This is a genomic window from Mesorhizobium sp. B2-8-3 (genome assembly GCF_006440815.1).
Classification (GTDB): Bacteria; Pseudomonadota; Alphaproteobacteria; order Rhizobiales; family Rhizobiaceae; genus Mesorhizobium.
Genome location: NZ_VFTW01000005.1, coordinates 1 through 56,510, shown reverse-complemented (window position 1 = coordinate 56,510; position 56,510 = coordinate 1). Strand labels below are relative to the sequence as shown.

The 56,510-nt window shown below is 64.2% G+C and carries 48 protein-coding genes, 1 tRNA gene, 1 pseudogene and 1 riboswitch; of the genes and pseudogenes, 27 read left to right on the top strand and 23 right to left on the bottom strand.

Translation table 11 applies throughout. The features are described from left to right. Positions 1-843: 843 nt before the first annotated feature. From FJ418_RS10150 to phaC, 3 genes are all read right to left on the bottom strand, one after another. Positions 844-918 (bottom strand) — tRNA-Glu (locus FJ418_RS10150). Positions 919-1,060: 142 nt separating this feature from the next. Further along, positions 1,061-2,218 carry a YcbK family protein gene (locus FJ418_RS10145; RefSeq protein WP_181166903.1) on the bottom strand — a complete coding sequence of 386 codons (1,158 nt, stop codon included), beginning with the start codon at positions 2,216-2,218 and terminating at the stop codon, positions 1,061-1,063. A gap of 325 nt (positions 2,219-2,543) precedes the next feature. Further along, on the bottom strand, positions 2,544-4,379 hold the full coding sequence (gene phaC / locus FJ418_RS10140) for a class I poly(R)-hydroxyalkanoic acid synthase (protein WP_140865219.1): 1,836 nt from the start codon (positions 4,377-4,379) through the stop codon (positions 2,544-2,546). A 97-nt stretch (positions 4,380-4,476) separates the two neighbouring features. Between phaC and FJ418_RS10135 the strand changes: the two genes are divergently transcribed. From FJ418_RS10135 to recJ, 5 genes are all read left to right on the top strand, one after another. Next, positions 4,477-4,881: a hypothetical protein gene (locus FJ418_RS10135; RefSeq protein ID WP_181166895.1), complete on the top strand. Its 405-nt coding sequence runs from the start codon at positions 4,477-4,479 to the stop codon at positions 4,879-4,881. A 48-nt stretch (positions 4,882-4,929) separates the two neighbouring features. Beyond that, positions 4,930-6,147: an LL-diaminopimelate aminotransferase gene (locus tag FJ418_RS10130; RefSeq protein ID WP_140865217.1), complete on the top strand. Its 1,218-nt coding sequence runs from the start codon at positions 4,930-4,932 to the stop codon at positions 6,145-6,147. 58 nt (positions 6,148-6,205) lie between these two features. Then, entirely contained in the window at positions 6,206-7,519 is a 1,314-nt protein-coding gene (locus FJ418_RS10125) for a homoserine dehydrogenase (protein ID WP_140648139.1), read from the top strand. Positions 7,520-7,660: 141 nt separating this feature from the next. Further along, on the top strand, positions 7,661-8,644 hold the full coding sequence (glpX, locus tag FJ418_RS10120) for a class II fructose-bisphosphatase (RefSeq protein ID WP_140648138.1): 984 nt from the start codon (positions 7,661-7,663) through the stop codon (positions 8,642-8,644). A gap of 139 nt (positions 8,645-8,783) precedes the next feature. After that, complete coding sequence (gene recJ, locus FJ418_RS10115) at positions 8,784-10,568, top strand: single-stranded-DNA-specific exonuclease RecJ (protein WP_140865216.1); 1,785 nt, start codon at positions 8,784-8,786, stop codon at positions 10,566-10,568. 118 nt (positions 10,569-10,686) lie between these two features. Here recJ and FJ418_RS10110 read toward each other — a convergent pair whose 3' ends face one another. The 3 genes from FJ418_RS10110 to folE all read right to left on the bottom strand — a co-directional run bounded on the left by FJ418_RS10110 (position 10,687) and on the right by folE (position 12,865). After that, complete coding sequence (locus FJ418_RS10110) at positions 10,687-11,652, bottom strand: patatin family protein (RefSeq protein ID WP_140652382.1); 966 nt, start codon at positions 11,650-11,652, stop codon at positions 10,687-10,689. An 84-nt stretch (positions 11,653-11,736) separates the two neighbouring features. Then, the gene (hisI, locus tag FJ418_RS10105; protein WP_140707981.1) at positions 11,737-12,195 is read right to left on the bottom strand and encodes a phosphoribosyl-AMP cyclohydrolase; all 459 of its coding nucleotides are present in this window, start codon (positions 12,193-12,195) and stop codon (positions 11,737-11,739) included. 40 nt (positions 12,196-12,235) lie between these two features. After that, positions 12,236-12,865, bottom strand: coding sequence for a GTP cyclohydrolase I FolE (gene folE / locus FJ418_RS10100; protein WP_140648134.1), 630 nt, complete (start codon positions 12,863-12,865; stop codon positions 12,236-12,238). A 236-nt stretch (positions 12,866-13,101) separates the two neighbouring features. On the opposite strand from folE, the gene FJ418_RS10095 reads away from it, so the two are divergent. Continuing rightward, complete coding sequence (locus FJ418_RS10095; protein WP_140707979.1) at positions 13,102-13,548, top strand: iron-sulfur cluster assembly scaffold protein; 447 nt, start codon at positions 13,102-13,104, stop codon at positions 13,546-13,548. A 9-nt stretch (positions 13,549-13,557) separates the two neighbouring features. Here FJ418_RS10095 and FJ418_RS10090 read toward each other — a convergent pair whose 3' ends face one another. After that, on the bottom strand, positions 13,558-14,463 hold the full coding sequence (locus FJ418_RS10090; RefSeq protein ID WP_140865214.1) for a LysR substrate-binding domain-containing protein: 906 nt from the start codon (positions 14,461-14,463) through the stop codon (positions 13,558-13,560). A 91-nt stretch (positions 14,464-14,554) separates the two neighbouring features. Between FJ418_RS10090 and FJ418_RS31870 the strand changes: the two genes are divergently transcribed. From FJ418_RS31870 to FJ418_RS10065, 6 genes and pseudogenes are all read left to right on the top strand, one after another. Continuing rightward, the gene (locus tag FJ418_RS31870) at positions 14,555-14,713 is read left to right on the top strand and encodes a hypothetical protein (RefSeq protein WP_181166894.1); all 159 of its coding nucleotides are present in this window, start codon (positions 14,555-14,557) and stop codon (positions 14,711-14,713) included. A gap of 61 nt (positions 14,714-14,774) precedes the next feature. Then, positions 14,775-15,149: a membrane protein insertion efficiency factor YidD gene (gene yidD / locus FJ418_RS10085; protein ID WP_140865213.1), complete on the top strand. Its 375-nt coding sequence runs from the start codon at positions 14,775-14,777 to the stop codon at positions 15,147-15,149. A gap of 404 nt (positions 15,150-15,553) precedes the next feature. Beyond that, positions 15,554-16,366, top strand: coding sequence for a class D beta-lactamase (blaOXA, locus tag FJ418_RS10080; protein WP_140865211.1), 813 nt, complete (start codon positions 15,554-15,556; stop codon positions 16,364-16,366). 150 nt (positions 16,367-16,516) lie between these two features. Next, complete coding sequence (gene thrS / locus FJ418_RS10075; protein ID WP_140865209.1) at positions 16,517-18,490, top strand: threonine--tRNA ligase; 1,974 nt, start codon at positions 16,517-16,519, stop codon at positions 18,488-18,490. Between the two features lie 83 nt (positions 18,491-18,573). After that, positions 18,574-19,515: a GNAT family N-acetyltransferase gene (locus tag FJ418_RS10070; protein WP_140858880.1), complete on the top strand. Its 942-nt coding sequence runs from the start codon at positions 18,574-18,576 to the stop codon at positions 19,513-19,515. A gap of 52 nt (positions 19,516-19,567) precedes the next feature. Beyond that, positions 19,568-19,753: pseudogene (locus FJ418_RS10065) on the top strand (outer membrane beta-barrel protein); the annotation flags it as partial. Positions 19,754-19,766: 13 nt separating this feature from the next. Here the strand turns inward: FJ418_RS10065 and FJ418_RS10060 are convergent. Further along, a complete protein-coding gene (locus FJ418_RS10060) occupies positions 19,767-20,732 on the bottom strand; it encodes a hypothetical protein (RefSeq protein ID WP_140865206.1) in 966 nt (321 codons plus the stop codon). 285 nt (positions 20,733-21,017) lie between these two features. On the opposite strand from FJ418_RS10060, the gene FJ418_RS10055 reads away from it, so the two are divergent. Together FJ418_RS10055 and FJ418_RS10050 are read left to right on the top strand one after the other, a co-directional pair. Continuing rightward, entirely contained in the window at positions 21,018-21,602 is a 585-nt protein-coding gene (locus tag FJ418_RS10055) for a nitroreductase (RefSeq protein ID WP_140865204.1), read from the top strand. Positions 21,603-21,676: 74 nt separating this feature from the next. After that, positions 21,677-22,351, top strand: a complete 675-nt coding sequence (locus FJ418_RS10050; protein ID WP_140865202.1) for an isoprenylcysteine carboxylmethyltransferase family protein — start codon at positions 21,677-21,679, stop codon at positions 22,349-22,351. 104 nt (positions 22,352-22,455) lie between these two features. Here the strand turns inward: FJ418_RS10050 and FJ418_RS10045 are convergent, their stop codons facing one another. Both FJ418_RS10045 and FJ418_RS10040 read right to left on the bottom strand, forming a co-directional pair. Next, positions 22,456-23,337, bottom strand: a complete 882-nt coding sequence (locus FJ418_RS10045) for a CoA ester lyase (RefSeq protein WP_140865200.1) — start codon at positions 23,335-23,337, stop codon at positions 22,456-22,458. Then, the gene (locus FJ418_RS10040) at positions 23,337-23,789 is read right to left on the bottom strand and encodes a MaoC family dehydratase (protein ID WP_140865184.1); all 453 of its coding nucleotides are present in this window, start codon (positions 23,787-23,789) and stop codon (positions 23,337-23,339) included. Before FJ418_RS10040 ends, FJ418_RS10045 begins: the two co-directional genes overlap by 1 nt. A gap of 152 nt (positions 23,790-23,941) precedes the next feature. Between FJ418_RS10040 and FJ418_RS10035 the strand changes: the two genes are divergently transcribed. Further along, positions 23,942-25,063, top strand: a complete 1,122-nt coding sequence (locus tag FJ418_RS10035; RefSeq protein ID WP_140865182.1) for a DUF2336 domain-containing protein — start codon at positions 23,942-23,944, stop codon at positions 25,061-25,063. Positions 25,064-25,077: 14 nt separating this feature from the next. Here the strand turns inward: FJ418_RS10035 and FJ418_RS10030 are convergent, their stop codons facing one another. The 3 genes from FJ418_RS10030 to parE all read right to left on the bottom strand — a co-directional run bounded on the left by FJ418_RS10030 (position 25,078) and on the right by parE (position 29,775). Next, entirely contained in the window at positions 25,078-25,515 is a 438-nt protein-coding gene (locus FJ418_RS10030; protein WP_140865180.1) for a VOC family protein, read from the bottom strand. 81 nt (positions 25,516-25,596) lie between these two features. After that, positions 25,597-27,678, bottom strand: a complete 2,082-nt coding sequence (locus FJ418_RS10025; RefSeq protein WP_140865178.1) for an FUSC family protein — start codon at positions 27,676-27,678, stop codon at positions 25,597-25,599. 42 nt (positions 27,679-27,720) lie between these two features. Next, positions 27,721-29,775, bottom strand: a complete 2,055-nt coding sequence (gene parE / locus FJ418_RS10020) for a DNA topoisomerase IV subunit B (protein WP_140865176.1) — start codon at positions 29,773-29,775, stop codon at positions 27,721-27,723. Positions 29,776-30,029: 254 nt separating this feature from the next. Between parE and cpaB the strand changes: the two genes are divergently transcribed. The 9 genes from cpaB to FJ418_RS09975 all read left to right on the top strand — a co-directional run bounded on the left by cpaB (position 30,030) and on the right by FJ418_RS09975 (position 39,388). Beyond that, positions 30,030-30,950: a Flp pilus assembly protein CpaB gene (cpaB, locus tag FJ418_RS10015; protein ID WP_140865174.1), complete on the top strand. Its 921-nt coding sequence runs from the start codon at positions 30,030-30,032 to the stop codon at positions 30,948-30,950. 101 nt (positions 30,951-31,051) lie between these two features. After that, positions 31,052-32,419, top strand: coding sequence for a type II and III secretion system protein family protein (locus FJ418_RS10010; RefSeq protein WP_246682997.1), 1,368 nt, complete (start codon positions 31,052-31,054; stop codon positions 32,417-32,419). Positions 32,420-32,423: 4 nt separating this feature from the next. Continuing rightward, the gene (locus FJ418_RS10005; protein ID WP_140652347.1) at positions 32,424-32,696 is read left to right on the top strand and encodes a hypothetical protein; all 273 of its coding nucleotides are present in this window, start codon (positions 32,424-32,426) and stop codon (positions 32,694-32,696) included. Between the two features lie 13 nt (positions 32,697-32,709). After that, positions 32,710-33,924, top strand: coding sequence for a response regulator (locus FJ418_RS10000; protein ID WP_140647827.1), 1,215 nt, complete (start codon positions 32,710-32,712; stop codon positions 33,922-33,924). After that, positions 33,921-35,342: a CpaF family protein gene (locus FJ418_RS09995; protein WP_140647826.1), complete on the top strand. Its 1,422-nt coding sequence runs from the start codon at positions 33,921-33,923 to the stop codon at positions 35,340-35,342. Before FJ418_RS10000 ends, FJ418_RS09995 begins: the two co-directional genes overlap by 4 nt. A 4-nt stretch (positions 35,343-35,346) precedes the next feature. Further along, a complete protein-coding gene (locus FJ418_RS09990) occupies positions 35,347-36,312 on the top strand; it encodes a type II secretion system F family protein (protein ID WP_140647825.1) in 966 nt (321 codons plus the stop codon). Between the two features lies 1 nt (position 36,313). Further along, positions 36,314-37,276 carry a type II secretion system F family protein gene (locus FJ418_RS09985; protein WP_140652345.1) on the top strand — a complete coding sequence of 321 codons (963 nt, stop codon included), beginning with the start codon at positions 36,314-36,316 and terminating at the stop codon, positions 37,274-37,276. A 285-nt stretch (positions 37,277-37,561) separates the two neighbouring features. Further along, a complete protein-coding gene (locus tag FJ418_RS09980) occupies positions 37,562-38,035 on the top strand; it encodes a hypothetical protein (RefSeq protein WP_140542191.1) in 474 nt (157 codons plus the stop codon). Between the two features lie 180 nt (positions 38,036-38,215). Continuing rightward, positions 38,216-39,388: a GGDEF domain-containing protein gene (locus FJ418_RS09975; protein WP_140865172.1), complete on the top strand. Its 1,173-nt coding sequence runs from the start codon at positions 38,216-38,218 to the stop codon at positions 39,386-39,388. Between the two features lie 15 nt (positions 39,389-39,403). On the opposite strand, the gene gcvP is transcribed toward FJ418_RS09975, so the two are convergent. Genes gcvP through gcvT form a run of 3 tightly spaced genes read right to left on the bottom strand, consistent with a single transcriptional unit; the run spans position 39,404 to position 43,707 of the window. After that, positions 39,404-42,214: an aminomethyl-transferring glycine dehydrogenase gene (gene gcvP, locus FJ418_RS09970; protein WP_140865170.1), complete on the bottom strand. Its 2,811-nt coding sequence runs from the start codon at positions 42,212-42,214 to the stop codon at positions 39,404-39,406. A 17-nt stretch (positions 42,215-42,231) separates the two neighbouring features. Beyond that, positions 42,232-42,600 (bottom strand): glycine cleavage system protein GcvH, encoded by a 369-nt coding sequence (gcvH, locus tag FJ418_RS09965; RefSeq protein ID WP_140647821.1) that lies wholly within the window; start codon positions 42,598-42,600, stop codon positions 42,232-42,234. Between the two features lie 6 nt (positions 42,601-42,606). Then, a complete protein-coding gene (gene gcvT / locus FJ418_RS09960; RefSeq protein ID WP_140865168.1) occupies positions 42,607-43,707 on the bottom strand; it encodes a glycine cleavage system aminomethyltransferase GcvT in 1,101 nt (366 codons plus the stop codon). A gap of 149 nt (positions 43,708-43,856) precedes the next feature. Next, positions 43,857-43,943, bottom strand: a riboswitch (glycine riboswitch). Between the two features lie 223 nt (positions 43,944-44,166). On the opposite strand from gcvT, the gene FJ418_RS09955 reads away from it, so the two are divergent. Next, the gene (locus FJ418_RS09955) at positions 44,167-45,171 is read left to right on the top strand and encodes a hypothetical protein (RefSeq protein ID WP_140865166.1); all 1,005 of its coding nucleotides are present in this window, start codon (positions 44,167-44,169) and stop codon (positions 45,169-45,171) included. Positions 45,172-45,173: 2 nt separating this feature from the next. Here the strand turns inward: FJ418_RS09955 and FJ418_RS09950 are convergent, their stop codons facing one another. The 7 genes from FJ418_RS09950 to FJ418_RS09920 all read right to left on the bottom strand — a co-directional run bounded on the left by FJ418_RS09950 (position 45,174) and on the right by FJ418_RS09920 (position 50,389). Further along, positions 45,174-45,575, bottom strand: coding sequence for a GNAT family N-acetyltransferase (locus FJ418_RS09950; protein ID WP_246682996.1), 402 nt, complete (start codon positions 45,573-45,575; stop codon positions 45,174-45,176). A gap of 44 nt (positions 45,576-45,619) precedes the next feature. Beyond that, the gene (locus FJ418_RS09945) at positions 45,620-46,411 is read right to left on the bottom strand and encodes a molybdopterin-binding protein (protein WP_140865162.1); all 792 of its coding nucleotides are present in this window, start codon (positions 46,409-46,411) and stop codon (positions 45,620-45,622) included. A 1-nt stretch (position 46,412) separates the two neighbouring features. Next, a complete protein-coding gene (locus FJ418_RS09940) occupies positions 46,413-47,294 on the bottom strand; it encodes a cytochrome b/b6 domain-containing protein (RefSeq protein WP_140865160.1) in 882 nt (293 codons plus the stop codon). Positions 47,295-47,393: 99 nt separating this feature from the next. After that, positions 47,394-48,065 (bottom strand): DUF1345 domain-containing protein, encoded by a 672-nt coding sequence (locus FJ418_RS09935; protein ID WP_140865158.1) that lies wholly within the window; start codon positions 48,063-48,065, stop codon positions 47,394-47,396. 26 nt (positions 48,066-48,091) lie between these two features. Beyond that, positions 48,092-48,559 (bottom strand): YaiI/YqxD family protein, encoded by a 468-nt coding sequence (locus FJ418_RS09930; protein WP_140647814.1) that lies wholly within the window; start codon positions 48,557-48,559, stop codon positions 48,092-48,094. Between the two features lie 66 nt (positions 48,560-48,625). Further along, a complete protein-coding gene (gfa, locus tag FJ418_RS09925) occupies positions 48,626-49,195 on the bottom strand; it encodes an S-(hydroxymethyl)glutathione synthase (RefSeq protein ID WP_140865156.1) in 570 nt (189 codons plus the stop codon). A gap of 66 nt (positions 49,196-49,261) precedes the next feature. Next, positions 49,262-50,389, bottom strand: coding sequence for an S-(hydroxymethyl)glutathione dehydrogenase/class III alcohol dehydrogenase (locus FJ418_RS09920; RefSeq protein ID WP_140865154.1), 1,128 nt, complete (start codon positions 50,387-50,389; stop codon positions 49,262-49,264). Positions 50,390-50,641: 252 nt separating this feature from the next. Between FJ418_RS09920 and FJ418_RS09915 the strand changes: the two genes are divergently transcribed. Both FJ418_RS09915 and dnaE read left to right on the top strand, forming a co-directional pair. Next, a complete protein-coding gene (locus FJ418_RS09915) occupies positions 50,642-52,654 on the top strand; it encodes an acetyl/propionyl/methylcrotonyl-CoA carboxylase subunit alpha (RefSeq protein WP_140865152.1) in 2,013 nt (670 codons plus the stop codon). A gap of 120 nt (positions 52,655-52,774) precedes the next feature. Then, positions 52,775-56,302, top strand: a complete 3,528-nt coding sequence (gene dnaE / locus FJ418_RS09910) for a DNA polymerase III subunit alpha (protein ID WP_140865150.1) — start codon at positions 52,775-52,777, stop codon at positions 56,300-56,302. Positions 56,303-56,510: the final 208 nt, after the last annotated feature.

Genomic DNA, 56,510 nt, shown 5'->3' with positions numbered 1-56,510 from the left:
CAGGTTGATCGTCGGCGCGAACAGGCGAAGCGCCTGCCAGGCCAATCATCGCCGCGCACGGCAGCGCTATCCGAAGCAAGTTCATTCTTGCCTCCACGGTTGGGAGCGAGGAGAAGCTACACCTTCGGTTGGGAGCCTACACCCCGTCAGCCGTGAATGGCGTTAACGGCGGGTTTCTGCCCCCGAGAGCCCACTGTCGCGCCGACCGCCGCAATGAACCAGACCTAGCCGCGCTCCGTGACGCCTCCTCTCGGTTGCCAATCCGAAGCGAACAAGACGTCCAAGGCCTGTTCCGTCGAGAGGGTGTACAATGGGCATCTCTCGGCCATCTGTACGTGCAATTTCACTCCGCAAGCGGAACGAGAGTGCGGGTTAACCAGTTACGTCGATATGCCTACCAAGGTCAAAGAACCGCAGCCGAAGTCCGACCAGAAAAAGGGCCCTGTTCCCGATCAGGAAGGATCGCCAGAGCCTGAACATGTCGACAAGCCACCGCGAGACATACGAGAGGCACCGGCACCAAATCCCGACGGCAACAAGAAGTCCTGATGAATTCCGCAAAGTGAAACGACGGCCCGGCTGCCATGTGGCTAGGCCCTTGCCAACCCAACCACGGATGTAACCCAGGAGGGTTTCTCGCTGCTTCATCAATTGGAATGGGGTGAAGTTCCAGCGCGCCGCCCCGGGGAGGCTATCCAAGGCTCATCGAAGCGATCGCACACAGGAAATGAGACTGCCGATTTGGCTGGTGAGCGGATCGGTCGGTAGCTTCTGCCTCAGATAATCCTCAAGCGTTAGGCCCCTGATCGCCGCTCGACGGTCCTCACATGTCTTTGAAAAGACTGGTACGCCCAAGGGGAATCGAACCCCTGTTACCGCCGTGAAAGGGCGGTGTCCTAACCGCTAGACGATGGGCGCGCTCAGACGAAGCGGCTTATAATTGCGTTGTTGCCAACCGGCAACCCATCCGCAGCCACATGCGACAACTTTTTTCACGGCGCCGTGAAACGCGTGGCTTTAGACGAAAAAAGCGCCGGACGTGCACGAACGGCGGGCAGGCTCAGCCGTCCTCGCCACCGCCGCTGCGGCGGCGGCAGCGCCAGTTCCAGTCGCGCTCGGGGCCGACGTCGACATGGACGGATTCGGTGTGGCAGTAGGTGCCGACGCCGCCGCGGCCCGGCATCGTGCGGACGTAGTTCGCCAACTCCCACTTCGAGACGCCCGGCACCTGGATGTCGGCGGCGGCGCAGTACATGTGCAGCGAGTTCTTGGCGCCGTTGGCGCGGCGGTTGCGCGAGGGATCGCGATAGCCGGAGGTGACGATCATCTTGCGGCCGAAATGGCCCTCGATCGTCTTCAGCACCCGCACCAGCGAAGGCTTGAGGCAGGCGACGTCGACGCTTTCATTCTGCTTCAAAAGACCATTTGGCGCGAGTCTCGCCATGCCGGCGGCCGACGCCACCTGGTAGGAACCGCCGCCCTCGTCCTCATTGAGGTCGACGTCGCTCTCGTCGTCGATGCCGGATTTGCGCTTGATCTCGAACAGCGCCGTCTGGCGCACGCCGGGGAGAGCGTCGGCGCCGGTGATGTGATTGGCCGGGTCGTCGAGCGAGGCCAGTTGCACCGGCTTCTCGGCCGGGGTCGCCGAGGCCAGCGTCACGATCGGCTTGGCCGGCGGCGGCGTGGTCTTGGCCTGCGCCGCCGGCTGGTCGCCGGAGCGCGCGTTGTTGATCAGGGGGGCGGGCGCGGCCGCAGCCGGCGTGGTGCTGAAAAGCGAGGCGAACAGGCTCTTCTTCGGCGCGGCGATCTGCGGCTGCGCAGGCTCGCCGGCGGTCACATAGACGCCGTTGCTCATGGCTTGCGTGGTCGCCTGCGCCTTCGACGCTACGGCGGCGGCATCGCCGGCGGCGACCTGCTGGGCGACGGCTTGCGTCTGGTCCGCCGTTTGCGCCTGCTGAACCAGCGGTTGCGGCGTGCTTCCGGCAATGGCCTGGGCGCCGGCAGGGATGGCGATGGGGAAGGTGCCGTCCGGCCGCGTCTCCGGCACATAGGCGACCTTCTCGGGCAGGGGCGTATCGCCCTCGCTCATCACGGTCGACGCCGCCTCGGCGGGCGCCGATGCCGGCAACGACGAATCGGCCGAAGCCGCGGTCTTGGCGCTGGATGACGCGCTCATTTCGGTCGCGGTCGAATTGTAGGCGGGCGAAACGACCGACATCGTCGGGTCGCCGGTCGATGTGCAGGAGGTCAGAAGCACGGAGAAAAGCGCCGCCGCAATGCTGCGGCTTTCCCCTCGTGCAAGACGCCAACCTGCTGATTTCAAAATAAATTCCCCCTCGGTATCCGGTCGGTTCGTTATCGCCGCGCCACTCCAGAACGGCGCCGCGATAACCCTCCTGTTCCCAACCGGAACGGGACGTGTGTCGAATCTGCAAGCCTCGGAATTATTCTGCGTCGAACGCCGATTTGAGGCCGCCGAACGATTGACGCCACCATTTCGCCCTGTTTGGGCGGGGCGTCAACTCACCAGACATTACAGTCTGTTACACGCGCACCTTGACATAGGTGCCCGGCGCATCCCCCAAGGTTTTCATACGCTTGCCTGGTTTTCGGGCGGGTACGCGGATGTCGTCCTGGTTCTCGATCCAGTGTTGCCAGTGCGTCCACCAGGACCCGGGATGCTCATGCGCCGCGGCGAGCCACGCGTTGAAGTCACCCACCGGCTTGCCGCCGGTCCAGTACTGATATTTCCTGGCGGCGGGCGGGTTGACGACGCCGGCGATGTGGCCGGAACCCGCCATCACATACTCGACGTCGCCGCCGAAAAACTGCGATCCCAGAAACACCGAAAGCGCCGGCGCGATATGGTCTTCCTTCGTGGCCAGGTTGTAGACCGGAATCGTGATGTCGGCCAGCGAGACCATGCGCCCGGCAAGCTCCATCACGCCGCGCGAGAGATTGTTCTCGAGATAGCAATTGCGCAGATAAAACGAGTGGTTGGCCGCCGCCATGCGCGTGGAATCGGAATTCCAGTAGAGCAGGTCGAAGGGCAGGGGCTCCTTGCCGCGCATGTAGTTGTTGACGACGTAGGGCCAGATCAGGTCGCCCGAGCGCAGCATGTTGAAGGCGGTCGCCATCTTGGTGCCTTCCAGATAGCCCTTTTCGCTCATCGAGCGCTCGACGGCTGCGACCTGGTCCTCGTCGACGAACACCTTGAGGTCGCCGGCATGGGTAAAGTCGACCTGCGTGGTGAAGAAGGTGGCCGATTTGATGCGGTGGTCACCCTCCTGCGCCAACAGGGCAAGCGCGGCGCCAAGCAGCGTGCCGCCGACGCAGTAGCCGATGGCGTTGACCTCTTTTTCGCCGGTCGCCTTCTCCACCATGTCGAGACCGAATTGCAGGCCTTCGCGGATATAGGCCTCCCAGCCCTTGGCGCCGTGGCGTTCGTCGGGATTGATCCAGGAGATGACGAAGACGGTGTGACCCTGCTCGATCGCCCAGCGGATGAAGGATTTCTGCGGGTTGAGGTCGAGGATATAGAATTTGTTGATCCATGGCGGGCAGATCAGTAGCGGCCGTTTCAGCACGGTTTCCGTCACCGGGTCGTATTGGATAATCTCGGCGACGTCGCTGCGGCCGATGACCTTGCCGGGCGTCGTGGCGATGTTCTTGCCGATTTCGAAGGGCGTGTAATCCGCCTGGCGCAGCCTCAGGTCGCCTCGGCCGGCGGCGATGTCCTCGGCCAGCATCTTCATGCCGCGCACGAGGTTCTCGCCGTTCGAGGCGACGGTCTCGCGGAACAGCTCCGGATTGGTCAAGATGAAGTTCGACGGCGCGATCGCGTTCGACACCTGCTTGACGTAGAAGCTCGCCTTGTGGCGGGTGTGCTCGTCCAGGCCCTCGGCATGCTCGACAAGCTCGTTCGCCCAGTGCGAGGTGACGAGATAGGCCTGCTTGAGGAAATCGAAGAAGGCGTTGCGGCCCCATTCCGGATCCTGGAAGCGCTTGTCGCCGCGTTCGGGCTGAACCGCGTCCCGCGGCGCCTCGGCGTTGGGGTTGACTTTCTGGATGGCGTTCGCCCAGACGGTCATATAGCCGGCGAAGAGTCGCGTCTGCGCTTCGAGCGCGCGTTGCGGATCGCCCAGCCAGTATTCCGAGAGCTTGGAGAAGGTCTTGACCATGTCGACGACCGGTTCGGCGACATGGTCGCGCACCTCACCCTTCTCGCGCGGTTCGGCCCAGGCGGAAGCCGCCTTGCCGGCCTGCTCGATCATGCGCGCCATGTTCAGGGCGAAGCGCTCGGGATCCTTCACCAGATATTGCTCGATGGCCGAAGGTCCGCCATTTTCCGCTTTGTCCGAATCGTCAGGTTTGGACATGGTTCGCGGGGTTCCTCCCGGAGCGTTTTCTTGACATATTACCATGGGACATCTGACCGGGTCCAATTTGCTGTAACCCGGCTGCCAGGAAAACAATATGACGATTAATGTTGGCCGGACTTTTTTTCTCGACGCGGGTTCGATTTGCCGCATGGCGGCCGTGGCGGGGCTGGTCGGCGTGCTGCTGCCCGCCGGCGGCTGCACGAGCACTAGCACGAACAATGCGCCGACGGCCTTGACCGAAGGCCCGAAGGATACCGGCTCCTATCCGAACCTCAATGTCCCGCCGCCGGTCGCCGCCAAGCAACTCACCAAGGAAGAGACCGCCGCGAACCTCGCCCAGCTCAAGGCCAAGGAGCAGGCGCAGATCGCCAAGGGCAGCGGCGTCAAGGCACCGGCGAATGCGGCGGCACTCAGCACCTTGGCCAAGACGCATGGCGACGACACGCTGAAGCAGATCGAGGGCAAATGCGACCCTGCTCTCGACCCTAGTTGCAATTAGGTTTATATCGCGCGCCGAAAGCGCCCCTTTTGATCGTCTGGAACTGAAATGGAAGAATTTCACAAGGTACGCCGGCTTCCGCCCTACGTGTTCGAGCAGGTCAATCGGCTGAAGGCCAGCGCCCGTTCGCGCGGCGCCGACATCATCGACCTTGGCATGGGCAATCCGGATCTGCCGACGCCGAAAGCCATCGTCGACAAATTGTGCGAAGTGGTGCGCGACCCGCGCACGCATCGCTATTCGTCGTCGCGCGGCATTCCCGGCCTGCGCCGCGCCCAGGCGAGTTATTATCAGCGCCGCTTCGGCGTGAAGCTCAACCCCGACACGCAAGTGGTGGCGACGCTCGGCTCGAAAGAGGGCTTCGCCAACATGGCACAGGCGATCACCGCGCCCGGCGACGTCATCCTGTGCCCCAATCCGACCTATCCGATCCATGCCTTCGGCTTCATCATGTCGGGCGGGGTGATCCGCTCGCTGCAGGTCGAGCCCGATGACGGTTTCATCCCGGCGGTCGAGCGCGGCATCCGCCATTCGATCCCGAAGCCGCTGGCGCTGATCCTCAACTATCCGTCGAACCCGACGGCGCTTGTCGCCTCGCTCGACTTCTACAAGGACGTGGTCGCCTTCGCGAAGAAGAACGACATCATCATCTTGTCGGATCTCGCCTATTCGGAAATCTATTTCGACGGCAATCCGCCGCCGTCGGTGCTGCAGGTGCCAGGCGCGATGGATGTCTGCGTCGAGTTCACCTCGATGTCGAAGACCTTTTCCATGCCTGGGTGGCGCATGGGTTTCGCGGTCGGCAACGAGCGGCTGATTTCGGCGCTGACGCGGGTGAAGTCCTATCTCGACTATGGCGCGTTCACACCGATCCAGGTTGCGGCGGCGCATGCGCTGAACGGCGACGGCGCCGACATCGAGGAGGTGCGCGAGGTCTACCACAAGCGGCGCGACGTGATGGTCGATTCCTTCGGCCGCGCCGGCTGGATCATTCCCGCGCCCGCGGCCTCGATGTTCGCCTGGGCGCCGATCCCGGAGCCGTTCCGCCATCTCGGCTCGCTGGAATTCTCCAAGCTGCTCATCGAGCATGCGGATGTCGCGGTGGCACCGGGTGTCGGCTTCGGCGAGCATGGCGACGACTATGTGCGCGTGGCGCTGGTCGAGAACGAGCACCGGATCCGCCAGGCCGCTCGCAACATCAAGAAGTTCCTCGCGACCACCGCCAAGCAGCCCAACAATGTGGTGCCTTTAGCCGCTCATCGTTGAGTTGCCTGACATTTTTTGCACCTGACATTTTTTGCAAGTTTGAGGGGCGTCGCCTGACATGGCTGAAGCGTTGCGCGTTGGAATTGCCGGTCTCGGCACGGTAGGCGCCTCGGTGGCGCGCGTGCTGCGCGACAAGGCGGCCGAGCTTACCCGGCAGTGCGGCCGCGACATCGTCGTGACCGCCGTTTCGGCCCGCGATCCGAAACGCGACCGCGGCATCGATCTGAGCGCCGCGAAATGGTTCGACGATCCGGTCAAGATGGCCGAGCGGGCCGATATCGACGTCTTCGTCGAACTGATCGGCGGCGACGAGGGGCCGGCGCGGCTGTCTGTGAAGGCGGGGCTCGAGGCCGGGCGCCATGTCGTGACCGCCAACAAGGCGCTGCTTGCCAAGCATGGCGTGGCGCTTGCCGAGGTCGCCGAGAAGAAGGGCGTGCTGCTCAACTACGAGGCGGCGGTGGCCGGCGGCATCCCGGTCATCAAGACGATGCGAGAGGCGATGGCGGGCAACGCGGTGACCCGTGTCTTCGGCATCCTCAACGGCACCTGCAACTACATCCTGACCCGCATGGAAGCCGAAGGCATCGCCTTCGACGCTTGCCTGAAGGACGCGCAGCGGCTCGGCTATGCCGAAGCCGATCCGACCTTCGATATCGAAGGCCATGACACGGCGCACAAGCTGTCGATCCTGACCAGCCTTGCCTTCGGCACCAGGATCGCCGCCGGCGACATCTATATGGAAGGCATCTCCAACATCACCCAGGCCGACATCCGCGCGGCGGGCGATCTCGGCTACCGCATCAAGCTGCTCGGCGTCGCGCAGCGCACCGACAGCGGCATCGAACAGCGCGTGCACCCGACCATGGTGCCGACGGCTTCGGTCATCGCGCAGGTGCATGGCGTCACCAACGCGGTGGCGATCGAGACCGACATCCTGGGCGAGCTCTTGCTCTCGGGTCCGGGCGCGGGCGGCAATGCTACCGCTTCGGCGGTCGTCGGCGACATTGCCGACATCGCCAAGAGCCGGCCGGGCTTCCAGCACGGCCCGGTCTTCGGCTGGCCGGCGAAGGAACTGAAGCCCTACAAGAAGGCGCGGATGCGCAGCCATGCCGGCGGCTATTTCATCCGGCTGACCGTGCATGACCGCACCGGCGTCTTCGCGGCCATCGCCAAACGCATGGCCGACAACGACATCTCGCTGGAATCGATCGTCCAGCAGGCGGCCGGCCCGGAAACGCAGGCGCAGAAGACCGTCATCCTCGTTACCCACGAGACGACGGAAGCGGCGGTGCGCAAGGCCGTCGAAGGCATTACCAAGGACGGTCATCTGACCGACAAGCCGCAGGTGATCCGCATCGAGCGGGCGGAATAGCCAAGTCCGATTTCATCTTCAATCGATTGATTTTGCTGTCGTTTCAAAAATTGAGGGGGCAAGTCTTGCCGTTGTCATGGAGCTTTGCCAGAAGAAGCGCGCCTCTGGCGGGAGGCTGAGTTTCACGAGGAATGCCCATTCATGAATATAGCCCAGAACATCGCCGCCGGCCTCGACCGGATCCTTACCATGGAAGTCGTGCGCGTCACCGAGCGGGCGGCGGTCGCGGCGGCAAGGCTGCGCGGGCGCGGTGACGAGAAGGCAGCTGACCAGGTGGCGGTCGACGCCATGCGCCAGGAGCTCAACCGGCTGGCCATCAAGGGCACGGTGGTGATCGGCGAAGGCGAGCGCGACGAGGCGCCGATGCTCTATATCGGCGAGGAGGTCGGCACCGGCAAAGGTCCGGCCGTCGACATCGCGCTCGATCCGCTCGAAGGTACGACGATTTGCGCCAAGAACCTGCCCAACGCTCTGGCCGTCATCGCCATTGCCGAGAAGGGCAGCCTGCTGTTCGCGCCGGACGTCTACATGGACAAGATCGCCATCGGTCCCGGCTATCCGGAAGGCCTGATCGACATCGACGCCTCGCCAGCCGAGAACCTCGCCAATCTGGCCAGGGCCAAGGGCGTGGCCGTTTCCGACATCACCGCCTGCATCCTCGACCGGCCGCGTCACGCCAAGCTGATCGACGCCGTGCGCGCCACGGGTGCGGCGATCCGGCTGATCGGCGACGGCGATGTCGCCGGCGTCATCCACACCACCGATCCGGACGAGACCGGCATCGACATCTATCTCGGCACCGGCGGCGCGCCGGAAGGCGTGCTGGCGGCGGCCGCACTTCGCTGCACCGGCGGACAGATGCAGGGCCGGCTGATCCTCGACACGCCGGAAAAGGTGGCGCGGGCGCAGAAGATGGGCATTTCCGACCCGAAGCGGATCTACCGCGCCCAGGACATGGCGCGCGGCGACGTGCTGTTCGCGGCGACCGGCGTCACCGACGGCAACCTGCTCGACGGGGTGAAATTCGGCCGCACCTTCATCACCACCCACACCATCGTGCTGCGCTCGTCCTCGCGCACGGTGCGCGAGATCAAGGCCAGGCACCAGGATCTGGATAAGTTCTGATTTCGCTTAGCCCGAGCGCTTTTGCCGCAATTCGGGGAAAACGTTCCACACCTTTCCCCGGGTTGCTGGCTTCCCCGCAATTGCTCTGGACGTCGCATGTTGATATCTGCGCAGCAATGATGTGCAGACGGCGCGTCGCATGACCGGCGAGAAACGGTTCTTCCTCGATGTCAGGCAGTCGGCGACCGGTGTTTCCTGGGAACACCGGCTGACCGAGCGGCAGGACATGGCCGCGCTCGCGATCGCGCAAGGCCGTGGCGTGCCCGACATCGTGGCGCGGGTGCTTGCCGGGCGCGGCGTCAGCGTGGAGCAGACCGAGCGTTTCCTCGATCCGACCATTCGCGAGCTTCTGCCGAACCCGGCATCGCTGACCGATATGGAGAAAGCGGCGGCGAGGCTGGCCGGTGCGATCGTCGCCCGCGAGAAAGTGGCGATCTTCGGCGACTATGACGTCGACGGCGCGGCATCGTCGGCGCTCATCAAGCGCTTTCTCACGCATTTTTCAGTGCCGTCGGAAATCTACATCCCGGACCGCATCTTCGAAGGCTACGGACCCAATCCGGAAGCGATGCGGGAGCTGATCTCGCGCGGCGCGAAGCTGATCGTCACCGTCGACTGCGGCACCAACAGCGCGACCTCGATCGACGCGGCCAGAGAGGCCGGCGCCGATGTCGTGGTGCTCGACCATCACCAGGTCGGCGGCCCGCTGCCGGCCGCGGAAGCCGTGGTCAACCCCAATCGCGAGGACGACCTGTCTGGGCAGGGGCATCTGTGCGCCGCAGGCGTCGTCTTCCTGTGTCTTGTCCAGACGGCGAAGGTGCTGCGCACGAGGCTGCCGGACGCCGCGCCGGTCGATCTGCTTTCAATGCTCGACCTGGTGGCGCTGGCGACGGTCTGCGACGTGGTGCCGCTCACCGGGGTCAACCGGGCCTTCGTGGTCAAGGGGCTGCAGGTGGCGCGCCAGCAGAAGAACGAGGGGTTGGCGGCGCTGGCGCGGGTTTCACGCATCGGCGAGCCGATCAACACTTTCCATCTGTCCTTCCTGATCGGCCCGCGCATCAATGCCGGCGGCCGCATCGGCGATGCCGCGCTCGGCAGCCGGCTTTTGGCCACCGACGATCCCGTCGAGGCGACAGGGATTGCCGAGACGCTGGACCGGCTGAACCAGGAACGGCAGCAGATGGAGCAGGAGATGCTGGCGCAGGCGCGCGCCGAGGCCGATGCGGAGCTTGCCGGCAGCAACGGCCCGGCGGTCATCGTCACCGCCAGCAACACCTGGCATCCGGGCATCGTCGGGCTGATTGCTTCGCGGCTCAAGGATTATGCGCGCCGGCCTGCCTTTGCCATCGCGTTCAATTCGACCGGCATCGGCACGGGCTCCGGCCGTTCGGTGACCGGCTTCGATCTCGGCCGGCTGGTCCGCGAGGCGGCCGAGGCCGGGCTGATCGTCAAGGGCGGCGGCCACGCAATGGCGGCGGGCATCACCGTCGAGCGCGCCAAGCTAGGCGAACTGCGCGCCTTCTTCGAGGAGCGCGCCGCGGCCGACGTGTTCCGGCTGCAGAACGAGGAGAGCCTGGCGATCGACGGCGCCTTGGCCGCCGAGGGCGCCACCATCGCGCTGCTCGACGCGCTGGAGAAAGCCGGGCCGTTCGGCGCCGGACACATCGCACCGGTGTTCGTGCTGCCGCGCCATCGACTGGCCGACGCGCGCGCGATCGGCACCAACCACATCCGCGTCGACCTGCAGTCGCAAAGCGGCGGCAAAATCCAGGCCATGGCGTTCCGTTCCGTCGACACCGCGCTCGGTGAATTCCTGTTCAAAAACAGGGGCAGGACCGTGCATATCGCCGGTTCGCTCTCGGGCAATTACTGGAACGGCAACCGCACGGTGCAGTTTCGCATCAGCGATGCGGCGCTAGCTTGAAGCGCGTCGCGCTGAAGCGGATTCAGGCGATGCGCTTTAAGCCTTTGTTTTCATGCATGTCGCGCAAAACCGCTGCACACTTTTGCGCGACATGCATTAACGATGCAATAGGGGGAATTCAGACCAGAACGGTCTGCAGCCGGGTCAGTTCGTTGATCTGGGACTTCGTCGCCTGGTAACCGAGGCTGATCGCCTCGTCGGCGCGATGGAATTCCGTCAGGCCGATATGGCTGAGCTTGGGCTGCAGCGACATATCCGGCGGATCGCCGGCGAGCCTGGCGCGCGAAATCCGGTCCTGGATGATGTTGAAGGCCTCGACCATGACGCCGGTGATACCAAGGCGTGTCTGGTGTGATTGGGGATTGACCTGGCCGGGGCGCGGCGCGTCGTTCTCGACAAGCAGTTCGCCGGCGCTGTGCTTGATGACGGCGGCGCGGCCGAACAGGTCGTAATGCAGGTTGACGGCCACGACAAGCGGCTGCTCATAGGCGCGGCAGACCGAGACCGGCACCGGATTGACCAGCGCGCCGTCGACCAGCATACGGCCGTTGCAGGCCACCGGCTCGAAGACGCCCGGCAGCGCATAGGAGGCGCGCATGGCGGTGACGAGCGAGCCGCTCGACAGCCATATCTCATGGCCGGTGCGGATTTCAGACGCGACGGCGACGAAAGGTTTCGACAAGTCCTCGAAACGGGCGCCGTCGAGGTGCTCGCGCAGGCGCTGATCGAGCCTCATGCCGCCGAACAGGCCGCTGCCGCGAAGATTGAGATCGAGAAGGCCGAAAATGCGCCGCTTGGTCAGGCTTCTGGCGAATTCTTCCAGTTCGTCGAGCTTGCCGGCAAGGTAGCAGCCGCCTACCAGCGCGCCGATCGAGGTGCCGGCGATCATCGATACTTCGATGCCGGCCTCGTCAAGCGCGCGCAGCACGCCGATATGGGCCCAGCCGCGGGCGCATCCGCCGCCGAGCGCCAGCGAGATACCGGCTTTCCTGTCTGGCTTCGGGTCAGACGCGCCGCCGGACGATGCGGGGCCGTTGGCCTCCCGAACGTCAGATCTGCTGCGCAATGACGCCCATTCGAGCATCACGATCTCCCTTGTCCCATATCCCTTCTACCGCAAGGATATTTGAGAATAGTGAATATGAGTGGTTTGTGAATATTGAATGGTTCACACCGGCTTCCGATACGTATGGTCCGCATCGAACAGCGGTCTGCTGCCGTCGTCGACAAGCGTCGTCTTGCCGTCGTTCAGCCCCACCGTCCGATAAAAGCAGGAACGTCTGCCGGTGTGACAGGTTGCGTCGTGGCCCAACACTTTGACACGCAACCATATCGCGTCCTGGTCACAATCCGTGCGCATCTCGACGACGTGCTGGAAATTGCCCGAGGTCTCGCCCTTCTTCCACAGCGCGTTGCGTGAGCGCGACCAGTAGTGGGCGACCCCGGTCTCGAGCGTCAGCGCCAGCGCTTCGGCGTTCATATGCGCGACCATCAAGAGCATGCCGTCGCCGGCATCGGTGACGACGACGGTGACGAGGCCCGCGGCATCGAAGCGCGGAGAAAGAACGGTGCCTTCCTCCAGCGCTTTCTTGTCTGATGGAGCTTTTGGGAATTCGACTGCCGACATCGCCGGTCCTTGTATGTTCGGGCCGGCGAGGGCCGGCAAATCAGCCGGCGCGCACCATGGTGACGAAGCGGACCTGCTCCTCGGGCGTGTCCTTGAAGACGCCGGTGAAGGTCGAGGTCAGCGTGGTCGAGCCCTGCTTGCGGATGCCGCGCATGGCCATGCACATATGCTCGGCCTCGAGCATGACGGCGACGCCGCGCGGGTTGAGAACGTCCTGGATGACGCCGGCGATCTGCGCCGTCATCGCCTCCTGGGTCTGCAGGCGATGCGCGAAGATGTCGACGACACGCGCGATCTTCGACAGGCCGACGACCTTGCCGTCCGGCAGATAGCCGACATGCGCCTTGCCGATGATCGGCACCATGTGGTGCTCGCAATGCGAATGGAACTTTATGTCCCTGACAATGACGAGATCGTCATAGCCCGCGACTTCCTCGAAGGTGCGGCCAAGCTCGTCGGCCGGGCACATGTCATAGCCGTTGAACATTTCGCGGAAGGCTTTGGTGACACGCTTGGGCGTGTCGATCAGGCCTTCGCGGTCCGGATTGTCGCCGGTCCAACGCAAAAGCGTACGCACGGCGGCTTCGACCTCAGCCTCGCTCGGACGATCGGTGACAGGCTTGTCCAGATATTCGGACGGGGGCATGATTTTCTTGATGACGGCATCCATAAAGGCGTCTCCCGTAGTCCCACTCAAAGGTGGGACGAGTTGAACGGACCACGACCTTTTGGGTGAAAATCGCCCATTTCCATCCCGCAAGCGGCGTGAACATATGGGCAAGGACAGCGGCTTGTCGTCGCCTTGTCGATGCCCGACTGCGATTATTATATATGGTTCTGGCGGCGCGAAAGGAAGACGCGAGAGCGGCAAAGCCTGTTCGCTGGGCGGCGACGGATTGGAAAAATATGATCGACGACGTCTACAATGCGAAAATTCTCGGTTTCGCCGGGAACATAGGGCGGATCGGCCGGCTCGACGATGCCGACGCGACAGCCAGGGCGCATTCCAAATTGTGCGGCTCGACCGTCACCGTCGACCTCAAGATGGACGGCGATGTAGTGACCGATTTCGCCCATGACGTGAAGGCCTGCGCGCTCGGCCAGGCCTCGTCGTCTATCATGGCCCAGCATGTGGTCGGCGCCCGCGCCGACGAATTGCGCGCCGTGCGCGAAACCATGCTGAAGATGCTCAAGGAGAACGGCGCACCGCCCGATGGCCGTTTCGCCGACCTCAAATATCTGGAGCCGGTGCGCGACTACAAGGCGCGCCATGCCTCGACCATGCTGACCTTCGACGCGGTGGTCGATGCGATCGGCCAGATCGAGAAGAAGCGCGCCGGACAGGCGGCCTAAGGATAGGACTTAGGCAGTTCTTCGGTTCACAGCGAACTCGTTTCGGATCCAGTCGGCAAAAGCCTTGGCGGGCTCCGGCAGATTCCGCAGGTTCCTGGCCACCAGCCAGTAGGCGCCGGAAGCGACATCGATACCGAACGGCTTGATCAAAGTGCCTGACGCGAGTTCTTCCCCGACCTGGAGGAGATCGCCAAGCGCCACGCCATGGCCGAGCAGCGCAGCCTGTTTCGAAAGCGAGATGTCGGCCAGCATCGGGCCACGCGCGGGTACCGCATCGGCGGGCACGCCGGCTGCCTGCAACCAGCGCGCCCAACCCTGCCGGTTTTCCTCATGCAGCAGCGTGTAATGGCGAAGGTCGATCGGCTTCTCCAAGGGAGGGCCGGATGCCAACAACCCCGGCGACAGAACCGGTGAATCGACGGTCGAGACAAGGCGTTCGGCTTCGCTGCGCGGCCATGACGTAGCGTGCGCGCTGAAACGCAAGGCGAGTTCGGGCTGATCGCTGCGGAACTCGATCGGCCGTGGATCGACTTCGAGGGACACATCGATATCGGGCCGTAATTGGCGGAAGCGATTGAGCCGCGGCACCAGCCATACGGCGGCAAGCGACGGTTCGACGCTTACACGGACGACGGCTTGCGCCGGTGAGGCCGTAAGCTCCGAAAGCACCCGGTCGATGTCGTCGAAGCTTCTGACCAATCGGTCGAGCAGCCTTTGTCCCGCATCGGTCAGTTCGACGCGGCGATGGAGGCGCAGAAACAGCGGTCTTCCAAGGAAGGTCTCGAGCTCGCGGATCTGACGGCTGATCGCGGCCTGCGAGACATAAAGCTCCTCGGCCGCCCGGCTGAAGCTCAAATGCCGGCCGGCCGTCTCAAAACTCCTGAGCGCCGTCAGCGGCAGCCGTCCTCGCTTCATTCGCATAACCTCAAGTTATTCAAAGCGGAAATTATACTCGTTTGAGCAGGAAGACCAGCAGCGGTCTAATCCGTTTCAAAGGAGACCTGCCATGAACGAGTTCCTGGCCATTTTCAGTGATGTGATACGGATAGCGACCTTCCAATGGCACGGCGAAGTCGTGCGCGGCGGCCACCATAACTGTCGCGATCTTCCCTCTCACCATTGCCCATGGACCGGCAGCCATCCCGCCCGGCGCTCCAGGCCATGAGGGCATTGCGTTTCAGCGCCGGAGCCCACATCTATCGCGCAGTGAAACAGGCTGCGGAGAAATGGGCGACCATTCCGGGCATACCCATGGCGTCCGGCCGGTGCAGAGCGGGCGCAACTGGCCGGGGCCATGGCGCAAGACGCCTGGGCGCATCCTGGGCACGTCGCTCGTGCGCCTCTATCAACTGACGCTCTCGGGCTTCGTCGGCAACAGCTGCCGGCACCTGCCGACCTGCTCCGAATATGCGCATGAGGCGATAGCTCGCCATGGCCTTTGGGCCGGTGGCTGGATGGGCCTGTTCCGGGTCCTGCGCTGCGGTCCGTTCGGAACGCACGGCATCGACCGCGTGCCGGAGACGCTTGCCCAGCGCTATGTCTGGTTCATGCCCTGGCGCTACTGGCGGATCAGCAAGAAACGCGGCGAAGCCAACAGCTGAGGCTTGTCCCGAAACGGGTGGCGGCACCCGCTGGCCGAAGCGACACTGGAGCCCTCCAAGATGCGAGGTTTCCCCATGATGTCGTTGTTCCTGGCCATTCACGCTCATGCCGCCAAGCGGGGCGATGGGCTGCGGCCTGAATTCCTCGGGCTGATGCCGCAGCCACGCGATATGCCGAAAGCCGTGAATGAAAATCCGGCCGGCTCTACCGGTGAGCCAAAGGGCGCTTTGAAGGCCGACCCGCAGCCGGGCAAGACAGTTCGCAGGCCTGTCATCGTCTAAGCTTTGTTTACCGTCCGGTAGGGTTAACGCGAAGCTGCACGAACACTGCGAATTTGAGACAAAATCGAGACAAGTCGCCTCGCTAAGCCGCTCCCGCAATCTCATTCCGGAGTGACTTCGCCATGCGCCAGATGGACCGCTATCCTTTCATTTTCGCCATCGTCCTTTTCCTTCTGGCCTGGATGCTGGGTTTGCCGGTGCGGGCGCAATCGGCGCCGCTCGACGATATCCGCTGCACGCTGATCCAGGATTCACGGAGCGGCGAAACGCTTTACCAGGACGGCGTCTGCGACCAGCGCGTCAGCCCGGCCTCGACGTTCAAGGTGCCGCTCGCGCTGATCGGTTACGATTCCGGCATCCTGAGCGATCGGCATACGCCGAGCTGGGATTACAAGCCGGAATTCAAGGCGGCGAAGCGTGACCAAAAGACCGTCGATCCGACGATCTGGGAGCGCGATTCCATCGTCTGGTACTCGCGCGAGATCACGCGGCGTCTCGGCGCCGAGAAGTTCTCCTTCTACGTGTCGAAATTCGGCTATGGCAACAAGGATGTCTCGGGCGATGCGGGCAAAAACAATGGGCTGACGCAATCCTGGATAAATTCCTCGCTCGAGATATCGCCGGTCGAACAGACGGCTTTCCTGCGCCAGCTGCTCGCCGGCAAGATGCCGGTGTCGGCGAAGGCGCATGAGATGACCAGGGCGATCCTTCCGACCTTCGCGGCAGGGGATTGGACCGTGCAAGGCAAGACCGGCAGCACAAGGCTCGGCCAGGACGGCAAGCGCTCGCTCGGCTGGTTCGTCGGCTGGGCCGAGAAGAGTGGCCGCCGCATCGTCTTTGCCCGGCTGGTCGTCGATGCCAAACGGACCGATAAGCCGAAAGGCCTCGCGACGCGGGCGGCGTTCCTGAAGGATTTGCCCGGCCTTATCAAATAGAACGGCTTGCGGCTTTACGGCGGCGGAAACTCCTCATAAAAGACTGCCGCTGCCGGACGCCTCCGGCTAACCCTCTGCTTGCGGCAACGCATCCTGCGGCATGCATTTTACCACCCGCGCTCGTTTGCGGGACTGGATAGGAGAACCCTGATGCCGAATTCCGTTTCCCTGACATTTCCCGATGGTTCCGTCCGCGAGTACGATGCGGCGCTGACCGGCGCGGGTCTTGCCGAATCGATCTCCAGGTCGCTGGCCAAGAAGGCTGTCGCCTATAGCCTCGACGGCACCGTTCGCGATCTATCCGATCCGCTCGGCACATCCGGCAAGGTCGAGATCATCACCCGCGAGGATCCGCGCGCTCTGGAACTCATCCGCCACGACACGGCGCATGTGCTGGCAGAGGCCGTGCAGGAGCTGTGGCCGGGAACGCAGGTGACGATCGGGCCGGTGATCGAGAACGGGTTCTATTACGACTTCGCGCGCAACGAGCCGTTCACGCCGGACGATTTCCCGGTGATCGAGAAGAAGATGCGCGAGATCATCGCGCGCAACAAGCCGTTCACCAAGCAAGTGTGGTCGCGCGAGAAGGCGAAGAAGGTCTTCGCCGACAAGGGCGAGCGCTACAAGCTCGAGCTGATCGACGCCATTCCGGAAGACCAGGACCTCAAGATCTACGCCCAGGGCGACTGGTTCGACTTGTGCCGCGGTCCGCACATGGCCTCGACCGGGCAGATCGGCAATGCCTTCAAGCTGATGAAGGTGGCGGGCGCCTATTGGCGCGGTGACTCGAACAATCCGATGCTGACGCGCATCTACGGCACAGCCTTTGCCGACCAGGCGCAGCTCGAGGCCTACCAGACGCTGCTGGAAGAGGCGGAGAAGCGCGATCATCGCAAGCTCGGCCGCGAGATGGACCTGTTCCATTTCCAGGAAGAGGGGCCGGGCGTCGTCTTCTGGCACGCCAAGGGCTGGAAGATGGTGCAGAACCTGATCAACTACATGCGCCGCCGCCTCGACGAGCACGGCTATCAGGAGGTCAACGCGCCGCAGGTGTTGGACAAGAGCCTGTGGGAGACGTCGGGCCACTGGGGCTGGTACCGCGATGCGATGTTCAAGGTGACTGTCGCCGGCGACGACACCGACGACGACCGCGTCTTCGCGCTGAAGCCGATGAACTGTCCCGGTCACGTGCAGATCTTCAAGCATGGATTGAAGTCTTACCGCGAACTGCCCGTCAAGCTTGCGGAGTTCGGCAACGTGCATCGCTACGAGCCGTCGGGCGCGCTGCACGGGCTGATGCGCGTACGCGGCTTCACCCAGGACGACGCGCATATCTTCTGCACCGAGGAGCAGCTCGCGGCCGAATGCCTGCGCATCAACGACCTGATCCTGTCGACCTATGCCGATTTCGGCTTCGACGAGGTCAGCGTGAAGCTGTCGACCCGGCCGGACAAGCGCGTCGGCACCGACGAGGCCTGGGACCACGCCGAGGCGATCATGAGCAACGTGCTGGAGACGATCCGCGCGCGCTCCGGCAACCGCATCAAGACCTCGATCAATCCGGGCGAGGGCGCGTTCTACGGGCCGAAGTTCGAATATGTGCTGAAGGACGCCATCGGCCGTGAATGGCAATGCGGCACCACGCAGGTCGACTTCAACCTGCCGGAGCGCTTCGGCGCCTTCTATATCGGCTCGGACTCGGAGAAGAAGCAGCCGGTGATGGTGCATCGCGCGGTCTGCGGCTCGATGGAGCGGTTCCTCGGCATCCTGATCGAGAACTATTCCGGCCATTTCCCGCTGTGGTTCGCGCCGCTGCAGGTGGTGGTGGCGACGATCACCTCGGATGCGGACCAATACGCCATCAAGGTCGTCGAGCGGCTGAAGGCGGCGGGGCTGTTGGCCGAGACCGACCTGCGCAACGAGAAGATCAACTACAAGGTGCGCGAGCATTCCCTGGCCAAGGTCCCTGTCATCCTCGTCTGCGGCAAGCGCGAGGCGGAAGAGGAAACCGTCAATGTCCGCCGGCTGGGCTCCCGCGACCAGGAATCGCTGAAGCTCGACGAAGCGGTGAAGCAGCTTTCCAACGAGGCGGTCTCGCCCGACCGCAAGCGTCGCGCAGCCTGATCTACCAGCACTTCCTAGAATGGCGGTGGCGTCTCCACCGCCATTTTCATATGCCTGTCACGCCAGCCTTGTAACGAGCCGCCATGCTCAAGTTGAAACTGCGGGAAAGACGTTTTCCCGAGCTCTCCTACGCCAACCCGCATCAACCGGTGCTGACGCGCTGGTTCATCCATTCCGTCGAGGGCCTATCGGGTCGCGACCGCTTTGCCGTGCTCTACGACTTCTGGCGCCGCCAGGTGGTTCCCACCGGCGACCGCGTGTTCACCCGCATGCTGGAGCTGATCGACGTCAAGGTCCGCAACGCCGTGCAATGGCCGCCGGCGGCGCTGCCCGATACGCCGCTGGTCATCGTCGCCAACCACCCCTTCGGCATCGGCGACGGCATTGCCGTGCTTTCGCTTGTCGAGCAGTTGGGCCGTCCGTTCCGGGTCATGATCCATAAGGACCTGCTCAGGATCCGCGAGATGGAGCCCTATTCGCTGCCGATCGATTTTTCCGAGACAAAGGAAGCGCTGAAGAACAATATGGCGGTGCGCCATGAGGCCGTGAGGCTGTTGAAGGACGGTGTAACCATCGTGATCTTCCCCGCTGGCGGTGTCGCCACGGCGCCCAAGGTCTTCGGCCGCGCCATCGATCTGCCATGGAAGATGTTTCCGGCCAAGTTGGTTCAGGAGGCCAAGGCCTCGGTCATCCCGATGCACTTTTCCGGCCAGAACGGGCGTCTGTTCCACCTCGTCAGCGGTCCGATGAACATGGCCGAGCGCGACAACCGCGTGGCCAAGTTCATCGGCAAGGCATCGTTGACGCTGCGTCTTTCCCTGCTCATCCGCGAATTCGCCCGCCTGTCAGGCAGGACAATCGAGGTGCGGGTAGGCGACGTGCTGAGATGGAACGACCTCGAACCGCTGCGCGAGCGCAAGGCGCTACTCGACCGACTCTACCGCGCGGTCTTCGACCTGGCGATTCCGGCTGCGCAACGCGGACGTGTGCCGTTCCTGCCGAAGCGGATGCGCAAGGCCGCCTGACGGACAAGCTTCGTCTTGGCGGCATAGTCACCCTTGATAGCCTTATTTTAGCTGGGCGTTGGGAGCGGGCGTCGAGACGATGCTGGCGCCCAACTGGAGCGTCAAAGCCGAGTACCTCTATGTTGATCTCGGGCGTCGGTCTTTTACAGCTCCTGCGACTGCTCCGGTGGATTTCAAAGTGTCGGCCAAGTTCCACGAGCAGACCGTTCGCATGGGCCTGAACTACCACTTCAACTGAGAGCCGGACCCGGTCAGTCCGCGCCTTCCTCCGGATCGATGGCGGACTGCTCATTGGCCACCACCTCGATTTCCTGGTTCTGGCCGGCAACGACCGTGAAGTCCTTCTGGTAGATGCGGTCGCGGTTCTTGGCGATGATGGTGTACTGGCCTTCGGCCAGCACCATCGATGCGAAGGCGCCGACCGCTTCCTTGATCGGATCGCCGCTTTCGTTGAGCAGCGACCAGGACGTGTCGGCGATGGCTTCACCGCCGGGTTCGCGCACCAGCTTCATCGTCATCTCGGCGGCGCGGTGCTCGACGGTCGCCTCCGTCAGCTTGCCGGCCTCGACGCGGATATCGGAGCGGATCACGGCGTTGACCGCGCCATAGGTGGAGACGACATGGTAGGTGCCGGCATTCAGCCGCACCACGGTGTTCGGCGCGACGTCGGGGGCGATCAGCGCGCGGTCGCCATTGGCCGCGGCCGCGCCTTCATAGATCGAAAAGCGCAGTTTCTTCGACGGGATCGGCGCGCCGCCCGATGTCACCGCGTCGAGCTTCAGGCCGCCGGCATCGAGCACAAGGCTTTCGCGCCGGGCCTCCTTGCCGACGGTGATGCGCTTGGTGGCGCCGGCGCGTCCGTAGGAGGCATGGACGAGATAGCTGCCGGGGTCGAGCTGGAACACGGCCGTGCCGCCATGCGCGGACGCCACCATCGGCAGCTTGCCGTCGCTGGCGGGTTCCGGCTTGAAGACCCGCCACACGATGCCGCGAGTGATGTCGGCGCCCTTGTCGGTCAACTGCGCCGACAGGGTGATGGCGCCGCCATTGCCGAGCCCCAGCGGCGCCCCGGCCTTTGGCGTCGCATAGCTCGAAATGCCTGGAAGTTTGATGTCGCCGACATCATTGGCGTTCTGGGCGAGCGCGAAGGAAACCGGCACCGCGAACAACGCAGCGACCAGTGCGATCACGAAAAGGCGCAGGTACCCCTCAAACATGCTTGCGTTGAAGCCCAAGGCGGTGGCAATTTCAAGGCCTAGAGCCGGATGATTTCAGGTCGAATTGACCTGAAATCTGAATCCGGCTCTAAGTCAAAGAAGTAGAGCATGATGTCGTCCGAAAACCGCTTCACACTTTTCGGCATCATGCTCTAGAAGCGCGTCGCCCCCGGCGCGGCAGCTTCTTATCCGGCGCAAAACGCCACCGCCCGAGCCGCCCGACCTCCCGATGGCGTGCTTCAGCTCAAAATTGAATGCTATTGAATGCTTAGGAGACTTGCGCCCATGGCGTCGCCGATCATCGACTTCCTGCTCACCCGCAATTCCGCGCCGATCCCCGACCTCAAGGAGCCGGCGCCGAGCGATGCCGAGATCGCGACGATGATCGCGGCGGCCTCGCGCGTGCCCGACCATGGCAGGCTCGAGCCCTGGCGTTTCATCCTCTATCGCGGCGAGGCGCGGGTCGAGATCGGCCGGAAGCTGGCGGCGCTTGCCGAGCAGCGCGAGGGGCCATTGCCGGAAGGCCGGCGCAATCAGGAGCTGGCGCGCTTCTCGCGCGCGCCGCTGGTGATCGGCGTCGTGTCGGTGCCGAAGGAGAACCCGAAGATCCCGCAATGGGAGATGTTCCTGTCGGGCGGCATGGCGGCCATGAACCTGATGATCGCGGCCAACGCGCTAGGCTATGGCACCAACATGATCAGCAACTGGTATTCCGATGTGGCCGAGGGCAGGGCGATCCTCGGGCTGTCGCCGCAGGAGCGCGTCGTCGGCTTCGTCCATATCGGGTCGTATCAGGGGCCTGCGCCGGAGCGGCCACGGCCCGATCCGGCGAAGCTCTATGCCGATTACGCCGGTCCCTGGGCCGGTTAGGATCTTTTGGGATTTTCGCAGAACGGCTCGGCGGGCGGCCAATAGTGGCGGGGGACGTCACGGAAGGTTTGGTCATGGTCTCGAGATTGGTTTTCCAGACATTCGTATGGTTCGGCATCATGGGCGCGCTGATGTTCGTGTCGGCCGGCACGCTGCACTGGACCGGAGCCTGGGTGTACATAGTCGTGATGGTCGCACTGAGCCTGACCATGGGCGTGGCGCTCGCCCGGCGCGATCCAGGCCTGATGAACGAGCGCCTCCGCCCGCCGATCCAGAAGACCCAGACCGCGGCCGACAAGATCGTGCTGAGCATATTGCTTATCGGCATTTTCGCCTGGCTGGTCCTGATGGGGCTCGACTTCCGCTTCCGCTGGTCGGCAACTCCCGTATGGGTGCAGGTGGTCGGCGTGCTGGTCCTGCTCGTCGGCATCTGGATCTGCTATCTCACGATGCTGGAAAACAGCTTTGCGGCGCCTGTCGTGAAGATCCAGGACGAGCGCGGGCAGAAGGTGATCACCACCGGTCCATACGGCTATGTCCGCCACCCCATGTATGCCGGCGCCATACTCTATTTTGCCGGCACGGCGCTGCTGCTTGGTTCCTGGTGGGGGTTGGCATCGGTCCCCGCCTTCATCGTCCTGCTCGCCATCCGCACCTTCATCGAGGAAAAGACCTTGCGGACCGGCCTGCGGGGCTATGACGATTACGCCGCGCGCGTTCGCTACAAACTGATCCCGATGGTCTGGTAGCGGTCAGGCGGAGCTGCCTGCCGCCCTGGAGCATTTCACCGTTTCCGTGAAACGGTGAAATGCTCTATCTCCTTGTTTTTACGCAATTCCGGACAGAAAACCGCTCACACTTTTCCTGGAATTGCTCTAGCGCGAGCCAGCAGCCGTTCGGCCAGCCGCAGATGCGGCCGGTCGTACATCTTGCCGTCGATGCCGACGACGCCCGGGTTTCCCGCCGCCGCGAAGGCGTCGACGATCGCCTGCGACCGCCCGACCGCTTCGGCGGACGGCGTGAAGGCGGCGTTGACGACCGGCACCTGCGCCGGATGGATCGCCATCTTGCCGGTGAAGCCGTCGCGCTCGGCCTCGCGGCATTCCTTCTCGAAGGCGGGCATGTCGCGGAAATCAGGAAAGACGGTGTCGACAGCGGCGACTTCGGCCGCGCCGGCCGCCAGAATGGTCATGGTGCGCGCCAGGCGAAACAGGTCGGTGTAGCGGCCGCCCTCGTCGCGGGTCGAGCGCGCGCCGATCGCGGCCGACAAGTCCTCGGCGCCCCAGGTCAGGCCAGCGAGCCGCGCGCTCGTTCCGGCATAGCTGGCCGCCGCCAGCACGCCCGCCGCGGTCTCGGTGATGATCGGCAGGATTCCTATAGCGCCGTCCGGCAGCCCGTTTTCGGCCTCGTGCACCCGGAGCTTCGCCGCCAGCTGCTGGACGTCCCGCCCGCTGTTCGACTTGGGCAGCATGATGCCGTCGGGCTTAGCAGGGACGAGTACCGCGAGATCGGCGTCGGTGAGGCCGGTCGACAGGTCGTTGACCCGCACATAGATGGCGGAACCTGTCCGGTGCCTTTGGCTCGAAATGAACCCGGCCGCGGTTGTGCGTGCCGCCCCCTTGTTCGCGGCGGCGACGGAATCCTCGAGATCGACGATGACCACGTCGGCACCGGCTTCAAAACCTCTTTCCAGCTTCCGCTCGGAGTCGCCGGGTACGAAAAGCAGCGAGCGCATCAGGCCGCCTTCTTCAGCATCATCGCCTGCCTTGTGCATTTGGCGACGAGAACGGCATTTTGATTGTAGGCGCGGTGCTCGAACTCGACGATGCCGCGGTCGGGTTTCGACTTGGACTCGCGCACGGAGACGACCGTCGTCTCGACCCGGATGGTGTCGCCGTGAAAGACGGGATGCGGGAACACCGTTTCCTTCATGCCGAGATTGGCGACAGTGGTGCCGACCGTGATGTCGTTCACCGAAATACCGATCATCAGGCCGAGCGTGAACAGCGAATTCACTAGCGGCTTGCCCCATTCGGTCTTTGCGGCGAAGTCGAAATCGATGTGCAGGGGCTGCGGGTTCAGCGTCATCACCGAAAACAGCATGTTGTCGCTCTCGGTCACTGTCTTGCGCAGCGTGTGATGGAAAACGTGGCCGATGACAAACTCTTCCAGATAAAGCCCGGCCATGGTTCGATCTCCTCCAATGCACCTGCTTGATAGGCGTTGGCCTCGCCTCCATCAAGCCGGTTAAGAAACATGGTGAACCGTTCGTAAACCATTTCCAGCCTACCGTTGACAACGGGGCCGGGAACATCCCGGCGAGGGCGTAGCTGGTCGGCATGGTTGTTTCGCACTTTCTAAAATGGATTGATACGGCAAGGGTTTCCGAGCGTGCCGCCGCCGCGAGCGCGCTGGCGCGTGCCTATATCAATTCCGATCTGCCGTTCGAGGATCGCTGCGCCGCCGAGGCGGCGCTCACGCTGCTTCTGGACGACGCTTCCTCCAAGGTTCGCCAGGCGCTCGCCGAGGCGCTGTCGATGAGCCATCACGCGCCGCCGCAGGTGATCAGCGCGTTGGCCGCCGACCAGCCGGAAGTCGCGGCGCTGGTTCTGGCGCGTTCGCCGCTGCTTACCGATGCCGATCTGATCGACCGCGTCGCCTGCGGCCAGAAGGCGACGCAGAAGCTGATCGCCAACCGTCCGGTCGTCTCGATGTCGCTGGCGGCGGCGATCGCCGAGATCGGCGAGCCGGAGGCCTGCGCCGCGCTGGTCGGCAACAGCGGCGCCGAGATTGCTTCGCTGAGCTTCCGCCGCATGGCCGAGCGGCACGGCCACCTGCCGCTGGTGCGCGAGGCGCTGATTGCCGATCGACGCCTGCCCGCCGATTGCCGGCACATGCTGCTGGTCAAGCTCGGCGAGACCCTGAAAGGTTCACCCCTGGTGCTGGCGATGATGGGTGCGGCGCGCGCCGATCGCGTGATGCGCGACGCCTGCGTGAAGGCCTCGGTGACGCTGATCGAGGGAACACGCCTGGAAGAACATGCCGCGCTGATCGAGCATCTGAGGCTGCGCGGCGACCTTACGGCAAGCTTCATCATCCGCACCATCGCGCATGGCAAGGTGGACTTCTTCGGCTCGACGCTGGTGGCTTTGGCCCAACAGTCCGAGCAGCGGGTGACGGCACTTCTCGCCGACGGGCACGACGTGGCCCTGCAGGCGCTGTTCCGCAGCGCCGGACTTGCGCCGGCCACGCATGCCATCATCCTGCGCGCGCTCAAGATCTGGCGCGAGGTCGCCAACGGCCGGCGTGTCGCCGGCGTACAGGAAGTGAGCTGGCTGATGTTGAAGGAGCTCGGCGGCCAATCCGCCGAGGGCGATCTTGCCGGGCTGGTGAAGTCTATCCACCTCGATGCCTTGCGGGAAAACGCGCGCGGGCACGCGCTGGCCATCGCCGCTGCCTAGGGCATATTCAAGTCTCAGCCGAGTTCTTGGGCGAGGCCGATGAGAAGCCCTTCAGGCCCGCGGATGTAGCAGAGCCGATACGCGTCCCTATACTGGACCACTTCGCCGACGAGCTCGGCGCCGCGCTTGCGGAGTCTCTCAAGCGTCTCGTCGACGTCGTCCACGGCGAACATGACGCGGAGATAGCCCAGGGCGTTCACCGGAGCGTTGCGGTGATCCGCGACGACAGGCGGTGTGATGAAGCGGGACAGCTCGAGCCGGCTATGACCGTCCGGCGTACGCATCATCGCAATCTCGACGTGCTGATCGCCGAGCCCGGTGACACGTCCGGCCCATTCTCCTTCGATCGTGGCTCGCCCTTCGAGTTCAAGACCGAGCTCGCGGAAGAATTCAATCGTCTCGTCGAGGTCCTCGACGACGATTCCTATGTTGTCCATCCGTTTGAGCGCCATGTGTCCAACCTAGGATGTCTCGACCAGCCTAACAAGAACCATTCCCGAACCGGTCTGACCTGAAACGCGGCTCCGAATTGTTCAGGCGCGGCCCTTCGCAAAGAAATCCGGATAATCTTCCATCGCCGCGGCGATGATGCGCAGCGAGGCGGCGATCTGCAGCATTTCGAGCCGATCGCTGCGTTGGGCGATGCTGGCCGCATATTGCCTCGCCACCGCGACGGTCGCGGTCTGCGGCTCGCCCGGCCGTCTAAACAGCAATTCGCGCGCCAAGCCGCGCAGGAAATTGCCGATGGACTCGACCGTTTCGTGCGGGACGGCCGAGTTCAGTTGCGCGTGGCGCAGCCGCAGCACTTCCAGCCCGACGGTGACGGCCGAAATGCTTCCGCCAAGAATGGGATCGCCCTTGCGGCCCGTCTGCTGCACCTGCGGCATCAACTGGTTGATCCGGTCATAGGCGAGGCTTTCGAAGGCCGAGCGCCGGGGTATGCGCTCATGCAGGCAAAGCCGCGCCAGATCCTCGCGCATCGCCTGCGAGATACGCTCCACGGTGACCCAGGGGTCGGCGGGCAGCACGACGATGAAGACGCCGATGGCAATCAGGATGCCGACCAGGATCGACGCCGAGCCGGCGAAGAACGGCCCGGGATCGTAGATCATCTGCTGATGCGGGCTGAGGAAGGCGAGGAAGTTGATGGCGAAGGCGGTGGCGACGCCGACATGGCGGGGATTTGCCATGCCGAGCGCCGCGGGCACCAGGATCGGCACCACGAAGAGCGTGAACCAGCCGAAGCCCGGCAGCGCCGGCAGCGCGACCTGGCCGACCAGAAAGGCAAAAGGCAGCGCGATCAGCGTTCCGGTGAAGAAACCCCAGGCGGACTGCACCGGATCCGGGCGCGCCGCGAACAGGCTGGAGACGACGGCGACAAGGATGACGGTGCCGGCGGCTTCCGACCATTTGGTCGTCAGCCAGAAGATCGCCACGAGCAACGTCGCGAGCGCGGCGCGCACGGCGTTGCGCCACGCGGCCTGGTAGTCGCGGTGGACGACCAGCGCCGGCTGGCCTCGCTCGCTCGATTTCCGCGAGACGGGTGAGCGAAGCGCGTCAAGGCCGCGCATCACCTGCTTCAGCGCCTCGGCGAAATCGCCGGCAATGGTCAGGCGGGTGATGGTGCCGACCTTGTCTTCGGCGGTATCGTTGGAGCCATCATCGTTGGGCAGGTCGGGCATCTCCCTGGCCTTGCTTGCGATCGCATCGAGCCGCGCCACCCAGGGGCCGGTGTCGTCGAGTGCGCCGGGTGTCGCCGCAAGTTCGCCGACGAAGGCCTTCAATTCGCTGCGCATGGGAATGAGCGCCGCGTTCTTCGGCCTGCGGTGGCTGTGCAGTGCGCGTGCCGCCGAAAGCGCCCACAGAAGCTGACCGATCGTGCGCCGCACCGGGTGGGCGCGGGTGGCGAAACTCGGCGCCTCCAGCCGCGCATAGGTGCGCATCTCGGCAAGCGTCTGGGCATCGGTGATCAGCTTGCGCTGGAGTGCGGAGAGGCTTGCCGGATCGCCGTCGGAAAAGGCGCCGCCGGCATATTCGGCGAGGTCGAGGATGCTGCGCTTCAACCTGGAAATGATGGCGTTGGCCGCGAGCTTCGGCAGGATCAGCCGGCTGGTGACGCCGGCGCAGACGATGCCGAGCGCGATCTCCGCGCAGCGGGCGACGGCCAGGTCGACGACGATATGCGGCTGTCCGAGGGCCGGCAGGCTGATGATCATCGCGGTATAGCCGGCAAGCGCGGCGCCATAGGCTTCCGGGTTGCGCAATAGCGACGAGACCAGCGTGCAGACGCCGATCCAGAGCGCCAGAACGCTCACCAACAGCCAGGGATTGGCGCCGAACAGCGATGTGATGCCGACGGCCGCCAGGCCGCCGGCCAGCGTGCCGAGCAGCCGGTAGAAGCCCTTTGCCAGCACCATGCCGGCGACCGGCTGCGCGACGATGAACACCGTCATCATCGCCCATTGCGGATGGTCGAGCTTCAGCGCGTAGGCGACAAGCAGCGCGATCAGTCCGGCCGAAACCGTGCGCAGGGCAAAAATCCAATCCGAACGGGTCGGCTGCGTCAAACCGCTTAAGGGCGTCTCGACAAGCTCTTTCAACCGCGTCCAGGTCACATCGGTTCTCCGTGCCGGAGACTGTTATGGACCGGCAGGCGATCAGATATCCAGCACGTCCGCCTCTGCGAATTCGGCGCGCTCCTGGATGAAGCGGAAACGCGCCTCGGGCTTGGTGCCCATCAGCGCGTCGACGGCATCCTTGGTGGCCTGCTCGGCGTCGATCACGTCGACCCTTAGAAGCGTGCGCTTCCTCGGATCCATCGTGGTCTCCTTGAGCTGCGCGGCCATCATCTCGCCGAGGCCCTTGAAGCGGCCGATCTCGACCTTGCCGCGGCCGGTGAATTCGGTGCGCAGCAGTTCGTCCTTGTGCGCGTCGTCGCGAGCGTAGCCGACCTTGCCGCCCTGCCGGATCGAATAGAGCGGCGGCACGGCCATATAGAGATGGCCGCCGCGGATCAGGTTCGGCATCTCCTGATAGAAGAAGGTGATCAACAGCGAAGCGATGTGCGCGCCGTCGACGTCGGCGTCGGTCATGATGATCACGCGGTCGTAGCGCAGCTCCTCGTCGCGGTATTTCGAGCGCGTGCCGCAGCCGAGCGCCTGGATCAGGTCGGAAATCTGCTGGTTGGCGGCGAGCTTGTCGTTGCCGGCGGAGGCGACGTTGAGGATCTTGCCGCGCAGCGGCAGCACCGCCTGGCTGGCGCGGTCGCGCGCCTGCTTGGCCGAGCCGCCGGCCGAGTCGCCCTCGACGATGAAGATCTCGGCGCCGGCGGCGGCGTTCTGCGTGCAGTCGGCGAGCTTGCCCGGAAGGCGCAGCTTGCGCACCGCGCTCTTGCGCGAGACTTCCTTTTCCTGGCGGCGCCGCACGCGTTCGTCGGCGCGCGCGATGACCCACTCCAGAAGCTTCGAGGCTTCCTGCGGATTGTCGGCCAGCCAGTGGTCGAACGGGTCGCGAAGGGCGTTCTCGACGATGCGCATCGCCTCGATCGTCGCCAGCCTGTCCTTGGTCTGGCCGACGAATTCAGGCTCGCGGATGAACACCGACAGCATGCCGGCGGCCGAGATCATCACGTCGTCGGTGGTGATGATCGAGGCGCGCTTGTTGCCGATGAGGTCGGCGTAAGCGCGCAGTCCGCGCGTCAGCACGTTGCGGAATCCGGCCTCATGCGTGCCGCCTTCGGGGGTCGGAATGGTGTTGCAATAGGAGTTGAGGAAACCGTCGCCGCCGAACCAGGTCACCGCCCATTCGAGCGAAGCATGGCCGCCCTGCTTGTCGCTCTTGCCGGCGAAGACCTCGCGCGTGACCTGGAATTCGTCGCCGAGCGTCGCCTTGAGATAGTCCTTCAGGCCGCCGGGGAAATGGAACTCGGCCTTGGCCGGCGTCTGGTCCTTTTCCTTGATCAGCGACGGATCGCAGGTCCAGCGGATCTCGACGCCGCCGAACAGATAGGCCTTCGAGCGCGTCATGCGGTAAAGCCGCGCCGGTTCGAAGGCGGCGCCCTTGCCGAAAATCTGCTCGTCGGGATGGAAGCGGGTCCTGGTGCCGCGGCGGTTGTGGACCTCGCCAAGATGCTCAAGACCGCTGACCGGGACGCCGCGCGAAAAACGCTGGCGGTAGAGCTGACGTCCCCGCGCGACCTCGACCTCGAGATGGTCGGACAACGCGTTGACGACCGAAACGCCGACGCCATGCAGGCCGCCGGAGGTCTCGTAGACCTTGGAGTCGAACTTGCCGCCCGAATGCAGCGTGGTCATGATGACTTCGAGCGCCGGCTTCTTGAATTTCGGATGCGGATCCACCGGGATGCCGCGGCCGTTGTCGGTGACGGTCAGGAAGCCGTCGGCGGAAAGCTCGACGTCGATGAAGGTGGCGTGGCCGGCCACCGCTTCGTCCATCGAATTGTCGATGACCTCGGCGAACAGGTGATGCATCGCCTTGTCGTCGGTGCCGCCGATATACATGCCCGGACGGCGGCGCACCGGTTCCAGCCCTTCCAGCACCTCGATGTCGGCGGCGCTGTAGCCCTCGCTGCCGTCGCGGGCGGGGGCCGAACGCTTCGCGGCCTGCATGAGCGGATCGGCCGGGCGCGACGGCGCGCGCACCGGCTGTGCCGGCTTTTCCATCTTGCCGAAGAGGTCGTTGCTGTCGTCCATGCTGGGCCTAGCGTCCGGTAAAGCGAATCACGTCTCGATACTGCCACGCTTTTGGCGGGCGAACGAGTTCCTGTTCCGTTCAGGGATCAAACTGTCTCTTATTCTAAAACCATTCGATAACCAAGCCGGCCGAAATAGGGCGGTCGGCGTGCCCCGGTATTCCCGATTCTTTAACATTAACGCCTAGCGTGAGGCCCAACCAACAAAAGACCACGGGCGTCAGGGGTTTCGTTGTGAGGGGCAGGGCCATTACCATGATCGGCATCGCCGCCGTGTTCGGCGCGATCTCGATCTTTGCGGCGGATTTCTGGGTCAAGAGCCAGGCGAAGGCCCAGCCCGAGGTCAAGGTCGTCTCCGTCATGACGCCGCAGCAGCCCAAGGTCGAGTTCAAGACCATCGTGGTCGCAAGCGCGCCGCTACGCTACGGCATGGAGCTCGGACGGCCGCAGCTCGCCGAGATTCCGTGGCCGCAGGATTCCCTGCCGCAAGGTGCTTTCCCGACGATCGACAAGCTGCTTGCGGACGGCAGCCGGGTCGTGCTGTCGCCGATCGAGGTCAACGAACCGGTGCTGCTCACCAAGCTTTCGGGGCCGAATGGCCGCGCCACCCTTTCCAACATGCTGTCGCCGGGAATGCGCGCCGTCACCATCCGCACCGATGAGATCGCCGGTGTCGGCGGCTTCATCACGCCGGGAGATCGCGTGGACGTCGTGCTGACGCGCGACGCTGGCGATATCCAGGAAGTGTCCAAGAATGCGCAGGGCGCCGCCGGGTCGACCGTCACGTCCGAGATCGTCGTCTCCGATGCCAAGGTGCTTTCGGTCGGACAGGGCGCCGACGAGCGCAAGACCGAGCCGCAAATCGCCAATTCCGTGACCCTCGAAGTCACCAACGAAGGGGCGCAGAAAGTGGCGCTTGCCCGCACCGTCGGCACGCTGTCGTTGTCGCTGCGGTCGGCCGCCGACGCAACCGCCAGCAATGGCGGGCTTACGACCATCTCGTCCTTCGGCGGCTCGGTTGCCGCAAACGCGCAGGCGAGCGCCGCCTCGCTCGTCAATGCGATGACGAAGGACCAGGGCGAGCCGAAACTAAAGACGGTGATCGTGACGCGTGGCGACAAGGTCGAGGAATACAAGGTTCCTTCACGGGAACCGCCGCAGGAACTGCAGCAATAGCCGGTGGGGACCGGCGGGGACGGGGCAAGATGTTCGGGTTTGATGCATTTCGGACGACCGGGGGATGGCGTCTTCTCGGCGCGATAGCGCTGGCGGCGGCAATGCTTGGCGTCGCCGCGCCGGCAAGGGCTGGCAATGACGTCGTCTATGTATCGGCGAACAAGAACGCCTCGATCAAGGTGGCCAAGGGCAAGCCGAAGACGATCATGACAAGCGCCGCCTTCTACCAGATCGTCATCGGCGATCCGGAGATCGCCAACGTCAATCCGCTGACCGACAAGTCCTTCTACGTGCTCGGCAACAATCTGGGCACCACCGGTATCGCCCTGTTCGACCAGAACAAGCAGCTTGTCGGCACCATCGATATCGAGGTGACGCTGGATACAGACCAACTGGCCAGCACCATCCGCGCCAGCGTTCCCGACGCCAAGATCAAGGTCGGTTCGGCGAACGGCCGCGTCGTGCTGTCGGGCGAGGCCGACGATGCGGTCGCCGCCGACAAGGCCAGCAAGATCGCGTCGCGCTTTTCCGGCAACGAGGAAATCATCAACTCGGTCAACATCTCGTCCTCGCAGCAGGTGCAGCTCAACGTCCGCTTCGTCGAGATCAATCGCCAGGCCGGTCAGGATCTCGGCGCCAAATACGCCGCCAATTTCGCCTATGGCATCGGCAACCGCAAAGTCGTGCTGAGCCCGGATGGAGGAAACCTGACGGCTGCCGGAACAGGCGAGATCATCGGCAGCCTGCTGTCGAACGGCGTTTCGATCGACATCGCCATCAAGGCGCTGGAGGAACGCGGCCTGGCGCGGCGGCTGGCGGAGCCGAACCTGATTGCGCGTTCGGGCCAGACGGCGAGCTTCCTTGCCGGCGGCGAGTTCCCGATCCCGGTTTCCGAAGACAATGGCAAGATCAGCGTCACCTACAAGAAGTACGGCGTCGGCCTGGATTTCACGCCGACGGTGCTGAAGGACGGGCTGGTAAGCCTCGACATCGCGCCGGAAGTGTCCTCGATCGACCCGTCCGCTTCCATCCAGGTCAGCAGCGGCATTTCCATTCCGGCCTTCATCGTGCGCCGCGCCAGGACATCGGTCGACCTCAAGAACGGCCAGAGCTTCATGATCGCCGGCCTCCTGCAGTCGCAGAACGACATCACGACATCGCGGGTGCCGGGGATCGGCAAGCTGCCGGTGCTCGGTCCGCTGTTTTCGTCGAAATCCTATCAGCGGCGTGAGACCGACCTGGTCATCATCGTCACGCCTTACCTGGTCAAGCCGGTCGATCCCTCGAAAAAGATGGTCGAGCCGACCGACGGCACCCAGCCGGCAAGTCCCGCCGACTATTTCCTGAACAACACCGAGGAAGTGGACGCCTCGGCGTCGAAGCGTCCGGTGACGCTGGCGGACGGCAGCGCCGCCCGCTCGATAGCTGCCGCCACGTCCGGCCACTTCCTCGATCTGCCAAAGGACTAAGGCCATGCGCATCCCCGTTTGCATCGCTCTGCTCCTGGCCGGTTTCGCCGGCGGCTGCACCAGCGACGACTATGTCCGCACCGAAGGGGTGACGCTCGGAGTCGGCAACGCACAGGCGTCCAACACCGCCATGCAGATGGTCGATCCGTGGAAGTACGGCGTGCAGAACACCCGGCTTCTCGTGCCGGCCCAGCGTCCGGGTTCCGAGAGCACCGCCGTCGGTGCGAAGGCCGGCTCGGGGTCGGCGCCGACGACATCATCAACGACATCGGACTGATGGGCTGACGACGATGGCATCTGGTAGCAAGACCAAGAAGATCCTGCTCGTTTCGACGGACACGACGTTCTTGCAAGACACACGGACGGCTTTCGCGGCCTCCGAGGTCATCGAGCTTTTGACGCTGGAAAAGAGTGTCAACGAGCTGCGCGGCGAGATCCTCGAGACGGACTTCGGCACGGTCATCGTCGACATGGATGCAGCCAAGCTCGAGGAAATCGAGTCGCTGCAGCGCGTCATGCGACGGCTGGAGGGCAGCATTCCGGTGATCGTCGTGACCCAGGAATTCAACGCGGCGGCGGTGCGTATCCTGGTGCAGCTCAAGGTCGCCGATTTCCTGGTCAAGCCAATCACCACGGCCGACCTCGTGCGTTCCGTCATCCGTGCGCTGCAAGGGCCGGGGCGGGAAGAGAACACCGAATCGCACATCTACACGTTCATGCCGGCCGCCGGCGGCGTCGGCACCACCACGCTCGCCTTGCAGACGGCGTTCCAACTGCATCATTCGGTGACGCGCGGCGCCTCGACATGCGTCGTCGACCTCAATTTCCAGCAAGGCGCCTGCGCCGAATATCTCGATCTCGAACCGCGCTTCGACATCACGGAAATCGAGAACCAGCCGGAGCGCCTCGACCGGCAATTGCTTGACGTGATGCTGTCCAAGCATGCGAGCGGGCTGTGCGTGCTTGCCGCTCCCACGCGCCCGTCGGACATGCGCTCGTTCAAGACCGATGTCGTGGTGCGCATGCTCGACCTCGTGGCGGCCTATTTCGACAATGTCGTCATCGACATGCCGCGCACATGGTTCCCCTGGACCGAGACGGTGCTGCTCGGCTCGAACAAGCTCTATATCGTCGCCGAGATGACGGTGCCCTGCCTGCGCCATACGCAGCGTCTCATCCAGGCCGTCTATGAGACCGCCGGCAAGGAAGTGAAGCCCAACGTCATCGTCAACCGCTTCGAGCAGAAGATGTTCGACAGCGGCATCAAGCAGGCTGACGTCCAGGAGATTCTCGGCGAGCATTTCGTTGGCGGCATCTCCAACAATTACCGGCTGGTGCGCGAGGCGGTCGACCGCGGCGTGCCGCTGCACGCCATCGACCCCAACGCCAATGTCGTCAACGACCTGAAGAAGATCATCCTGCCGGAGGAGGCCGTCCAGATGATGGCCAAGTCGAAGTCGCTGTTCGGCCTGGGCAAGGGCTTGCTGAAGAGGAAGGCAGGATGAACAGCCGCTTTTCCAACCTGCAGAGCCGCGACGTTCGTCCGCAGCGGGCACCCGAATCCGCGCCGGTCACGCACAATGCCGTGATCATCCCGACGACCCGCAAGCCGGCGCCGCCGAAGCCGGAAGCAGCGCCTGCAAAGAGCGCCAACAAGGTGCTCGATGCGCGTGTGCGTATCCATCGCATGCTGCTCGAGGAAATCAACCTCGTGGCGCTGGAGCGGCTGCCCCGGGATGAAATGCGCCGGCAGGTGCATGAATTCGTCTCGGAAAAGACGCGCAATGAGCGGATGGCGATCAACAACGCCGAACTCGACGCCCTGGTCGACGACATCGTCGACGAGATGGTGGGCCTCGGCCCGCTGGAGCCGCTGCTCAAGGACCCCGAGATCAACGATATCCTGATCAACGGCCACCAGAACTGCTTCGTCGAAAAGCGCGGCAAGCTGCAGCAGGTCAATATCCCGTTCAAGGATGAGGCACATCTCCTTCGAATCATTAATAAAATCGTCGCGGCGGTCGGCCGCCGCGTCGATGAATCGCAGCCGATGGTCGACGCCCGCATGCTCGACGGCTCGCGCTTCAACGCGGCGATCCGCCCGGTCGGCGTCGACGGGCCACTGGTGTCGATCCGCAAATTCTCCAAGAACAAGCTCGGCCTGCACAAACTGGTCGAATTCGGCGCCATCACCCAGAACATGGCCGAGGTGCTGGCGGCGGCGGTGCATGCCCGCAAGACCACGATCATCTCCGGCGGCACCGGCACGGGCAAGACGACGATGCTCAATGCTTTGTCGGCCTTCATTCCGGAAGACGAGCGCTTGATCACCATCGAGGACGCGGCCGAGTTGCAACTGCAGCAGCCGCATGTCGCGCGCATGGAAACGCGCCCGGCCAATATCGAGGGTCACGGCGAATTGAAGCAGCGCGACCTGGTCAAGAACGCGCTGCGCATGCGCCCCGACCGCGTGATCCTCGGCGAGTGCCGCGGCGAGGAAGCCTTCGACATGCTGCAGGCGATGAACACCGGTCATGAAGGCTCGATGGCCACCATCCATGCCAACACGCCGCGCGATGCCATCTCGCGTCTGGAACAGATGCTCGGCATGACCGGCATGCCGATGACTGTGCAGTCGATCCGCAGCCAGATCTCCAGCGCCATCGACATCATCGTCCAGCTGACGCGCCTGTCCGACGGCAAGCGCAAGGTGACCAGCGTCGCCGAAGTGACCGGCATGGAAGGCGACGTCATCCAGATGCAGGAGATCTTCCGCTTCGTGCGCACCGGCATGGAGGCGGACGGAAAGATCCTCGGCCACTTCGAAGCGACCGGCATCCGGCCACGCTTCCTCGAGGACCTGCGCAACATGGGCATCGAATTCCCGGGCAAGTATTTCGAACCCGGCCGGCCGCAGGACTAGGCCGGTGTTCGAGGGATTCAGCCCGGTCTACGTCGTCTACGCCGCGGCGGCGCTCACCGGCATCATGATCGCCGAGGGCCTTTATTTGCTTTATGCCGGGCGCAGCGACAAGCGCACGGCCATCAACCGCCGCATGAAGCTCGCAGAGAACAAGATCAGCCAGGAGCAGGTGCTGATCCAACTGCGCAAGGAACGCGGGATCGACGGCGGCGGCTCCATTTTTTCCCTCGACCGCTTCCGCGCCCTGCGCACGCAGTCCGGCATGACCACGCCGCTGCCGAAGTTCCTGACGATCACCTCGGGCGTGGCCGCGGCGCTGGCGCTTGTCGGCATCTGGAAGGGCCTGCCGCTCCTGTTCGGCCTCATCCTGTTTGTCTTGCTGTTGCCGGTGCTGCCGGTAATGGCCATGCGCTTCCTGCGCAAGCGCCGGCACAAGCGGTTCGGCATGCAACTGCCCGAGGCGCTGGAGCTGATCACGCGCGGCCTGAAGGCCGGCCATCCGGTGCCGGTGGCGATTGCCATGGTGTCGCGCGAAATGGCCGATCCGATCGGCACCGAGTTCGGCGTCGTCGCCGACGAGGTGACCTATGGCTCCGACCTGGTCTCGGCGCTGAACAACCTTTTCGACCGGGTGGGGCATGAGGACCTGCCGCTGTTCGTCACGGCGGTGTCGATCCAGAGCAGTTCGGGTGGCAATCTGCGCGAGATCCTCGACGGCCTGTCGGCGACGATCCGCGACCGCGGCAAGCTGCGCCGCAAGGTGCGCGCCATTTCGACGGAAGGGCGCATGTCGGCTTACATCCTGACCGCGGTCCCCGTGCTTCTGTTCACCGCCATCATGGTGCTGATGCCGCAGTTCTACCAGGATGTCTGGGACGTGCCGAAGACCTGGTACATGCTGAGCGGCTCCGTGATCTGGCTGCTGCTCGGCAACGCCATCATGTTCAAGATGTCGAATTTCAGGTTCTGAGATGGAAGACGTCATCCGCTTCCTCGCTTCGCTCGCGCCGACCTCGCCGATGCCGGTCGCCGTGCTGCTCCTTGTGCTGGGCGGCGGCGCCGTCGCCTGGCCGCTGGTGCTCGCCAAGGGCGATCGCGGCGACGTCAAGCGCCGGCTGAAGGTGGAGATTTTGCAGCCGGCCGAGCAGGCGGAGCCGGCGCCCAAGAAGAGCACCAACGCCGTGCGCGAGAAGGCGGTGAAACGGGCGCAGGAGTTCTATGCCAAGAGCGATCCGGAAAATGTCGCGCGGCTGCGCCTGAAGCTTATCCAGGCCGGCTACATGGAGCCGCGCGCGGTCGGCATGTTCTTCCTGATCCGTTTCGCCGCGCTGGTCGGCGCTGCGTTCGGCGCATTCCTGGTCAACCACTGGGCGGCCAGCGCCGAGTCGACCATGACCAGCCGCTGGACCTTCATCATCCTGTCGGCTGCCGGCGGCTATTTCCTGCCTGGCCTGGTGCTGACGCAGAAGGTTCGGGAAAAGATGCGCGAATACCGCAACGGCTTTCCCGATTTCATGGATTTGATGATCGTCTGCTCCGATGCCGGCATGAGCATGGAGGCCGGCATCGAGCGGGTCTCCAGGGAGCTTGCCAGGACCTATCCGTCGCTCAGCCAGAACCTGATCCTGGTGTCGCTGGAGTTGCGGGCCGGGCGCAGCCTCGACGACGCGCTGAAGGCGCTTGCCGACCGCCTCAGCCTCGACGAGGTTCGCTCCTTCGCGACGCTGCTGCAGCAATCCAAGGAACTTGGCACCAGCCTGTCGGGCTCGCTGCGCGTCTTTTCCGACGAAATGCGGCACAAACGCATGTCGCTGGCCGAGGAGAAGGCGCATGCCCTGCCGGCCAAGATGTCGGTCCCGGTGACGGTCTGCATCCTGCCGGTGGTGCTGATGATCGCCATCATACCGATCATCGTGAAGCTGACCGCGCACTAAGGATTCAGGCGAGGCCGGCCTGCAAATAGCGGCCTCCTGCGCTTCCGGCCTTCGCCGGCCGAAGCGCTCGTGAGTGTCTCCGCTCTATGAAGGTACGGCCGGCGTAGGCCGGTTCTCGGAACCCGTCGCTTTCGGCTCGGCCTGACCTGAATCCGGGCAACCGTGGTTAACGCATCCTCTGCGGGCAACCAAAATTTAGCTGCATTTCGGCACCGAAGCTTAATCGCTCTTCTGTATGGTTTTTCCTGAAGAACGACCCGGCAAATCGGGCGATGGGGCAGGGGCATGCGTCAGAGACTTCCCAGGGCAGCGGCGGCGTTGGCGGCCGTCTTGATGATTACCGGCTGCACGACGAACAACAACGTCGACACAACCAAGACCACGGCGATCCAGCCGGTGGCCAAGGATGTCAGCGCCAACGACCTCGTTGAAGGCAAGGCGCAGTTCCGCGAGGCGAATTTCGGCCTTGCCGAACAGCATTTCCGCAAGGCGGTAGAACTCAAATCCGACAATGCCGAGGCCTGGATGGGGCTTGCCGCATCCTATGACGAGCTTGGCCGCTTCGACTTCGCCGATCGCGCCTATATGCAGCTGTTGAAGGTCGCCGGGCGCAAGCCGCAGATCGTCAACAATATGGGTTATTCGCAGCTTCTGCGCGGCAACAAGAAGAAGGCGCGCGCGCTGCTGCTCGAAGCCAAGGCCGGCATGGCCGATCAGACGGTGGTCAACGCCAATCTGGCGCTGCTCGACAAGGGCTGATCCGTCTGCGGGTTCTCGTTTCCCGTGTATCCTCACGGGATTTCGCCTCACATGTCGACGCTTTATAAACCCTGTGTCGAGGTAGCGTTGGGCATCGTCCGAAAACGGTTTGCGCCAGCCGCAGCCAGCCTACATTGAGGGGACGGGCACCGGCTAGACGCTAGAGGCAGTTCTTCACGGATGTTGGATTTCAGTTCGCTCCTGCTCGCGGCGGCGCTGTCGGGCACATGCCTCAGCATTACCATGTTTGCAATCTGGCTCACCACGCCGCGGGCGCGCTTCGTGCTCACGGTCGCCTGCGGCACCCTGGTGCTCGTCGCCCATGTCGTCGCGTTCTGGCGCTATGCCAAGGATGCCGGTCCCTGGCTGTGCCAGGTCGTGCTGGCGCTGTTGACCCTGGGTTTCCTGATCATCTGCCTGTCGGCCATGCAGTATCTCGGCTTTCGCGACTACCGCCGCGCCATCGTGCCTGCGCTGGCCGCGATGGCGGCCTGCGCTCTGGTCACCTATCTCGGCTTCGACGGCATCGGCTTCCAGATCACCTATGCGGCCGTGACGGCACTGCTCGCGGCGATCGGGGCGATGTTCTGGATGAAAGGGGATCACGACCGGCGGATCCTTCTGGTCGTCTCCTTCCTCAGCGGAGCCTGCGGTCTGTCCTTCGCGCTGTGCGGCGCGGTGTTGCTCGTCCAGGGGCAATGGGTCCTCGGCGCCGCGCCCGACAATTGGGCGGAACGGCTGAACTCCGTCGTCGCGGTCGCCTGCATGACCGGCCTCGGCGCGCTGACGCTTTCGCTGCACCACCTGCAGGCGCAGATCGAGCTCAAGGCCGAGACGATGACCGATCCGCTGACCGGCCTTATGAACCGCAGGGCGCTCACCGAGCTTTATGGCGATCGCAGCTTCGGTCCGTTCATGGCGATCGCGATGTTCGATCTCGACCATTTCAAGATGACCAACGACGTCTTCGGTCATCCCGTCGGCGACCAGGTGCTTTGCCGCTTCGCGGCGGTGATCAAGAAATACGGCAGGGCAGGGGTCGACGCATTCCGGCTGGGCGGCGAGGAATTCGCGCTCGTCATGACGCGCGTGACGCCGGAAAAGGCGCATGACATGGCAAGCCGGATCGGCGTCGCTTTCGGCACCGAGATCGTTGCGACCCATCGCGGCCCGCTGCGCAGCAGCGTCAGCGGCGGCGTGGGATTCGGCTCGACCGCCGGCCGCCCTCTCGACGAGGTGCTGGCGCAAGCGGACGCCGCGCTTTATGCGGCCAAGCGTGCAGGACGCAACCGCGTCATCGCTCAGACCGAATGGGGCCAGCCCGATGTGGGGCCGGCCCTGAAAACCGCCTGAGCAAAACCTGGGCTGCTACTCCGCGGCGCCGAGATATTCCGACAGCGGCGGGCACGAGCAGACCAGGTTGCGGTCGCCGGCGACATTGTCGATGCGCGAGACCGGCGGCCAGTATTTCGCCGCCAGATCCGCGTCGCCCGCCGGATAGGCCGCCTCCAGCCGCGGGTAGGGATGTTTCCACTCACCGGCAAGCGCCTCCGCCGCGGTGTGCGGGGCGTTGACCAGCGGGTTGTCGCTGGACGGCCACTCGCCCTTCGCCACTTTCGCCGCCTCGCCGGCGATGGCGATCATCGCCTCGCAAAAACGGTCGAGCTCGCGCTTGGGCTCGGACTCGGTCGGCTCGACCATCAGCGTGCCGGCGACCGGAAACGACATGGTCGGCGCATGGAAGCCGTAGTCGATCAGGCGCTTGGCGATGTCGTCGACGCTGATGCCGGCGCTTTCCTTGAGCACGCGCGTGTCGAGGATGCATTCATGCGCGATGCGATCGCTCCTGCCCTTGTATAGCAGCGGGTAGTGCGGCGCGAGCCGCGTCGCCACGTAGTTGGCGGAAACGATCGCCGTCTCGGTCGCCTGCTTCAGGCCGGAGTGGCCCATCATGCGGATGTACATCCACGTGATCGGCAGGATCGACGCACTGCCGAAGGGCGCGGCGGCAACGGCATGCGCCGAGCCTTCGGTGACATGGCCCGGCAAATAGGGTTTCAGATGCGCCCTGACGCCGATCGGGCCGACGCCCGGGCCGCCGCCGCCATGCGGGATGCAGAAGGTCTTGTGCAGATTCATGTGGCAGACGTCGGCGCCGATGTCGCCGGGGCGGGCGAGGCCGACCAGGGCGTTGAGGTTGGCGCCGTCGAAATAGACCTGGCCGCCATGCTCGTGGATCAGCGCGCAGAGATGGCGCGCCCCTTCCTCGTAGACGCCATGCGTCGAAGGATAGGTGAACATCAGCGCCGCGAGGTTCTTGGAATGCTCGTTGGCCTTGGCGCGCAGATCGTCCATGTCGATGTTGCCGTCGTCCAGGCAACGCACGACGACGACGCTCATGCCGGCCATCGCGGCGCTCGCCGGATTGGTGCCGTGCGCGGAGGACGGGATCAGGCAAACGGTGCGGTGGCCTTCGCCGCGCGCGCGGTGATAGGCGCGGATGGCGAGCAGGCCGGCATATTCGCCCTGGCTGCCGGCATTGGGCTGCAGGCTGACGGCGTCGAAACCGGTGATTTCCGACAGCCAGGCCTCCAGATCGCCGACCATCTTGCGATAGCCTTCGGAATGGCCGGCCGGCGCGAAGGGATGCAGATTGGCGACGCTCGGCCAGCTCACAGGCATCATCTCGGCGGCGGCGTTGAGCTTCATGGTGCAGGATCCGAGCGGGATCATGGTGCGATCGAGCGCAAGGTCCTTGTCGGCCAGCCTGCGCAGGAAGCGCATCATCTCGGTTTCGGAATGGTTGTCGTGGAAGACCGGCTGGGTGAGGAATTCCTTGCCGCGCGGATTGCCAGGCATGGAGCCGCCTTCCGCCGCGCCGGGCTTGGCCCCGAACAGGGCGGCGATCGCCTCGAGGTCGGCTTCCGTGGAAGTCTCGTCGAAGGCGACACTGACGCAGTCGGCATCGATGACGCGCAACAGCCGGCCAGTCTTCTGAGCGGCAGCTTCTATTGCCGCGGCCTTGCCCTTCACTTCCGCGGTCACTGTGTCGAAGCGGCTTGCGCCAAGCACAGCAACGCCTGCAGCCTTGAGGCCCGAGGCGAGGCGATCGGCCAACCCGTGGATCTGACCGGCAATCGCCTGCAGACCGGCAGGACCGTGCCAGATCGCATAGGCCGTCGCCATATTGGCCAACAGCGCCTGCGCGGTGCAGATGTTGGAGGTCGCCTTGTCGCGGCGGATGTGCTGCTCGCGCGTCTGCAGCGCCAACCGGTAGCCCGGGCGGCCCATGGTGTCCGTCGACTGGCCGACGAGGCGGCCGGGCATCAGGCGGGTCAGCTTGTCGGAAACGGCGCAGTAGGCGGCATGCGGGCCGCCAAAGCCCATCGGCACGCCGAAACGCTGCATCGGACCGACGGCGATGTCGGCGCCGAGCTTCGCCGGCGCGTCCGTCAGCGTGAGCGCCAGCGGGTCGGCGATGAAGACGACGAGCGCGCCGGCGGCACGGGCCTTCTCGATCGCCGCCTTGTGGTCGCCGTAGACGCCGAAGGTGTCCGGCCAGGAGACGAGCAGGGCGGCGGTGTTGTCGTCGATCGTCTCGCCGTCGACCTCGATGCCGAGCGGTTCGGCGCGGGTGCGCACGACGTCCAGCGTCTGCGGATGCGGCGTGCCGGCAAGCGCCACCTTGGTGCGCTTGTCGCGGTGGTGGCGCAGCGCGATGCCGACGGCTTCGGCGACGGCGGTGGCTTCATCGAGCAGCGAGGCGGACGCCACCGGCAGGCCGGTCAGTTCCGTCACCAATGTCTGGAAGTTGAACAGCATCTCCAGCCGACCCTGGCTGATCTCGGCCTGGTAGGGGGTGTAGGCCGTGTACCAGGCCGGGTTCTCGAACAGGTTGCGCTGGATGACCGGCGGCACGAAGACGCCATGATAGCCGGCGCCGATGAAGCTTTTCAGCACCCTGTTCTTCGCCATGATCGCAGACAGTTCGGCCAGCGCTTCCGCTTCGCTGGCCGGAGCCGGCAGGTTGAGCGGCTGGTCAAGGCGGATCGATCTCGGCACGGCCTGGCTGATCAGCGTTTCAACGGACGGAACGCCGAGCACGGCAAGCATGGCTCTGACATCGTTGATGCCCGGGCCGATATGGCGGGCCAAGAAGGGAGTAAGCGCTGCGGTCATGTCTTTATGTCCTGATATCAGCCGATATGGGCTTTGTAGCCGGCCTCGTCCATGAGGCTGTCGAGCTGGCTTTCGTTGGCGAGCTTCATCTTCCAGAGCCAGCCGTCGCCGGTCGCGGCCGAGTTGACCAGAGAGGGATCGGCCGACAGCGAGGCGTTGGCCTCGGTGATCTCGCCGTCGACCGGTGCGTAGACGTCCGACGCCGCCTTGACGGATTCGACGACCACGGCGGTGTCGCCCTTGGCAAGCTTGCGGCCGATTTCCGGCAGCTCGACGAAAACGAGATCGCCGAGCTGTTCCTGCGCATAGTCGGTGATGCCGACGGTGGCGACGCCACCCTCTACGCGCAGCCATTCATGGTCTTCGGTGAAATAGGTCTTTGCCATTGGGTCTTATCCTTTGCGGTAGCGATGTGGGGTGAAGGGCAGGGACGCGACGTCGACCGGGATTTTCGTCCCGCGGACGTCGGCGAAGAGTTTCGTGCCGGGCTTGGCCAGCGTGGTGTTGACGTAGCCCATGGCGACGGGGTGCCCGGTCGAAGGGCCGAAGCCGCCCGAGGTGACGTGGCCGGCCGGGTTGCCGTCGGCATCGATGAGCGCGGCGCCGGCGCGCACCGGCTGACGACCTTCGGGCTTCAAGCCGACGCGCTTCTGCGACGGCCCACGCTCGATGACAGAGCGCAGCGCGTCGGCGCCAATGAAATGACCCGAGGCCCGAACCTCCTTGGGAATCGCCCACATCAGTCCGGCGCTTGCCGGGTCGATTTCCGGTGTCAGGTCCTGGCCGTGCAGGCAAAGCCCGGCCTCGAGCCGCAGGCTGTCGCGAGCGGCAAGACCGATCCACTGCACGCGCTCGTCTTCCAGGAGTCTGGCAACAAGATCGCGGGCATCCTTCTCCGGCAGGCCGATCTCGAAACCGTCCTCACCGGTGTAGCCGGAACGGCTCATGAACCAGTTTTGCCTGGGCTCGACCCCGTGCATGAAGAGCAGCGAGCCGGTTTCGATGCCGGCCCGCGCAAGGGCTGCCCAGGCGTCCGGTCCCTGGATCGCCAGGAACACGCGGTCAAGCGGCTCGACCTTGGCATCGAAATCGGCGGAGAGGTCGCGCAGATGCTCCTCGTCCTCGACGGCGTTGCCGGCGTTGGCCACCACCATGAACCGGTCATCGCTCAGGCGCGTCACGATCAGGTCGTCGATGATGCCTGCCGCCTCGTTGAGGAAGAAAGTGTATTTGGACTGCGAGATGTCCAGCGCGCCGGCATCGAGCGGGCAGGCGCGGTTCAACAATGCGATGGCTCCCGGACCGGCGACCTCGAACAGCTTCATATGCGAGATGTCGAACAGGCCGGCATGCTCGCGTGAGTGAAGGTGCTCCTTCATCACGCCGGGCGGGTAGGTGAGCGGCATCGACCAGCCGGCGAAGGCGCCGAAACGCGCGCCCGCGGCCTGATGCAAATCCTCAAGGGGTAGATGTCTGGTGTCGTCGCCTGTCATGTCTTCTCCAGAGTCGCACGCAATCGACCGCCGGCGGCGGCCTAATTCGTGCCCCTCTGTCTGAAGCCTGAGAGACTCGCGCCCCGTAACTCTGTCGGCAGCGCTTACACCTTCGGCGCGGGACGAATCCCGACTTTCCAGAGTTGTCTTTCCCGTCTACGGTTCTTTTGCCTGAGAGATTTCGGGCGATTTCCCCTTCGGCGACAGCTTGCGCTGCTCTCTCCCGCAAACAGGTAGGACTCAGTCGCCTGAGCCCCCGACGCGCCATCCATAGCCCGTCGGCGACACCTTGTCACCTCCCAGCGACATTTAAAGCGTGCCCTGCGTTTCGGCGATATGCATTGGCCGACAAGGCTTCGCTAACCACGCCGTTTGCCGGTTTCTCAAGACAATGCTGATAAAGCTCGGTGGGGTAATGCACTGAGTTCGCCGGCAGCGGGCGACGGGCAGGGACGGCAAATGGGCGAATTGATCATGAGCGCTCCGGTGGCGGGGCTGACCTCGAAGAACAAGATCACGGCCGAAGACGTGACGATGCTGCGGCGCGAGGTTTTCGCGGATGGCGTGGTGGGTCGCGGCGAGGCGGAGGCGCTGTTCGCGCTCGACCAGACGGCGCGCGACAAATGCGGCGAATGGGCGCCGTTCTTCGTCGAGGCGGTGACCGACTATATTGTCCACCAGGAAAAGCCGGAAGGCTACGTCTCCGAGCAGAATGCCGACTGGCTGGTCCGCACGATCTCGCGCGACGGCATGGTCGACAGCCGCACCGAGCTGGAGCTGCTGGTGCATGTGCTGGAGGAAGCGAAATCCTCGCCCGGCCAGCTCTCGGCCTATGCGCTGGAACAGGTCGCGCATGCGGTAATCGACGGCAAAGGCCCGTTGATGCTCGGCGGCGATCTCGTGCCCGGGCTGATCGCCACGGCCGAGGTCGATCTGTTGCGGCGCATCCTCTATGCCTATGGCGGCGACGGCAACATCGCCATCACCAAGGCTGAAGCCGAGATCCTGTTCAGGATCAACGACCGGACCGCGGCCGCCGAGAACGATCCGTCCTGGAACGACCTCTTCGTCAAGGCGATCGCCAATTACGTCATGTGCTCGGCCGGCTACGAGCCGCCGACGCGCGAAGTGGCGCTGCGCCATGAAACCTTCCTGGATGAAGCCGCGCCGACCCTTGGCGGTTTCTTCGGTCGCATGGTGTCGGGTGGGCTCGCCGGAATCCTCGGCGCCTATCAGTCGCCGGGCGACATCGAGGCGGAATGGGAAGCCAGGAATCGGGCCACCGAAGCGCTTGCCCGCCGCGCCGAGACGATCGATGCGAGCGAGGCCGAATGGCTGACCGAGCGCGTCGGCGGCGGCCAGCGGCCGCTGCGCGACAACGAGCGCGCGCTGCTGACGCTGATCAGGCATGCTTCGCCGGAAATCCATCCGGCGCTGAAGCCGCTGCTCGACAAGGTTGCTTAAGCCTACGTCGCGCCCGGTCGATGCCGGGCGGCTATCGTCTTGCAAAGGATGACGTTGGAATGGCCTTCGGGCCATTGCGGCAACTCGGCCATGCGCTCGAAGCCGGCTTTTTCGTAAAGGCCCGGCGCCTGGAAGTCGTGGCTCGAAACCCATACCCGCCCGACGCCCCGGCTGGCGGCCTCGGCTGTGAAAGCATCGAGCAGCTTCTTGCCGTAGCTGCGGCCTCGATAGGCTTCATCGACCCACATCAATTTGAGTTCGGCGGTTCCTGCCCACGAGTAGCCGGCGGCAATGCCGATCACGCCTCCGGCCTCGTCGCGGATCACGAAGATCAACCCCCGATCATCATCGCAGCCGGTTTTGCGTCGGTTATCGCCGTTGAGACGTTCCTCGAGGGCAGCCAATTCGATGGGCGACAGATCGTGCTCGGCCTGCAGGCGAGGGACCATCAAATCCCGCCATACCAGTCGTAGCCATTGTCCTCCCAGTAGCCGCCGCGGCCGCCGCCGACATTAGCGAAACTGTCGACCAGCTCGATCTTGTAGATGTATTTGGGCATCTTGTAGCCGAGCTGGCGCTCGACCCGCACGCGAAGCGGCGCGCCGTTCTCGACCGGCAAGGGCTTGCCGTTCAGGCCATAGGCCAGAATCGTCTGTGGATGGCGGGCGTCGATCAGGTCGATGGTGCCGTAATATTTGATGTCGCCGGATAGGCTTTGCTCGATCGTGTCGAGGCAGTGGAACATGACGTAGCGGGCCTTCGGCTTGACCACCACCTGGTCCAGCACCAGCGACAGCGGCGTGCCGGTCCATTTGGCGATGCAGCTCCAGCCTTCGACGCAGTCGTGGCGCGTGATCTGGGTGCGGCTCGGCATGTTCTGGAGCTGCTCGCGGGTCAGCGACAGCGGTTTTTCGACGAGGCCTGAAACCTCCAGGCGCCAGTCGGCGAAATTGTTGGCGAGCAGACCCTTGTAGGTGTCGTCATCGGGCGCCGTGATGCCATTCGGACGCTGCGGCTGGCGGATATCGGCCTCGGTGAATTCCGGCGCCAGCGCGTCGCGGCCGGCAAGCAGGCGCTGCGCGCGCCAGGTCAGGCCGTTGGCGTTTTCGAGGAAGCTGCGCAGGCCGCCGCCGATGCCGAGGCCGCTGTCGAAGGCATCGCAACCCGACAGCGCGATGCCGGACAGTCCGAGGCTGCTGGCGGTCAGGAACTTGCGGCGGCTGATTTGGAATTTTGCCATGTCAGGCGCTCCTCTCGCTCGGCTCGGCGTGCTTCGTGGGCGGATCGGTGCGGTACCAGCCGGTGATGATCGAGCGCAGCTCGTTGATCGGGCCGGCGGCGAGAATCATCAGGATGTGGATGACGAAGAAAAGGACGAGCAGCACCATGACGGTGAAATGGATGGTCCGCGCCGTCTGCCTGCCGCCGAGTATCTCATTCAGCCAGGGCAACACCGAATTCATGCTCGGCGACATGGCCAGGCCGGTGATGATCATCAGCGGCAGCAGCACGAAGAGCACGCCGCCATAGGCCATCTTCTGCAGCGTGTTGTATTCGCGCGTGTGGTGGAATTTCAGCTTCGCGTGATCGACGATGTCGCGCGGCAGCTTGCGCAGGTCCGACACGCGAGGGGCGAGATCGCGACGGATATGGCCGTTGACCAGGCCGGCGATCAGCCAGACGAGCAGCGTCGTGGTCAGGATCCAGGCGAAGAAGAAATGCACGACGCGGGCGGTGCCGAGATCGTAATAGGAGGGAATTGTCGCCCAGGCCGGGAAGGCGCGCGGCGTCTCTTGTCCCGGCGGCCCCGACCAGCCGAGCACGCCCGTGGTGTCGAAGCGATGGCCGAAGATTTCGGTGAAGCCGCGCGGTCCGTTGGCGGTATTCTCGGCGCCGATCTGGAGGATGGTGTTGTTGAACTCGAAGCCGGACTGCTTGCCGACATAGAGCTGCGGTCGCGCATTGAAGATCTGCAGACCGGAAAGCAGCATGAAGAACAGCGAGAAAGCCCAGAGCCAATGGGTAAGGCGGGTCCAGCCCGACTGCCGGTAAATGAGCGGCCCATTTTTCGGCGCAGGTTTATCGGCCTCTGCTACCGGCTCGTTCCTGGCAATGGCTTCCATCTTCGTCTCCGGCCCTGCATCGCTCACCGCTTACCGGCTTGCGTTCTTCCTCCCAATACGCCGTCAGGCAAAGCGTTGTTTCATGCGATCACGGATTTATTACGGAGAACCCAGGCTGACGGCGAGATTGACCGCCGCGGCAACGATCACCGTGTTGAAGAAAAAGGTCAGGACCGAATGGACGAGCACGACCAGCCGCATCTGCGAGGTGGTGATGGCAGTGTCCGCCGTCTGTGCCGTCATGCCGATGACCGTCGCGAAATAGAGGAAGTCCCAGCCTTCCGGTCTTTTGCCGCCCGGAAAATCGAGGCCGCCGACCGGCATCTTCTTCTGGGTTTTCTCGTCGAGCTCGTCGCCATCCTTCCAATAGACATGCGCATAGTGCAGCGACGCCATAGCGTGGATGGTGAACCAGCCGAGCGGGATCGACAGCATGGCGAAGGCGAGCTGCAGGGGATGCGCGGCATCCTTCTGGTTGATGAGCAGGAACAGCGACACGATGGCGGCGCCGACGACAAAGAGCGTGACGGCGAAGATCAGAAAGACGGGCAGGTCGGTCGCGCGCGCGTTCTTGCTGAGATAGCGCCCGGTAAGGCTGGGCATCAGGGCCAGCACCAGGGCGATATAGCTGGCGAAGAACACATTGGCGCCGATCGAGTAGGGCAGCGGCGCGCGCAGCAACAAGGCAAGCAGCAGCGCGACGATGCCGATAGCCGCGGCGAGGGCGAACTGCATGTGCCGATGCATCGGCGTGTTGATGTCCTCACCCATGGCCCGAGGCCCCTGAAGACGTTGGATCAGTCCGGTGTGACGGATTTCAAAGCCCGCCGCAAGATGCGGTCGAGCTCGCCGAGAAACTGCGAGCGGTCCTTCTGCGTGAAGCTGGCGTTGAACCCCCGGCTCTCGCCGGTTTCGCGCAGATGCTGCTTGAGGTCGCGCATCGCCACCGCCATGCCGATGGTTTCCGGCGTGAAGGGGCGGCCGGTGGGTCCCAGCACATGCGCGCCGAGCGCCACCGTGCGCGCGGCAAGCGGAATGTCGGCCGTCACCACGACATCGTTGGCCTTGGCATTCTCGACGATCCAGTCGTCCGCCGCGTCCGCGCCCTTGGAGACGACGACGTTGCGGACCATCGGATCGCGCGACGGCCGCAGGCCGCCATTGGAGACATAGGTGACGATGACGCCATGGCGCTCCGCGACCTTCTCGACCTCGGCCTTGACCGGGCAGGCGTCGGCATCGACGTAGACAACGGGTGCGGGCATCGTTACTTCCAAACAAACATGGGGCCGGCGTGTCAGCCAGCCCCATGGCAGAAATCGCAGGATTTGTCAGGCCGCCAAGGCGCCCGACTTCTTGGCGGTCCAGGTGGCGATATAGTCCATCAGGCCGGGGCTGAGGCAGTCATAGGGCTCGAGCCCGATCGACTTCAGCTGGCCACGGATGCCGTCCATGCGGCTCGGATCGACACCGGATTCGATGATCGAGGAGACGAAGGCGGTGAAGCCCGGCGGCGACCAGCCGTCCTCCTCGAAGCGCTCGGGATGGATGAAGGACAGGCCCTTGAAGGGATGGTCGCGCTCGACCGGGCCGTACATGTGGACGCCGCAGCTTGTGCAGGCATGGCGCTGGATGAGGGCCGAGGGATCGACCACCTTCAGCTTGTCGCCATTTTCGGTGACGGTGACGTCGCCGCTGCCGGCAACGGCCACGACCGAGAAGATGGCGCCGTCCGGCTTCCAGCATTTGGTGCAGCCGCAGGCGTGGTTGTGGGCGATCTGGCCCTTGACCTTCACCTTCACCGGATTGCTGGTGCACAGGCAGACCAGCGTGCCGCCGGCAAAGCTCGCGCTCTCCTTCGGCAAGCCACTGTCGATCTTCGGATGCAGTTTTTCAGGCATTGAGTTCCTCCCTTGTTGAACCTTTGCAACTTCAGTCGCTGGCCATAGGTCGGCGGCTTGTTTTCCTCAGTAAACCACGACGCTGCGGATCGACTTGCCCTCATGCATGAGGTCGAAGCCCTTGTTGATGTCTTCCAGCTTCAGCGTGTGGGTGATCATCGGATCGATCTGGATCTTTTTCTCCATGTACCAGTCGACGATTTTTGGCACGTCGGTGCGGCCGCGCGCGCCGCCGAAGGCGGTGCCCATCCAGCTGCGCCCGGTGACCAGCTGGAACGGCCTGGTCGAGATTTCCTGGCCGGCGCCGGCAACGCCGATGACAACCGACTTGCCCCAGCCGCGATGCGAGGCCTCCAGCGCCTGGCGCATCACCTTGGTGTTGCCGGTGCAGTCGAACGTGTAGTCGGCGCCGCCGATCTGGTCGGCGCCGCGCTTGGTCAGGTTGACCAGGTAAGGCACGACGTCGCCGTCGATCTCCTTCGGATTGACGAAATGCGTCATGCCGAACTTCTCGCCCCAGGCCTTCTTGTCGTTGTTCAAATCGACGCCGATGATCATGTCGGCGCCGGCAAGGCGAAGCCCCTGGATGACATTCAAGCCGATGCCGCCGAGGCCGAAGACGACCGCCGTCGCGCCTTGCTCGACCTTGGCGGTGTTGATGACGGCGCCGATGCCGGTCGTCACGCCGCAGCCGATGTAGCAGATCTTGTCGAAGGGGGCGTCGGGATTGACCTTGGCCACCGCGATCTCGGGCAGCACGGTGAAGTTGGAAAAGGTCGAGCAGCCCATGTAATGAAACAGCTTGTCCTTGCCCATCGAGAAGCGCGAGGTGCCGTCGGGCATCAGGCCCTGCCCTTGCGTGGCGCGGATGGCGGTGCACAGATTGGTCTTGCGCGACAGGCAGGACGGGCACTGCCGGCATTCGGGCGTATAGAGCGGGATGACATGGTCGCCCTTCTTGACCGAGGTGACGCCCTTGCCGACATCGACGACGATGCCGGCGCCCTCATGGCCGAGGATGGCCGGAAACAGCCCTTCCGGATCGGCGCCCGACAGCGTGAACTCATCCGTATGGCAGATGCCGGTCGCCTTGACCTCAACCAGCACCTCGCCGTCGCGCGGCCCTTCGAGGTCCACCTCCATGATCTCAAGCGGCTTTCCGGCGGCAACGGCAACGGCGGCACGCGTTTTCATGAGGCACTCCTCCCAAGGCAGTCTGTAAGTTTTAGCTAACGGCAAGCTGTTCGTGGCGAATGGCAGCCTGCCATCCGTTCGGCGTCACGGGCAAGCTTAGCGAGTTCCGCGCTGGCGGCCAACGTCTGTTGCGACGTTTTTCGCCGCGGTTCCTGCAATCGGTGCCAGCCGTGGGAGCCGGCCCGCGGGCACTTGAGGCGGGCCGGAATTGTCCATAGAACAGGACCGCTTCGCCGGAGGAACGACATCCGAATGTTCAAGAAAATCCTGATCGCCAATCGCGGCGAGATCGCCTGCCGTGTGATCAAGACGGCGCGAAAGATGGGGATCGCCACCGTCGCGGTCTATTCGGACGCCGACCGCGATGCCGTGCATATCGAAATGGCCGACGAAGCGGTGCATATCGGACCTTCGCCGGCGGCACAGAGCTATCTGGTCCCTGAGAAGATCATCTCCGCCTGCAAGGAGACCGGCGCGGAAGCCGTGCATCCGGGCTACGGCTTCCTGTCGGAGCGCGCCTCCTTCTGCGAAGCGCTGGAGAAGGAAGGCATCGTTTTCATCGGACCGAAGCCCAAGGCCATCAAGGCGATGGGCGACAAGATCGAATCGAAGAAGTTCGCCAGCGAGGCCAAGGTCTCGACCGTGCCTGGATGGCTGGGCGTCATCGAAGACGCCGACCATGCCGAACGGATCGCCGGCGAGATCGGCTATCCGGTCATGATCAAGGCCTCCGCCGGCGGTGGCGGCAAGGGCATGCGCATCGCCTGGAGCAAGGCGGAGGTGCGCGACGGTTTCGACCGGGCGCGTTCGGAAGCGAAAAGCTCCTTTGGCGACGACCGCGTCTTCATCGAGAAGTTCGTTGTCGATCCGCGCCATATCGAGATTCAGGTGCTGGCCGACGCGCATGGCACGGCGCTCTATCTCGGCGAGCGCGAATGTTCCATCCAGCGCCGCAACCAGAAAGTGGTCGAAGAGGCGCCGTCGCCATTCCTCGATGCCAAGACCAGAAAGGCGATGGGCGAGCAGGCGGTGGCACTGGCCAAGGCCGTCGACTACCAGAGCGCCGGCACGGTCGAGTTCATCGTCGACAAGGACAAGAACTTCTATTTCCTTGAAATGAATACGCGATTGCAGGTCGAGCACCCGGTGACCGAGCTCGTGACCGGCATCGACCTGGTCGAACAGATGATCCGCGTCGCCGCCGGCGAGAAGCTCGACATCAAGCAGAGCGACGTGAAGCTCAACGGCTGGGCGGTGGAAAGCCGCCTTTACGCTGAGGATCCTTTCCGCAACTTCCTGCCCTCGATCGGCCGGCTGACCCGTTACCGGCCGCCGGAGGAGGGCACGTTCGGCGATGTCGTGGTCCGCAACGATACCGGCGTCGCCGAAGGGTCGGAAATCTCAATGTTCTACGACCCCATGGTGGCCAAGCTCTGCACCTGGGCGCCGACCAGGCTTGAGGCGATCGACGCCATGTCGGAGGCGCTGGACAGTTTCGTCGTCGACGGCATCGAACACAACATCCCTTTCCTTTCGGCGCTGATGCAGCACCCGCGCTGGCGCGAGGGGAGGCTGTCGACCGGCTTCATCGCGGAGGAATATCCGGACGGCTTCGCGCCGGTCGAGCCGGATGGCGGGGAGAGGGCGGTGTTTGCCGCCGTTGCAACCGCGATCGAACTGCTGCGCCGCGACCGGCTCGACCGCCTGAGCGGCCGGCTGGCGCCGCATTCCGGCCATCTCAAGCGCGATTGGGTGGCGAAGATCGACGCTGACTATCTTCCGGTCGAAATCGTCGACGGCATGGTTTCCATCCCGATGGAGGTCGATCTGTCGATCGATGGCGGCAGGCCGCTGACCGTCGCTTCGGACTGGCGGCCGGGCGACGCGATCTGGCAGGGCACGGTTGGCGGCAAGAACATCGCCGCCCAGATCCGCCCGATGCTGAACGGTTTGCGCATCGCCTGGAAAGGCATGTCGGTGACGGCTCAAGCCATGCTGCCGCGCACCGCGGAGCTCGAAAGGCTGATGCCGGAAAAGCTGCCGCCCGACACCTCGAAGATGCTGCTCTGCCCGATGCCTGGGCTCGTCGTTTCGATCGCCGTGGCCGAGGGCCAGGAGGTCAAGTCCGGCGAGACGCTGGCCGTGGTCGAGGCCATGAAAATGGAGAACGTGCTGCGCGCCGAACGCGACCTCACAATTGCCAAGCTCAACGCCAAGCCGGGCGACAGCCTGGCGGTCGATGCGGTGATCATGGAGTTCGCCTGAGACGAGGCGATACGGGGCCGCAAGCCTTTGGTCTGTGGGTGGATTGTGCTGGACTGGCATGGCCCCGTCCGGGACAATACATTTGCATGGATTTGAGTCTTTGGGACGGCGCGAAAAAATATGGCGGATGAACGACTTCCTCGCGACCCGTTGCAGCGCGAAGCTGCCGTGAAGGCCGCGCGGCCGGAAGCGCCGGCGCGGACCTTCATCCATCTGCGCGTGCATTCGGCCTATTCGCTGCTGGAAGGCGCCTTGCAGCTTGGCGCGATCGTCGGCCATGCCGTCAAGGACGAGGCGCCGGCGATCGCGGTCACCGACACCAACAATTTGTTCGGGGCACTCGAATTCGCCCAGAAGGCGGTCAAGGACGGCATCCAGCCGATCATCGGCTGCCAGGTCGATCTCGCCTTCTCCGGCGAGGCGAGCGACGGCCAGCGAGACCGCCGCCGGCATGGACCGGAAATGTCGCCTGTCGTGCTGATCGCCGCCAGCGAGGCCGGCTATGCCAATCTCGTGCGGCTGATCAGCAAGGTCTATCTGGAGACGCCGCCCGGCGAGCCGGTGCACTTGACCAGCACGATGCTGGAAGGCAGAAGCGATGGCCTGATCTGCCTCACCGGCGGGCCGCGCGGCCCGATCGGCACCGCTCTGAAGGCCGACCGGCGCGATCTCGCCGAACAGCGGCTGCTCTTCCTCAAAGGCCTGTTCGGCGACAGGCTCTATGTCGAACTGGAACGGGTCGCCGGCTATGACCGCATGGTCGAGAAGTCGACGGTCGACCTTGCCTACACGCATGAACTGCCGCTGGTCGCCACCAACGAGGCGTTCTTCTCCAAGCGCGACGACTATGAGGCGCATGACGCTTTGATCGCCATCGCCGAGGGCTCTGTGGTGGCCGCCGACAACCGCCGGCGGCTCGCCGCGGACAATTTCCTGCGCGGCCAGGCCGACATGGCGCGGCTCTTCTCGGACCTGCCGGAAGCGATCGACAACACGGTCGAGATCGCCATGCGCTGCTCCTACTATCCGAAGAACCGCAGCCCGATCCTGCCGCGCTTCACCGGCGCCGACGCCGCAGACAAGGACGCGGCCGAGAAGGCGGAGGCGGCCGAGCTCGCCCGCCAGGCGCGCGAAGGGCTGGAGGCGCGGCTTGCCGCGCACGGGCCGACGCCCGGCTACACGGTCGAGCAATATCGCGAACGGCTCGAATTCGAGCTTGGCATCATCGAGAAGATGAAGTTCCCGGGCTACTTCCTGATCGTTGCCGACTTCATCAAATGGGCGAAGGCGCAAGGCATTCCGGTCGGGCCGGGCCGCGGTTCGGGCGCCGGCTCGCTGGTCGCTTATTCAACCACCATCACCGACATCGACCCGCTGCGTTTCTCGCTGCTGTTCGAGCGCTTCCTCAATCCGGACCGCGTCTCGATGCCGGACTTCGACATCGACTTCTGCCAGGACCGGCGCGAGGAGGTCATCCGCTACGTCCAGCAGAAATACGGCCGCGACCAGGTCGGGCAGATCATCACCTTCGGTACGCTGCAGGCGCGCGCCGTGCTGCGCGACGTCGGCCGTGTGCTGCAAATGCCCTACGGCCAGGTCGACAAGCTCTCCAAAATGGTGCCGCAGAACCCGGCCAATCCGGTCAAGCTGGCGGATGCCATCGCCAACGAGCCGCGCTTTGCCGAGGAGGCGGAGAAGGAGCCGATCGTGCAGACGCTGCTCGACACGGCGCAGAAGCTCGAAGGCCTCTACCGCCACGCCTCGACGCATGCCGCCGGCATCGTCATCGGCGATAGACCTTTGTCGGAACTGGTGCCGATGTATCGCGATCCGCGCTCGGACATGCCGGTCACCCAGTTCAACATGAAATATGTCGAGCAGGCCGGCCTGGTGAAGTTCGACTTCCTCGGCCTGAAGACGCTGACCGTGCTGGAGACCGCGGTGAAGCTGATCCGCCGGCGCGGCGTCGACATCGATCTCGCGACGATCCCGCTCGACGACCCAGACACCTACGCCATGCTGTCGCGCGGCGAGGTGGTCGGCGTGTTCCAGGTTGAAAGTGCGGGCATGCGCAAGGCGCTGATCGGCATGCGGCCGGACTGCATCGAGGACATCATCGCGCTGGTGGCGCTCTATCGCCCCGGTCCGATGGAGAACATCCCGACCTACAACGCCAGAAAGCATGGCGAGGAGGAGATGGCCTCGATCCATCCCAAGATCGACCATCTGGTGAAGGAGACCCAAGGCGTCATCGTCTACCAGGAACAGGTGATGCAGATCGCGCAGGAGCTGTCCGGCTATTCGCTCGGCGAAGCCGATCTTTTGCGCCGCGCCATGGGCAAGAAGATCCGCGCCGAGATGGACAAGCAGCGCGAGCGCTTTGTCTCCGGCGCGGTCGAGCGCGGCGTCTCAAAGCCGCAGGCCGATTTCATCTTCGACCTCCTGGCCAAGTTCGCCGACTACGGCTTCAACAAGTCGCACGCGGCGGCCTACGCGGTCGTTTCCTACCAGACCGCCTACCTGAAGGCGCATTACCCGGTCGAGTTCCTTGCGGCGTCGATGACGCTCGACATGAGCAACACCGACAAGCTGGCCGATTTCCGCCAGGACGCCATGCGCCTCGGCATCGAGGTGGTGGCGCCGTCGGTAATGTCGAGTTTCCGTCCCTTCGAGGTTGGCGAAAACAAGATCTTCTATTCGCTGGCGGCGCTCAAAGGCGTCGGCGATGCGGCGGTCGAGCACATCGTCGAGAAGCGTGGCCAGAAACCGTTCAAGAACCTTGCCGATTTCTGCGAGCGGGTCGATCCGAAGATCGTCGGCAAGCGCGTCTTCGAAAGCCTGATCATGGCAGGCGCGCTCGATTGCTTCGGCCACGACCGCGCCCAGATGATGGCCGGAGTCGAGCGCATGATGGGCCTGGCCTCGCTGGCGCAGCAGAACGCCATCTCCGGCCAGGCCGACATTTTCGGCGCATCGCTTGGGAGCCAATCGCAGGCGCTCAACCTGCCCGCGACCGATCCGTGGCTTGCCGCGGACCGGCTGCACCGCGAGTTCCAGGTGGTGGGCTTCTACCTCTCGGCTCATCCGCTCGACGAGTACAAGGCGGCGCTCCAGAAGATGCGGGTGCAGAACTGGGCGGAATTCTCGGCTGCGGTCAAACGCGGCGCCGCGGCCGGACGCCTCGCCGGCACGGTCACCTCCAAGCAGGAGCGCAAGACCCGCACCGGAAACAAGATGGGCGTCGTGCAGTTTTCCGACACGACGGGCCAATATGAGGCGGTGCTGTTTTCCGAGGGGCTTGCGCAATATCGCGACATGCTGGAGCCCGGCAGTTCGGTGGTGATTATGGTTGCAGCCGAAGACAGGCCTGAGGGCGTGAACCTGCGCATTAACTCGGTGCAATCACTGGACGACGAAGCCAGCCGCATCCAGAAAGCGCTACGCATTTTTGTGCGCGATGCAGCACCCCTCGGCACGCTCGCCAGCCAGCTCTCGGTCAAGGGCGAAGGTCAGGTCAGCTTCGTGCTGATCAAGGACGCCGGGCAGGGCGAAGTCGAGATCGAACTGCCCAACCGCTACCGCATCTCGCCGCAGGTCGCGTCGGCAATGCGCGCGGTGCCGGGGGTTGTTGAGGTGGAATTGGTGTAGACGCCTAGTGCGAGCTAGCCTCTGCGGTTCTGCTCGTCAGAGCAATTTCAGGTAACATTTTTCCATTCGGAATCGCGTAAAAACAAACATTTAGAGCAGTTTCAGCGCTTCATCCAGACGCTGAACCGCTTTAGGGCTTGTTGAGATTCATCGTGAGTTTATGACGGCGGCAGCGAGATGGATGATGGCACTGAAACTCTGGTCGGTT

Bases quoted from the DNA above. Each gene is read 5' to 3' on its own strand.
- FJ418_RS10145 (WP_181166903.1), bottom strand. From the start codon at position 2,218: ATGTCGGTCGTTTCGCCCGCCTACAATTCGACCGCGACCGAAATGAGC.
- phaC (WP_140865219.1), bottom strand. From the start codon at position 4,379: ATGTCCAAACCTGACGATTCGGACAAAGCGGAAAATGGCGGACCTTCG.
- FJ418_RS10135 (WP_181166895.1), top strand. From the start codon at position 4,477: ATGACGATTAATGTTGGCCGGACTTTTTTTCTCGACGCGGGTTCGATT.
- FJ418_RS10130 (WP_140865217.1), top strand. From the start codon at position 4,930: ATGGAAGAATTTCACAAGGTACGCCGGCTTCCGCCCTACGTGTTCGAG.
- FJ418_RS10125 (WP_140648139.1), top strand. From the start codon at position 6,206: ATGGCTGAAGCGTTGCGCGTTGGAATTGCCGGTCTCGGCACGGTAGGC.
- glpX (WP_140648138.1), top strand. From the start codon at position 7,661: ATGAATATAGCCCAGAACATCGCCGCCGGCCTCGACCGGATCCTTACC.
- recJ (WP_140865216.1), top strand. From the start codon at position 8,784: ATGACCGGCGAGAAACGGTTCTTCCTCGATGTCAGGCAGTCGGCGACC.
- FJ418_RS10110 (WP_140652382.1), bottom strand. From the start codon at position 11,652: ATGCTCGAATGGGCGTCATTGCGCAGCAGATCTGACGTTCGGGAGGCC.
- hisI (WP_140707981.1), bottom strand. From the start codon at position 12,195: ATGTCGGCAGTCGAATTCCCAAAAGCTCCATCAGACAAGAAAGCGCTG.
- folE (WP_140648134.1), bottom strand. From the start codon at position 12,865: ATGGATGCCGTCATCAAGAAAATCATGCCCCCGTCCGAATATCTGGAC.
- FJ418_RS10095 (WP_140707979.1), top strand. From the start codon at position 13,102: ATGATCGACGACGTCTACAATGCGAAAATTCTCGGTTTCGCCGGGAAC.
- FJ418_RS10090 (WP_140865214.1), bottom strand. From the start codon at position 14,463: ATGAAGCGAGGACGGCTGCCGCTGACGGCGCTCAGGAGTTTTGAGACG.
- FJ418_RS31870 (WP_181166894.1), top strand. From the start codon at position 14,555: ATGAACGAGTTCCTGGCCATTTTCAGTGATGTGATACGGATAGCGACC.
- yidD (WP_140865213.1), top strand. From the start codon at position 14,775: ATGGGCGACCATTCCGGGCATACCCATGGCGTCCGGCCGGTGCAGAGC.
- blaOXA (WP_140865211.1), top strand. From the start codon at position 15,554: ATGCGCCAGATGGACCGCTATCCTTTCATTTTCGCCATCGTCCTTTTC.
- thrS (WP_140865209.1), top strand. From the start codon at position 16,517: ATGCCGAATTCCGTTTCCCTGACATTTCCCGATGGTTCCGTCCGCGAG.
- FJ418_RS10070 (WP_140858880.1), top strand. From the start codon at position 18,574: ATGCTCAAGTTGAAACTGCGGGAAAGACGTTTTCCCGAGCTCTCCTAC.
- FJ418_RS10060 (WP_140865206.1), bottom strand. From the start codon at position 20,732: ATGTTTGAGGGGTACCTGCGCCTTTTCGTGATCGCACTGGTCGCTGCG.
- FJ418_RS10055 (WP_140865204.1), top strand. From the start codon at position 21,018: ATGGCGTCGCCGATCATCGACTTCCTGCTCACCCGCAATTCCGCGCCG.
- FJ418_RS10050 (WP_140865202.1), top strand. From the start codon at position 21,677: ATGGTCTCGAGATTGGTTTTCCAGACATTCGTATGGTTCGGCATCATG.
- FJ418_RS10045 (WP_140865200.1), bottom strand. From the start codon at position 23,337: ATGCGCTCGCTGCTTTTCGTACCCGGCGACTCCGAGCGGAAGCTGGAA.
- FJ418_RS10040 (WP_140865184.1), bottom strand. From the start codon at position 23,789: ATGGCCGGGCTTTATCTGGAAGAGTTTGTCATCGGCCACGTTTTCCAT.
- FJ418_RS10035 (WP_140865182.1), top strand. From the start codon at position 23,942: ATGGTTGTTTCGCACTTTCTAAAATGGATTGATACGGCAAGGGTTTCC.
- FJ418_RS10030 (WP_140865180.1), bottom strand. From the start codon at position 25,515: ATGGCGCTCAAACGGATGGACAACATAGGAATCGTCGTCGAGGACCTC.
- parE (WP_140865176.1), bottom strand. From the start codon at position 29,775: ATGGACGACAGCAACGACCTCTTCGGCAAGATGGAAAAGCCGGCACAG.
- cpaB (WP_140865174.1), top strand. From the start codon at position 30,030: ATGATCGGCATCGCCGCCGTGTTCGGCGCGATCTCGATCTTTGCGGCG.
- FJ418_RS10010 (WP_246682997.1), top strand. From the start codon at position 31,052: ATGCTTGGCGTCGCCGCGCCGGCAAGGGCTGGCAATGACGTCGTCTAT.
- FJ418_RS10005 (WP_140652347.1), top strand. From the start codon at position 32,424: ATGCGCATCCCCGTTTGCATCGCTCTGCTCCTGGCCGGTTTCGCCGGC.
- FJ418_RS10000 (WP_140647827.1), top strand. From the start codon at position 32,710: ATGGCATCTGGTAGCAAGACCAAGAAGATCCTGCTCGTTTCGACGGAC.
- FJ418_RS09995 (WP_140647826.1), top strand. From the start codon at position 33,921: ATGAACAGCCGCTTTTCCAACCTGCAGAGCCGCGACGTTCGTCCGCAG.
- FJ418_RS09985 (WP_140652345.1), top strand. From the start codon at position 36,314: ATGGAAGACGTCATCCGCTTCCTCGCTTCGCTCGCGCCGACCTCGCCG.
- FJ418_RS09980 (WP_140542191.1), top strand. From the start codon at position 37,562: ATGCGTCAGAGACTTCCCAGGGCAGCGGCGGCGTTGGCGGCCGTCTTG.
- FJ418_RS09975 (WP_140865172.1), top strand. From the start codon at position 38,216: ATGTTGGATTTCAGTTCGCTCCTGCTCGCGGCGGCGCTGTCGGGCACA.
- gcvP (WP_140865170.1), bottom strand. From the start codon at position 42,214: ATGACCGCAGCGCTTACTCCCTTCTTGGCCCGCCATATCGGCCCGGGC.
- gcvH (WP_140647821.1), bottom strand. From the start codon at position 42,600: ATGGCAAAGACCTATTTCACCGAAGACCATGAATGGCTGCGCGTAGAG.
- gcvT (WP_140865168.1), bottom strand. From the start codon at position 43,707: ATGACAGGCGACGACACCAGACATCTACCCCTTGAGGATTTGCATCAG.
- FJ418_RS09955 (WP_140865166.1), top strand. From the start codon at position 44,167: ATGGGCGAATTGATCATGAGCGCTCCGGTGGCGGGGCTGACCTCGAAG.
- FJ418_RS09945 (WP_140865162.1), bottom strand. From the start codon at position 46,411: ATGGCAAAATTCCAAATCAGCCGCCGCAAGTTCCTGACCGCCAGCAGC.
- FJ418_RS09940 (WP_140865160.1), bottom strand. From the start codon at position 47,294: ATGGAAGCCATTGCCAGGAACGAGCCGGTAGCAGAGGCCGATAAACCT.
- FJ418_RS09935 (WP_140865158.1), bottom strand. From the start codon at position 48,065: ATGGGTGAGGACATCAACACGCCGATGCATCGGCACATGCAGTTCGCC.
- FJ418_RS09930 (WP_140647814.1), bottom strand. From the start codon at position 48,559: ATGCCCGCACCCGTTGTCTACGTCGATGCCGACGCCTGCCCGGTCAAG.
- gfa (WP_140865156.1), bottom strand. From the start codon at position 49,195: ATGCCTGAAAAACTGCATCCGAAGATCGACAGTGGCTTGCCGAAGGAG.
- FJ418_RS09920 (WP_140865154.1), bottom strand. From the start codon at position 50,389: ATGAAAACGCGTGCCGCCGTTGCCGTTGCCGCCGGAAAGCCGCTTGAG.
- FJ418_RS09915 (WP_140865152.1), top strand. From the start codon at position 50,642: ATGTTCAAGAAAATCCTGATCGCCAATCGCGGCGAGATCGCCTGCCGT.
- dnaE (WP_140865150.1), top strand. From the start codon at position 52,775: ATGGCGGATGAACGACTTCCTCGCGACCCGTTGCAGCGCGAAGCTGCC.